This is a genomic window from Pedobacter ghigonis, assembly GCF_903166585.1.
Classification (GTDB): domain Bacteria; phylum Bacteroidota; class Bacteroidia; order Sphingobacteriales; family Sphingobacteriaceae; genus Pedobacter; species Pedobacter ghigonis.
Genome location: NZ_CAESCM010000024.1, coordinates 1 through 55,001, shown reverse-complemented (window position 1 = coordinate 55,001; position 55,001 = coordinate 1). Strand labels below are relative to the sequence as shown.

Annotated in this window: 39 protein-coding genes; 18 read left to right on the top strand and 21 right to left on the bottom strand. The window is 39.7% G+C overall.

Going from position 1 to position 55,001, the window contains the following annotated elements:
- Positions 1–279: 279 nt before the first annotated feature.
- The 3 genes from rlmF to HWV58_RS23480 all read right to left on the bottom strand — a co-directional run bounded on the left by rlmF (position 280) and on the right by HWV58_RS23480 (position 3,857).
- Positions 280–1,245: a 23S rRNA (adenine(1618)-N(6))-methyltransferase RlmF gene (gene rlmF / locus HWV58_RS23490; protein WP_175636452.1), complete on the bottom strand. Its 966-nt coding sequence runs from the start codon at positions 1,243–1,245 to the stop codon at positions 280–282.
- A gap of 307 nt (positions 1,246–1,552) precedes the next feature.
- Positions 1,553–2,821, bottom strand: a complete 1,269-nt coding sequence (dctA, locus tag HWV58_RS23485) for a C4-dicarboxylate transporter DctA (protein ID WP_175636451.1) — start codon at positions 2,819–2,821, stop codon at positions 1,553–1,555.
- Between the two features lie 13 nt (positions 2,822–2,834).
- Positions 2,835–3,857 (bottom strand): isoaspartyl peptidase/L-asparaginase family protein, encoded by a 1,023-nt coding sequence (locus tag HWV58_RS23480; protein ID WP_175636450.1) that lies wholly within the window; start codon positions 3,855–3,857, stop codon positions 2,835–2,837.
- Between the two features lie 88 nt (positions 3,858–3,945).
- Here HWV58_RS23480 and HWV58_RS23475 point away from each other — a divergent pair, with 88 nt between their 5' ends.
- Positions 3,946–4,866, top strand: coding sequence for a hypothetical protein (locus HWV58_RS23475; protein ID WP_175636449.1), 921 nt, complete (start codon positions 3,946–3,948; stop codon positions 4,864–4,866).
- Between the two features lie 26 nt (positions 4,867–4,892).
- Here HWV58_RS23475 and HWV58_RS23470 read toward each other — a convergent pair whose 3' ends face one another.
- The 3 genes from HWV58_RS23470 to HWV58_RS23460 all read right to left on the bottom strand — a co-directional run bounded on the left by HWV58_RS23470 (position 4,893) and on the right by HWV58_RS23460 (position 10,071).
- A complete protein-coding gene (locus HWV58_RS23470) occupies positions 4,893–6,662 on the bottom strand; it encodes an ABC transporter ATP-binding protein (protein ID WP_175636448.1) in 1,770 nt (589 codons plus the stop codon).
- Positions 6,663–6,763: 101 nt separating this feature from the next.
- Positions 6,764–7,513, bottom strand: coding sequence for a tRNA pseudouridine(38-40) synthase TruA (gene truA, locus HWV58_RS23465; protein ID WP_175636447.1), 750 nt, complete (start codon positions 7,511–7,513; stop codon positions 6,764–6,766).
- Positions 7,514–7,584: 71 nt separating this feature from the next.
- On the bottom strand, positions 7,585–10,071 hold the full coding sequence (locus tag HWV58_RS23460) for a prolyl oligopeptidase family serine peptidase (RefSeq protein ID WP_175636446.1): 2,487 nt from the start codon (positions 10,069–10,071) through the stop codon (positions 7,585–7,587).
- Between the two features lie 244 nt (positions 10,072–10,315).
- On the opposite strand from HWV58_RS23460, the gene HWV58_RS23455 reads away from it, so the two are divergent.
- The 7 genes from HWV58_RS23455 (at position 10,316) to HWV58_RS23425 (ending at position 19,545) form a co-directional block, all read left to right on the top strand.
- Positions 10,316–10,783, top strand: coding sequence for a DUF4293 domain-containing protein (locus HWV58_RS23455; protein ID WP_175636445.1), 468 nt, complete (start codon positions 10,316–10,318; stop codon positions 10,781–10,783).
- 6 nt (positions 10,784–10,789) lie between these two features.
- Entirely contained in the window at positions 10,790–11,260 is a 471-nt protein-coding gene (locus tag HWV58_RS23450) for a DUF4293 domain-containing protein (protein WP_262890338.1), read from the top strand.
- A gap of 215 nt (positions 11,261–11,475) precedes the next feature.
- On the top strand, positions 11,476–13,371 hold the full coding sequence (locus tag HWV58_RS23445) for a DEAD/DEAH box helicase (protein ID WP_175636443.1): 1,896 nt from the start codon (positions 11,476–11,478) through the stop codon (positions 13,369–13,371).
- A 149-nt stretch (positions 13,372–13,520) separates the two neighbouring features.
- Positions 13,521–14,711, top strand: coding sequence for an aspartyl protease family protein (locus HWV58_RS23440; protein WP_175636442.1), 1,191 nt, complete (start codon positions 13,521–13,523; stop codon positions 14,709–14,711).
- Positions 14,712–14,884: 173 nt separating this feature from the next.
- A complete protein-coding gene (locus tag HWV58_RS23435; protein ID WP_175636441.1) occupies positions 14,885–16,729 on the top strand; it encodes an alpha-L-fucosidase in 1,845 nt (614 codons plus the stop codon).
- Positions 16,730–16,798: 69 nt separating this feature from the next.
- Positions 16,799–18,385 (top strand): bacillithiol biosynthesis cysteine-adding enzyme BshC, encoded by a 1,587-nt coding sequence (bshC, locus tag HWV58_RS23430; RefSeq protein WP_175636440.1) that lies wholly within the window; start codon positions 16,799–16,801, stop codon positions 18,383–18,385.
- 74 nt (positions 18,386–18,459) lie between these two features.
- The gene (locus tag HWV58_RS23425; protein ID WP_175636439.1) at positions 18,460–19,545 is read left to right on the top strand and encodes an Ldh family oxidoreductase; all 1,086 of its coding nucleotides are present in this window, start codon (positions 18,460–18,462) and stop codon (positions 19,543–19,545) included.
- A gap of 196 nt (positions 19,546–19,741) precedes the next feature.
- On the opposite strand, the gene HWV58_RS23420 is transcribed toward HWV58_RS23425, so the two are convergent.
- The 14 genes from HWV58_RS23420 to HWV58_RS23355 form a co-directional block, all read right to left on the bottom strand.
- Positions 19,742–22,414 carry a glycoside hydrolase family 3 N-terminal domain-containing protein gene (locus HWV58_RS23420; RefSeq protein WP_175636438.1) on the bottom strand — a complete coding sequence of 891 codons (2,673 nt, stop codon included), beginning with the start codon at positions 22,412–22,414 and terminating at the stop codon, positions 19,742–19,744.
- A gap of 2 nt (positions 22,415–22,416) precedes the next feature.
- Positions 22,417–23,841, bottom strand: a complete 1,425-nt coding sequence (locus tag HWV58_RS23415; protein WP_175636437.1) for an alpha-L-fucosidase — start codon at positions 23,839–23,841, stop codon at positions 22,417–22,419.
- Between the two features lie 103 nt (positions 23,842–23,944).
- Positions 23,945–25,579, bottom strand: coding sequence for a SusD/RagB family nutrient-binding outer membrane lipoprotein (locus tag HWV58_RS23410; RefSeq protein WP_175636436.1), 1,635 nt, complete (start codon positions 25,577–25,579; stop codon positions 23,945–23,947).
- A 19-nt stretch (positions 25,580–25,598) separates the two neighbouring features.
- Positions 25,599–29,054, bottom strand: a complete 3,456-nt coding sequence (locus tag HWV58_RS23405; protein WP_175636435.1) for a SusC/RagA family TonB-linked outer membrane protein — start codon at positions 29,052–29,054, stop codon at positions 25,599–25,601.
- A 119-nt stretch (positions 29,055–29,173) separates the two neighbouring features.
- The gene (locus HWV58_RS23400; RefSeq protein WP_175636434.1) at positions 29,174–30,361 is read right to left on the bottom strand and encodes an ROK family protein; all 1,188 of its coding nucleotides are present in this window, start codon (positions 30,359–30,361) and stop codon (positions 29,174–29,176) included.
- A 202-nt stretch (positions 30,362–30,563) separates the two neighbouring features.
- Complete coding sequence (locus HWV58_RS23395) at positions 30,564–31,898, bottom strand: cytochrome c (RefSeq protein WP_175636433.1); 1,335 nt, start codon at positions 31,896–31,898, stop codon at positions 30,564–30,566.
- A gap of 1 nt (position 31,899) precedes the next feature.
- Positions 31,900–32,481 carry a redoxin domain-containing protein gene (locus tag HWV58_RS23390; RefSeq protein WP_175636432.1) on the bottom strand — a complete coding sequence of 194 codons (582 nt, stop codon included), beginning with the start codon at positions 32,479–32,481 and terminating at the stop codon, positions 31,900–31,902.
- A 58-nt stretch (positions 32,482–32,539) separates the two neighbouring features.
- Entirely contained in the window at positions 32,540–34,231 is a 1,692-nt protein-coding gene (locus HWV58_RS23385) for a SusD/RagB family nutrient-binding outer membrane lipoprotein (protein WP_175636431.1), read from the bottom strand.
- A 52-nt stretch (positions 34,232–34,283) separates the two neighbouring features.
- Positions 34,284–37,598 (bottom strand): SusC/RagA family TonB-linked outer membrane protein, encoded by a 3,315-nt coding sequence (locus HWV58_RS23380; protein ID WP_175636430.1) that lies wholly within the window; start codon positions 37,596–37,598, stop codon positions 34,284–34,286.
- 391 nt (positions 37,599–37,989) lie between these two features.
- The gene (gene lepB / locus HWV58_RS23375) at positions 37,990–39,183 is read right to left on the bottom strand and encodes a signal peptidase I (RefSeq protein ID WP_175636429.1); all 1,194 of its coding nucleotides are present in this window, start codon (positions 39,181–39,183) and stop codon (positions 37,990–37,992) included.
- A gap of 151 nt (positions 39,184–39,334) precedes the next feature.
- Positions 39,335–40,069 carry a 4-hydroxy-tetrahydrodipicolinate reductase gene (gene dapB / locus HWV58_RS23370; RefSeq protein WP_175636428.1) on the bottom strand — a complete coding sequence of 245 codons (735 nt, stop codon included), beginning with the start codon at positions 40,067–40,069 and terminating at the stop codon, positions 39,335–39,337.
- Positions 40,070–40,147: 78 nt separating this feature from the next.
- Complete coding sequence (locus HWV58_RS23365) at positions 40,148–40,885, bottom strand: DUF5683 domain-containing protein (RefSeq protein WP_175636427.1); 738 nt, start codon at positions 40,883–40,885, stop codon at positions 40,148–40,150.
- Complete coding sequence (locus HWV58_RS23360) at positions 40,885–41,793, bottom strand: ParB/RepB/Spo0J family partition protein (RefSeq protein ID WP_175636426.1); 909 nt, start codon at positions 41,791–41,793, stop codon at positions 40,885–40,887. The genes HWV58_RS23365 and HWV58_RS23360 overlap by 1 nt, the downstream gene beginning before the upstream one ends.
- A 7-nt stretch (positions 41,794–41,800) precedes the next feature.
- Positions 41,801–42,604, bottom strand: coding sequence for a ParA family protein (locus tag HWV58_RS23355; protein WP_124558775.1), 804 nt, complete (start codon positions 42,602–42,604; stop codon positions 41,801–41,803).
- A gap of 180 nt (positions 42,605–42,784) precedes the next feature.
- Here HWV58_RS23355 and HWV58_RS23350 point away from each other — a divergent pair, with 180 nt between their 5' ends.
- Entirely contained in the window at positions 42,785–43,306 is a 522-nt protein-coding gene (locus HWV58_RS23350; protein ID WP_175636425.1) for an NADPH-dependent FMN reductase, read from the top strand.
- 353 nt (positions 43,307–43,659) lie between these two features.
- A complete protein-coding gene (locus tag HWV58_RS23345) occupies positions 43,660–45,237 on the top strand; it encodes a M1 family metallopeptidase (RefSeq protein WP_175636424.1) in 1,578 nt (525 codons plus the stop codon).
- On the opposite strand, the gene HWV58_RS23340 is transcribed toward HWV58_RS23345, so the two are convergent.
- A complete protein-coding gene (locus HWV58_RS23340) occupies positions 45,230–45,409 on the bottom strand; it encodes a hypothetical protein (protein WP_175636423.1) in 180 nt (59 codons plus the stop codon). The two genes, HWV58_RS23345 and HWV58_RS23340, sit on opposite strands and share 8 nt — an antisense overlap.
- Before the next feature lie 42 nt (positions 45,410–45,451).
- Here HWV58_RS23340 and HWV58_RS24640 point away from each other — a divergent pair, with 42 nt between their 5' ends.
- From HWV58_RS24640 to HWV58_RS23300, 8 genes are all read left to right on the top strand, one after another.
- Entirely contained in the window at positions 45,452–45,580 is a 129-nt protein-coding gene (locus HWV58_RS24640; RefSeq protein ID WP_394354264.1) for a potassium-transporting ATPase subunit F, read from the top strand.
- A 36-nt stretch (positions 45,581–45,616) separates the two neighbouring features.
- Positions 45,617–47,335: a potassium-transporting ATPase subunit KdpA gene (kdpA, locus tag HWV58_RS23330; protein ID WP_175636422.1), complete on the top strand. Its 1,719-nt coding sequence runs from the start codon at positions 45,617–45,619 to the stop codon at positions 47,333–47,335.
- 124 nt (positions 47,336–47,459) lie between these two features.
- The gene (kdpB, locus tag HWV58_RS23325; RefSeq protein WP_175636421.1) at positions 47,460–49,487 is read left to right on the top strand and encodes a potassium-transporting ATPase subunit KdpB; all 2,028 of its coding nucleotides are present in this window, start codon (positions 47,460–47,462) and stop codon (positions 49,485–49,487) included.
- A 63-nt stretch (positions 49,488–49,550) separates the two neighbouring features.
- Positions 49,551–50,111 (top strand): K(+)-transporting ATPase subunit C, encoded by a 561-nt coding sequence (locus HWV58_RS23320; protein WP_175636420.1) that lies wholly within the window; start codon positions 49,551–49,553, stop codon positions 50,109–50,111.
- 124 nt (positions 50,112–50,235) lie between these two features.
- Positions 50,236–51,306, top strand: a complete 1,071-nt coding sequence (locus HWV58_RS23315) for a porin (protein WP_175636419.1) — start codon at positions 50,236–50,238, stop codon at positions 51,304–51,306.
- A gap of 179 nt (positions 51,307–51,485) precedes the next feature.
- Positions 51,486–51,743 (top strand): hypothetical protein, encoded by a 258-nt coding sequence (locus HWV58_RS23310; RefSeq protein ID WP_175636418.1) that lies wholly within the window; start codon positions 51,486–51,488, stop codon positions 51,741–51,743.
- A 47-nt stretch (positions 51,744–51,790) separates the two neighbouring features.
- Positions 51,791–52,915, top strand: a complete 1,125-nt coding sequence (locus HWV58_RS23305) for a sensor protein KdpD (protein ID WP_175636417.1) — start codon at positions 51,791–51,793, stop codon at positions 52,913–52,915.
- Positions 52,916–53,026: 111 nt separating this feature from the next.
- Entirely contained in the window at positions 53,027–54,766 is a 1,740-nt protein-coding gene (locus HWV58_RS23300; RefSeq protein ID WP_175636416.1) for an ATP-binding protein, read from the top strand.
- The last annotated feature ends 235 nt before the right edge of the window (positions 54,767–55,001 follow it).

Below are 55,001 nucleotides of genomic sequence, written 5' to 3'. Positions count from 1 at the left end.
ACAACACCAATAGGAAACAGCAGGAAAACTGGGGCTTTAATCCAAACATAAAAACAAATATTATCAACAGAAATGTGGAAAAGGATTTGTTTTTTTAAAATTCAAAATGTTTCGAACACTCCTAATTACAAATCCCGACTAACATAAAAGAGATCGTCACCCTGAATTTATTTCAGGGTCTCTCTAAAAGAGATGCTGAAACACCCGTCCGACTGGCCGGGCGAAAGTTCAGCAAGACGTTATGTTTAAGTTTTGATTTTTATTGCAGAAACTCCAAACTTATTTCCATCCCTTAGCCCAGGCTTCCTGCGCTTTTTCATCATGGAAAGTCCAGGCTACAAAGCGGCTTATTTTCTGACCCTGGCTCATTTGAACGGTTCTCACTTCAAAAGCATTTACCTTAATTAAGGCATTATAAATACTTTTTAGGTTGGCACTTTTCGATACCAAAGAGGTAAACCATAAAACCTGGTTTTTAGTCTGCTCGCTTTGAATGATCATCTGTTCTACAAAAGCACGTTCGCCCCCCGGGCACCAAAGCTCGGCCTTGTTACCACCAAAGTTTAATACGTGTTTTACTTCCTTTTCGCCACTACCCAGATTACGCCATTTTTGACGGGTACCCTGTTCGGCTTCTTTTAACGAAGCGTGGAAAGGCGGATTACAAACTACTGCATCAAAGCGCTCGTTTCTACCTACAATCCCCCTAAAAATACCCATTTTAGAACCTTGCAAACGCGGTTCAATCGCGCCTTGTAAAGATTTATTCGCATCAACAATCCTTTTGGCTGCTTCAACTGAAAGCGGATCGATATCCGAACCTACAAAACTCCAGCCGTACTCCCGGTGCCCGATAATTGGGTAAATGCAATTGGCACCAATACCAATATCCAGTACATTTACGTTGGCACCGGTTGGATTTTTCCCTTTGTTGCTCGAGCCTAAAAGATCGGCAACATAATGAATGTAATCTGCCCTGCCCGGAATAGGCGGGCAAAGGTAATCTTTTGGAATATCCCATTGTGAAACATCGTAGTAGTGTTTCAACAAGGCCCTATTTAATGCTTTAACGGCATTTTGATCGGCAAAATCGATAGAATCGTCGTTATGTTCGTTTTTAAAAACAAAGCGCTTTAATTCTTTTGAACTAGCAGTAAGTTGTTTGAAATTGTAACGCGAACGGTGTTTGTTGCGTGGGTGTAACTCGCTTTTCTCTTTGCGGTTATTTTGTTCTTCCTGAGCCAATGTGATTGGGTTTAACTAAACATGCTGTGTTGCCTGTTTCTGCTGCAAAGGTAGCTAAAAAAAGGCGAAAGGTATGAAGGCGGAAGGTAGAAGGTCTTAAAGCGTATTCGGAGTGGTTTTAGTCTCTGCCTTTATTCGCCATGCTGATCCGATAGTTATCTGACTTGTTCAGCATCTCTCTTTGTAAAATGATGCATGAAGTAATTTAGAGACCTTGAAATAAATCCGATAGCTATCGGATCAGGGTGACGCATCAGGGTTATGATTGTGATAAACCTACTCCAAACTGAGCATTTCAAACTCTCAACTACGTTTCCTCTCCTTTTTCGATCATTGCTGGTTGAATGGCTTTCAAATACTTCTCCTGATCGAACTGGTTTTCGCTTTTGGCAATTACAATGGTAGCCACGCCATTACCGATTACATTGGTGATCGCCCTTGCCTCGCTCATAAAACGGTCAACACCAATCAAGATAGAAATATGTTCAATGGGCATAATCTTTAATGCAGTTAGCGTTGATACGAGTACAATGAAACCACTCCCGGTAACACCTGCAGCGCCCTTTGAGGTCACCATAAGTACACCTAAAACTGTAATTTGCTGCCCGAGCGTTAAATCAACATGAAAAACCTGACAAAGAAATATAACTGCCATAGCCAGATAAATTGCTGTACCATCGAGGTTAAAAGAATAACCCGTTGGGATAACTAAACCGACTACCGATTTATCGCAGCCAATGCTTTCCATTTTCTGCATCATACTGGGCAAAGCCGATTCGGAAGAAGAAGTACCCAGTACAATTAAAACCTCCTGACGGATGTATTTAAGGTACTGCCAAAGGCTAAACTTATAGTACCTGCAAATTCCATTTAGAATAATAAAAATAAACAAAATGCAGGTTAAATATACCGAGCCCATTAACTTGGCCATCCCGATTATGCTTTGCAAACCGTGGGTACCAATACTAAAAGCCATACCACCAAAAGCGCCAATCGGTGCCAAACGCATAATCACCTTCATAATTTTAAACAGCACTTTCGAGATTTTATCAAAAGCATTTAAAACCACGGTCCCTTCGCCACCTAACTTATTTAAACCGTAGCCAAAAAGTATGGCAAACAATAAAATTTGTAAAATATTGCCTTCAGCAAATGAAGCGATGATGTTATGCGGAATAATATGGAGGAAAAACTCGGTCCAGTTCATGTCCTTCGCCTGTTCGGCATAACCTGCAATTTTTGTCGTATCGCCGGCTTTCGCAACCATGCCTGCACCCGGTTTTAAAACATTGGCTACCAGCAAACCGATGGCAATGGCAACTGTACTTACAATTTCGAAATACAATAAAGCTTTGCCACCTACCCGGCCCACTTTTTTCATATCGCCCATGTGTGCGATACCCAAAACAATGGTAAAGAATATGATCGGCGCAATTAGCATGCTAATCAGATTGATAAATCCCTGACTGATTAGTTTAGCTGTTGGCGCAAAGCCCGGAAAGTAAGCCCCTACGCTAATACCTATTATAATGGCTACAATAACCTGAAAGGTTAAATTGGAAAAGATTTTCTTCATGAATTGCTTTGCCTTACTTATAAATACTTACTTCAATCTTTCCATCGGCGGTAATTGCACCACGATACATACCCTCGGTATTAAAAGGCATGGTCATATTTCCTTGCTTATCCAAAGCGATTAAACCTCCGTTACCGCCCATCTTGTCTACTTTCTCTATTGCAATTTTTGAGGCTTCGGCTACCGAAAGTCCTTTATACTCCATTAAATCGGAAATGGTTTTGGCCACTACATTACGGATATAAAACTCACCCCAGCCGGTACACGAAATGCCCGCAGTTTCATTATTGCAATAGGTACCGGCACCAATAATTGGGGCATCGCCCACGCGACCATATTTTTTATTCGTCATACCACCTGTCGAAGTTCCAGCAGCTAAGTTGCCTGCTTTATCCAGCGCCACACAACCCACGGTGCCAAACTTGTAATCGAGGTTTTTTACCCCAAAAAGTTCCGACTTTTTACTACCATGATCGAGTACTGCTTTGGTCGAATCTTCTTTAATGGCTTTTTGCAAACCTTCCCAACGTTCTTTTGTCCAGAAATACTTTGGATCTACAATCTCTAAACCCACCTCTTTGGCGAAAAGATCGGCACCTGCGCCAACCAGCATTACATGTTCCGACTTCTCCATCACAGCCCTGGCCGCCGAAATCGGGTTTTTAATGATGGTAACCCCTGCAACAGCTCCGGCCATCAGGGTTTTTCCGTCCATAATAGCTGCATCGAGTTCGTTGCGGCCATCGTGGGTAAAAACAGCGCCTTTACCTGCATTAAAATGCGGATCGTTTTCCAACACATGAATGGTAGCTTCTACCGCATCTAAACTGGTTTTACCTGCTTTAATTTGCGCATAGCCTGCCTGCAAGGCCTGGGTTAGAACTGCAATATAGGCCGCCTCTTTCTCCGCACTCATGTTCTTTTTTAAAATGGTACCGGCACCGCCATGAATAACCATTACATATTTTTGTTGCGCCGAAACATTAACTGCCAGCACCAACAGCATAAACAAGCTAAGTATTTTGAAAAATTTCATCTTCTTACTGAATTTAAGAAGCTGTTAAATTAAGAAAATCCCAGGGGTTTATTCTATTTTTGGCATATTTATGCGAATCAAACCAAAAATGAAATCCTATAGTATTTTCCTAAAGCTCTTATTACTTTTCTTACCGATTTTATCAGTTGCGCAAAGCGAAAAAACGGACATAGATATTTTTCCTCATTGGGAAAAGGATGAAATCCATAAAATTTCGCTTAAGAGTACTACAACGGATATTGCTAACAAAATAACCCTTCAATATTCATCTACTTTTAGCGCAAACTTTAAGGTATTAGAAAAGAATAAGGATGAATATTTAATTGAATGGACATTTACCAATGCTAAATTAGCCAGTACTGATAAGGTTGTTGAAAATATTCTACTTGCCAATCTGATAAATAAAAAAATCAGGATAAAATTTTCTAGCTATGGAAAATTTATTTCACTCGTTAACGAAGATGAGTTAAGAACTGCTGCAGATAAAACTATTGACAAATTGATGGCTACCACCTCAAATCAAAGCTATAAAATACTATTAACCAGTGCTAAACGTATAATCTCCACTCCTCAAGGCATAGAATCAGCTATTTTAAAACCTATAAAGTTTTATCATTATTGCTTTGGTCACAGCTATAAGCTTAATGAAGAAATTGTAAATAATGTTCTGGTCCCAAATGCTATTGGTGGCGCACCTTTTAATGCAATAGAGAAAGTCAAATGCAGGAGTATTGATCAGCAGAAATCTACCTGTACAATCGAAAGTAGCAAAATCGCAGATGGCCCGGCTTTAACTAAGGCTGTAAAAGATTTTTTCATCAAGAACAACAAAAATCAAGCACAAACAATAGAAAAGCAATTCAGCAATAATAATTATGAAGTTTCGGAGTCTACAGAACACGAAATAAACTTTAAGACAGGCACTATTATTAAGGCATCCTTTAAAAGAACAGTAAACCTGGGTGTTTATAACAGGACATCTCTAAACGAAATACAATCTGCTGATTAAAAAAGTCTTAAATTCCTGAAAGCGTTTTAAACTTTAGCAATCCCTTTTGAAGAAAACTGCAGATCGTAAAGCTTTTTGTAATAGCCGTTTAATTTAAGCAATTGCTGATGTGTACCCTTTTCCTTGATCTCGCCTTTATCCAATACAATAATCTGATCGGCTTTCTGGATCGTAGATAAACGGTGTGCAATTACAATTGAGGTACGGCCTTCCATCAGGTTATCAATAGCTTTCTGGATCAGCAATTCGGTTTCGGTATCAACCGATGAAGTGGCTTCATCGAGAACCAAAATGGCTGGGTTATGCACCAATGCACGGATAAAGGAAATCAACTGTGCTTGTCCTGCTGAGAGTGTAGCCCCTCTTTCCATAACGTTGTACTGGTAACCGCCTGGCAAACGTTCAATAAAATCGTGTGCGCCTACTTTTTTAGCGGCATTAACCACCTGTTCCAGCTTAATTTCGGGATTATTGAGCGTAATGTTGTTCAAAATGGTATCAGAAAACAAGAAAACATCCTGCAGAACAGTCGCAATGTGGCTACGCAAATAATCGAGCTCAAAATCTTCTATACGAATGTCATCTACGGTAATATCGCCTTTTTGAACTTCGTAAAAACGGTTCAGGATATTAATTGTAGACGATTTACCAGCTCCGGTAGCCCCTACCAGCGCCACTGTTTCGCCAGATTTTACCTTGAAGGATAAATCTTTTAAAACATAATTTTCATCATTATAGGCAAACCAGACCTTTTCGAACTTAATATTTCCTTCCAGTTTGGCAGGTTGAATTGTTCCGGTGTTTGGCGTAGTTTCGTCGGTATCTAAAACTTTAAAAACACGTTCGGCACCAACCATCCCCATTTGCAGGGTGTTAAATTTATCAGCCAATTGGCGAATCGGCGTAAACACCATGCCCAGGTACATGATAAACTGGGTTATGGTTCCGGGGGTTACATCTAAAGGCTTAGCGAGGATACTTTTAGCGCCATACCAAACCAGTAAACCTAATGACATGGCCGAAATCAATTCTACAACCGGAAAAAATATAGAATAATACCAGTTACTGCGGATATTGGCATCGCGGTAACGCTTATTAATGGCATAAAACTTACGGTATTCCTGTTTCTCACGGGCAAAATACTGCACAATTGGAACGCCGGTAATGTGCTCCTGTAAAAAAGTATTTAGGTTGGAAACTTCGTTCCTTACTTCCTGAAAAGCCACTTTAATGGCCTGCTGGAATTTCCTGGTGGCAATAATTAATAACGGAATGGGTAAAAGCACTACCAAACTCAGTTCCCAGTCGGTATAAAGCATTACACAAACAATTACCACGACCTGCAAACTATCGCCAATCATGGAGATTAAACCTTCCGAAAAAATATCGGCAATGGTTTCCAGATCGGAAACAGTACGAGTAATTAACTGGCCAATGGGTGTTTTATCGAAAAACTTTAGCCTGAGTTTGGTAATGTGGTTAAAAACATTGATGCGCAGATCACGAATCACCGACTGCCCCAGGGTATTGGTTAAAAGGGTATGGTTATACTGGATAAGCGTTTGCAGCACCAACATAAAAACCATCAGCATGGTCATATTTACCAAACCAGAATAATTACCGGCTAAAATATAATGATCGAGTGTGTATTTAATCAAAAACGGGCGCACCGGAGAAATCGCAGCCAGCAGAATGGTTAAAATAACTGCCCAAACGAAAACAGCACGATAAGGCCTTACGTATTTAAAAATACGTTTCAGTAATCCTGTGTTGTATACATCGCCTGTAACTGCCATTTTTTTGTTTAATGATTGAGTTCTGAATAAGTGAATGAATGAATTTTATATACTATCGCTATTTCACATTCTATCATTAAATCAATCTCCAATTCTATCATTTATATATAAGGATACTCAATCTTCACCAAATACAAGCCGCAAGCAGGTACCGATTGCCCGGCCTTACTGCGGTTTTTACTTTCTATCACTGCTTTAAATGCAGCTAAATCTATTTCTTTTTTACCAATCTGCACCAGGGTACCCATAATGGCCCTCACCATGTTCCTTAAAAAACGGTCGGCCTGAATGGTAAATACCAAACCGTCTTCCTGTTCTTCAAAAACAGCTTTTACTACTTTACAATTGTTGGTAAAGGTCTGTGTATTCGATTTGCTGAAACAGGAGAAATCAGTATAGTTTAACAGCTGCGCTGCTGCTTCGTTCATAGCAGTAACATCCAGGCGATCTTTAACCAACCACGACCGGTTTAATTTAAACGGATCTTTTTCGAAATGCAGATGGTATTTGTAAGCCCTTGAAGTGGCATCGAAGCGCGCATGTGCCTCATCGTGTACCGGAATAATCCTTTTCGCCGCAATTTGATAGGGCAAAAGGGCATTGATCCCACCTACAGCACTTAAAACTTTGCTTTCATCCAGATCTTCCACATCAAAATGGGCATAAAAATCTTTAGCGTGCACGCCTGTATCGGTGCGGCCACAGCCCAGTGTTTCGATAGGCTGCCTAAAAACCGTAGCCATGGCTTTATCCAACAACTCCTGCACAGTAATTGCATTGGGTTGAACCTGCCAGCCATGGTATAAGCTGCCATCGTAAGCGATTTGGATGAAATATCTTTTTTTACTCAAAGCGATGCAAAAGTACTTTTTTCCTTTTATTTAGAAGGAAAGCACTTTACATTTATTCGTAAACCCTGTAATTATGGCTTAGCCGTGTTTTTCTCCTCCAACTCCCATTTATTATTGTAAAAACCAGCCAGCTTAATGCCTTTACTGCCTTCATTAGGTAAATCAGACGAGAACACCATAAAATCCGGGAAACCACTACCACCGGCAAAATACTGATTGGCATAAGCTGCTTTCATTCCGGCAACACCAGTACTGGCCACTACGCCAACGAGGAGATTATTATCCTGTTGCGGCCAGATGTAATAGGCCGCTAAATCGTTGCCTTTCCAGGTTTGCTTGCCTGCTGTAATTTGCGAATTGTTAACCTGTATAGGGCAATCTTTTAATAAGGTTTTCCAGGCTGCATTATTATCGGCATTTCCATATAAAATGATATTACGCCCCTGATATTTTGATGTTGAAAATTCTTTGTCTGTAATGATGTCAACTGCCCCATTTCCACGGTAATACCAGCTTTCGGCATCATATCTGGCTTTGTTTAAATTGGCTTCGCCCGCATCGCCGCCGCCTGTTCCCACAACAAAAACCATTTTATGATTAAACGCTTCTTTAAAAGTACCCGATCGTGCCGGATTCTTATCCCTTTTATTCACTGCGGAGAGGATTTGCCAACCTGCGGTATTTTTGTATAAAAACAGGGTATCATTGGCACTTTGAGTGGTAAAGTTAATAACAGGTAAGCTATCTAAAGTTATTTTAACATTAGCTTTTGCACCAAAATCTGTTAAAGCCAGTTTTAAAGTCGCCACGTTTTCAGTTTTACCAGTAATGGCCGATTGTTTCCGATTACGGTTTAAAATAATGCGGCTGTACTGTAAAGGTTGTTCCTGCTGCTCAATGGTAGCCCAGCGGTAAGTTGCCGAAATGCCCGGACTGGAAGTCATGAAATCGATATGATTTACGGCCGAATCGACTGCTATGGTATGCCATTTAAAAAAGCTGAAAATAGCAGGCCAGTCTACACTCTGATCGCCAAACCAATGTTCGCCACCCGGATATTCGTAATAGCTGAAATCGCCATGAAAACCAGCAAGAATTTTCTTCATCTGCCGGGCATAACTAACCGGAACCACTTTATCGGCGTCTCCATGCAATATGTATACACCTAAAGGAGCATAATTGCTAACCAGTTTCGGAACATCACTTTGGTTGCCGGCCCTTAATAACATCCGCTCGACACGATTTTGACTGCTATCCGGAATTTTACCATCGGCCGAACCATAATCTTTAAGTGAAGCATAACCCGCAGCCGGCGCAATAGCCGCCCATTTATCGGGATAAGTTGCGCCTAAGAACCAGGTACCATGTCCACCCATCGAGTGGCCGGTAAGGTAAATTTGTTTTTCATCTGGTTTAAACTGATTTTTAGCCAGTGCCAGTACTTCCAAAGCATCTTTACGGCCCCAGTCTTCCCAGTTAAAGCCACGCGGCCTGCGGTTGGTAGCAGCAACCAGCGTACCCCAGTCTTTAGATTTATAAGCCTTAGCCTGACCAATAGCCTCTACGCCTGCTCCATGAACCGACAAGAACAAGGCAGCATTCGGTTTCCAGCCGTTTAATTGTGGCGTAACAGCGAAATACTGCAAACTGCCGTCAATATTACTCACAAAGGTTTGCTTATGGGTTGACGAACCCACTAAAGCTTCAATTACAATCACTTTCTGGTCTACCTGGGTATTGCCCTGCAACAATTGTAATTCGATATTGTAATTGCCCGGGTTTACCACAGCGCTTGCATCTATTTCAAATACCACCTTTCGTATGCTCAGTTTCGGAATGCGCGCAATGGCTACCTCGCGCTGCTTACCGTTCAAAATGGTTTTGAAACGTAAATTATTATAATCTTTTAACGATGAATTGCTTACAGTGAGGGCGCCTTTGAGTACGCCATTTTTCTCATTAAGCACAATACTGGGCGAAGTAATATCGTCGGTATGAATTAATAGTTTTTTAGCGTTAACAATAATCATCGGCAGTACACTGGCACCCCGTACATAAAGCTCGTTTACACCCTTTTTTAGTTGAACAGGAATATTCATATAACCCGATGCATACGGATCGCCCATGTGTGGAGTACCATTAAAAAATATACTATTGCCCCCAATAACATTTAAAATTGCAGTTTGTGCTGCGCCTGAAGTGTAAGTAAGGTAAATATAATCAGACCCGCGGTCTATCCCACCCGGATTGAGGAAGGGATTACTCGTTGCTTGAAACGATCTCCTCGAAAAGGCACTAAAACGACCATTGGCATCAGCTTTAATTGCTTTCCACAGTACTTTTTCGCCATTTTTTCCGGCAGAAAATTCGCCGTTTTCTACTGGTGCCTGCAGTTGTTGGTTAGCCATTTTCCAGGCCAGCAAATCGGTGTACACGGCTTCGCGGCCATAACGGCTGCCACTGGCTACCGTTAAAGCTTTTTCGAATTTGAGGGTATCTTGCGCAAAGGTGTTTGCGGCAACAAACAGGGTAATTAAAAAAAGTAAGTTTTTTAACATAAATCGTTTTATAAAGTAGGCCAGGTTAAAATTCAATCTATTTTAAACAATTTCCTTAGGCTGCATCATAGTCAACCGCTTAAGAAAAGAAAAGGCAATAACTTTGGTTTTATTTTTTAGGGTTTGTGGTATATAGCCAAATGTATTAAAACTTGCAGGTTTTAACAAAATCTATGCGCAGCAAAAAAATGTTTTTTCAAGGTTGAAATAGAATCCCTATAATTGTTTATTATTTCAAATTAACATGATACAAAGAATACAATCGATATGGCTTTTCTTAGCCGCTTTAACCCTGATCTTAATGTTGTTTTTACCTATTGCCAGCAAAGAAATTGCCGGAACGGAATCAGCAGTATACACCAGCGGTTTATTTCAGATAATTGCCGGTAAAGCGGGTTCGCCATTCAAAATCATATCATTTCTACCTTTACTCATTACCAACATTGCCATCGCGATTATCTGTTTCGTTAATATCTTCAATTTCAGAAAGCGCAGTTTTCAAAAAAGGTTTGCCATTCTTTCGATTGTACTAATCGGAGGTTTTGCTTTGTGGTGCAGCATTTACGCCAAAAAATTACCCGGCGGAATTGAAGGCGCAAATTTTGGTATTGGTGCTTATTTGCCAGCCTTGGCTATTTTATTTATTGTATTGGCCATTTTTGGCATCAACAAAGATGAAAGACTGATCAGGTCGGCTGAGCGGTTGAGATAGCGCTTTATGATTCAAAGAATTCAAACAGTCTGGCTTTTGTTAGCTACTGTGTCCCTTACATTCATGTTTTTCTTTCCATTGGTAACCGGAAAGTTAAATGAACTTTCAGTGCCTTTGTTATATACTAAAGGTTATGCTTCAAGCTGGGATAATGGTGAGTTTATTTCTTACAGCATTACCCCTATTTATCCGTTATTCATTACCCACATTGCCATATCGATCATCTGTTTCGTTAACATCTTCAATTTCAGAAAGCGCAGTTTTCAAAAAAGGTTTGCCATTCTTTCGATTGTACTAATCGGAGGTTTTGCTTTGTGGTGCAGCATTTACGCCAAAAAATTACCTGGTGGTATTGAAGGAGCTGCTTTTGGTATTGGAGCCTATCTTCCGGCTATCGCGATCTTATTTATTGTACTGGCCATTTTCGGGATTAATAAAGATGAAAGACTGATCAGATCGGCAGAAAGGCTGCGATAGCAGCTGTTGGCGTTTCATCAAAAAAATCAAATCGCAAGGCCCATTCCCGATGTCGATTTAAAGCCCTGCCACCGCACATTTTCCATCATCCGTCATCCATCCTCCATTACTTCCTTATTTCCAAATATTTAGCTTTAAAAACTATTTACTTGATTACCTGTAAAATACGAAATATTAACCGTACCTTTGCGGCTCAATTAAAAAATAAAAGACGAATGACAAACCCATTTCAATTATTGGGGATAAGTGATGACGTCGTTAATGCCGTAAAGGACCTTGGATTCGAAAATCCAACGCCGATTCAGGAGCAAAGTATTCCTGTACTGTTAGAAGGCACTAATGATTTTGTTGGTTTGGCCCAAACAGGAACAGGAAAAACAGCCGCATTTGGTTTGCCGCTGTTAGAACTAATCGATTTTAAAGTAAATAAACCACAGGCATTGATTTTATGCCCTACCCGTGAGTTATGTTTACAGATCGCTAACGACCTTAAAAACTTTTCTAAAAACGTTGCTAATGCCCACGTTGTCGCCGTTTACGGTGGTGCGAACATTATGCAACAACTACGCGAAATACGCCAAGGCGTTCAAATCGTAGTGGCCACGCCCGGCCGTATGTTGGATATCATTGGCCGTAAAGCCATTGATTTTTCAAACGTTAAATATGTTGTGCTTGATGAAGCTGACGAGATGTTGAACATGGGTTTCCAGGACGATATCAACGACATTTTATCAACTACTCCTGATGACAAAAAAACCTGGTTATTCTCGGCTACTATGCCTTCAGAAGTTCGCCGTATAGCTAAAAACTATATGGATAACCCTGTAGAATTAACCATGGGCACAAAAAATACTGGTAACGTAAACATCGAACACGAATATTATATTGTTCGTGCCCGCGATAAATATGCTGCCTTAAAACGTATTGTAGATTTTAACCCTGATATTTTCGGTGTTGTTTTCTGTAAAACGAAATTAGATACCCAGGATATTGCTGAGCATTTAATTAAAGACGGTTACAATGCTGATGCTTTACACGGCGATTTATCGCAACAACAACGTGATAAAGTAATGCAACGTTTCCGCGAGCGTAATATGCAGTTGTTAATTGCTACTGATGTTGCTGCACGTGGTATCGACGTTAACAATGTAACACACGTAGTTAACTATTCGTTACCTGATGAGATTGAAAGTTATACCCACCGTTCGGGCCGTACTGGCCGTGCTGGTAAAACCGGTATCTCGATCTGTATCATCAACTCTAAAGAACTGGGCAAAATCCGTCAGTTAGAGCGCATTATTGGTAAACAATTTACCAAAGCTGAGCTTCCTACAGGTTTTGACGTTTGCGAAAAACAATTGTTCTCTTTGGTACACAAAGTACACAATGTAGAGGTTAACAACGAACAGATTGATCAGTACATCCCACGTATTATGGATGAGTTTGCTGATTTAACCAAAGAAGAAGTAATTAAACGTTTTGCCTCTTTAGAGTTTAACCGTTTCTTAGATTACTATTCGAAAGCACCTGATTTAAATGCAGCTGTTGGAGATGAGCGTGGTGAAAGAGGTGAGCGTGGCGAAAGACGCGGACGTGGTAGTGAAGGTTACACCCGTTTATTTATCAACTTAGGTTCGGTAGATGAATTTACCCGTGGCGATATGTTATCATTTATCTGTAACAATGGTAAAATTGGTGGCAAAAGCGTTGGTAAGATTGATTTAAAAGGTGTTTTCTCTTTCTTTGAAGTAGAAGATGCTGTTGCCGACAAAGTTTTTGAAGGCTTTAAATCAGTTGAATTTAACGGTCGTCAGGTACGTATCGAGAAAAGTGGTGATGGTGGTCGTGGCGAAGGTGCAGGCGAAAGACGCGGTGGCGGTGAAAGACGTAGCGGTGGTTTCGGCGGCGAACGCAGAAGCGGCGGTGGCGGTGGTTACCGTGGCGGCGACAGAAGATCAGGCGGCGGTAGCGGAAGACGTGAAGGTGGAAACAGTGGTGGCGGTTTCAGAGATTTCTCTGGACGTAGCCGTGATGATAAAGGTGGCAACGCTGGTGGTGGACGCAGAGAAGGCGGAAACCGTGAAGGTGGTGAGCGCCGTAAAAAATGGTAAATCACTAAACCAAATATTTTTACAAGCCGTCCCGATTTTTCGGGGCGGCTTTTTTTTGCTCGAAAAACCTGTTTAACTTACCCCTTCCCAAGCAACCTGATTTTCTACCTAAACAAAATTGATTTATATTGCTTTCCTAAACTACGTTTATGAAGAAAACCTTTTTCCTCAGCATACTCATTCCAATACTCATTTCATGTAGTCCGGTAAAAAAAGTGTTAAATGTGGGGAGATTAAAACAATCTGAATTTAACGAAAAAATCGCTTTCAACTTCGAAACTGGCGTACCTATCATTGAAGTGAGTATTGCTGGTAAAAGCTATCATTTTTTGTTAGATACCGGAGCCCCAACAGCCATATCTCCGACTTTAGCACAAACATTAAACCTCAGTCCTGCAACAAGTTCCAAAAGTTCCGATTCGCAGGGGTATAAGAAAAAAGAAACTGTTGTAGTTATTCCTGAAATTAAAATTGGCAAACTGGTTTTCGAAAATACAGGAGCTTTGGTTATCGATATGCGCAGCGTTTTTCAAATGAAATGTTTAAATGTTGATGGCATTATTGGGGCAAACCAAATGGCCAATGCGATATGGCAGCTCGATTATGCCAATAAATTGATTTCAATAAGCGATAATATGGCTAACTTCAATACGGATGCCAGCACAAAGATTATAGATTTTTTACCTATAAAAATTCAAAAGACACCCCTAATCCCCGTTCAAATCGGCAACAAAACGAGCTACATAACATTCGATACCGGCTCGAACGGAAATTTAGATTTATCTCGGTTTAAATACTCGGACGTGATTAATAGTTTTAAGCAGGTAAATGCTACAGGAATTAGCGGAGTGGGTATTTATGGAGCCGCTAAACAGTCGACTACTACCTATGCAAAGGTTCCGGAAATAAATATCGGCACTTTGAGCTTAAAAGATCAGGTTATTTTATTCGCAGATGGCAAATCGAGCAACATTGGCAACGATTTTTTGCAGCACTACAAAGTCATCATCAATTGGCAAACCCATAAAATATACCTAACCGGCGAAAACCATTACAACCTTTCCAAATTAAACCGCTTTGGCATTGCGATTAGCTATTCGGGAAATAAAGCTTTTGTAAATGCAATTTTCGAAAATACCGACGCAGCTGTTTCAGGCATACAGGTTAATGATGAAATAGTACAAATTGATAATCATATCATTGCTGCTTTTACCGAAACAGATGCGTGTAATTTCACATTTAACAATATTCTAAAAGGAAAAGATGAGGCAAAAGTGACCATATTAAGGGCTGACAAAAGAATCGATTATAATTTAAAACGCTCCGTTTTGCTCGAATGAAATGGGTAATCTTTTAGAAATTTTACCTTCCACTGTACAGTGTCTCTTTATTTTAGATCAATCCTATTAATTGGAGTTGAATATCTTCCTTTTGAATGAAATTAACCATGTTTTTACATTCAATTCAGCCTGCAAAATATTATATTTAACGTTTATCAGTACAACCAAATATTATGCGCTATTTAAAGCTTTTTATTACTTTCTTCCTGTTAACAACAGGCTTCAATCTTTCTGCACAACAAACAATTTCAAACCAAAAAATGCAATGGTTTGCCGATGCCAAACTGGGTATTTTTATTCACTGGGGTATCTATTCAGTTAATGGAATTTCAGAATCGTGGTCTTTTTTTAACAACTACATCAACCACGATGCCTACATGAAACAGTTGAACGGTTTTAATGCTGCAAAATATCAGCCAACAGAATGGGTAAACCTGATTAAAGAAAGTGGAGCTAAATATGCCGTAATTACCACGAAACATCATGATGGTGTGGCGCTCTGGGACAGTAAAATGCCGAATGCCACCACCACGGTAAAACATAGTGCAGCCAAAAAAGATCTAATTACGCCATTTGTTGCCGATCTGAAAAAATCAGGATTAAAAACCGGTTTATATTTTTCATTACCAGATTGGAGTTATACGGATTATGATGGCTTTACCCGCGATAGAAAACGTTTCGATTATAAACAAGACCCTTCGCGCTTTAAAAAATTTCAAAACTATTTCCAGGGACAGTTAAATGAGCTTTCTAACCAATACAACCCGGATTTGGTGTGGTTCGATGGCGATTGGGAACATAGCGGTGAAGAATGGCAGGCCAAAAACATATTGGAAAACTTACGTAAAGTGAATCCAAATGTCATTATTAATTCGCGCTTAAACGGACATGGTGACTACGATACCCCCGAACAAGGCGTACCAGTAGTAAGACCCGCTTCGCCAGAATGGGAGCTTTGTTACACCATGAACGATTCGTGGGGATACCAGCCTTATGATAACCACTACAAATCGCCGAATATGATTATCCGTACCCTGGTTGATTGTATCAGTATGGGTGGGAATTTATTGCTCGATATCGGTCCAAAAGCCGACGGAACGATTGCTCCCGAACAAGTTAAAATTTTAAAAGGCCTGGGCCGCTGGACCCAAAAACATGCAGAGGCTATTTATGGCACACAGGCAGGCATCCCGGCTGGACATATTGTTGGTAAAACAACCTTATCTAAAAATAAAGATGTATTGTACCTATATCTCGATTACAAAACCAAAAACGGGATTTTACTTTCGGGTATAAAATCAAAAATAAACAAGATTGAAGTGGTTGGGAACAAAGCACAGCCATATACAATTAAATTAAATGAAACAGATTATCTTCTTAATTTTAAGGAAGCAGATTTTGACAGTGATGTAACCGTAGTAAAAGTATCGTTAAATGGCCCAATCCAGTTAGCTGAAGATAAACAGGAAACGCTTGCATTAGCAGACTTATATGCTGCTCCAAAACAGCGTGGCTTAACCAATTTAAACCTGAGCAAACTGGCTGCTAATTTAAATGCAGGTATAAATGTATTTCAAAATACCAGTTTACCTGTTGATGGTTTAGATTTTAATCCGGGAATTAATAATGCAGACCAAAAGATCAGCAACTGGGTAATTAAAAATGCCGAGGCGCTTTACAAAACCGGGAAAGGAATACCTGCAGGTCATTATCAAGGCAACACTGCCCTTTCTGCCGATAAACAGACGCTCTACCTTTTTGTAGAAGGAAAACCGACCGGCCCTGTTGCGATAAAAGGTTTAAAAAACACAATTAGCAGAATCAGGGTAGTTGGTGAAGGTACCATGCTGAATCATGAAATTTATAACAAACTGTACTGGAGCAAAATACCGGGTATTGTTTACATCCCGATACCCGAAGATAAATTAGATAACGAACTAACAGTGATTGCTGTACTTTTAGATGGGCCGATTGATTTATACCGCGAAAAAGTTGGGGCAATAGAAAGCAATCTGTAATTATTTAACAAATGTAAAATAGTTAGCGCACTTTACGTTTATCCTTAAATTGCATTACTTTCGCACATCATGCAGGCAAAATATATCTCATATCATGAAACCGGATCGTTTTCAAAACTGGTTTTAGATTATATTAACAACGAAGAACAGCTTAAAGCTTTTTACAGTTACCGCCCCGATATGGCGGGTTTAGCCAGTGCAATTGAGAATAGAATTTTTTTGGGTAACCGGACTACTTTAGTGCAGGTTTTACAAGATCAGTACCAACATTTACAGCCCAATAAATCGGTTACCAAAAATATAGAGCTTTTAGGTCTCGATAATACTTTTACCGTAACTACCGGTCACCAGTTAAACCTGTTTACCGGCCCGCTTTATTTCATTTACAAAATTGTAACCACTATAAATTTAGCCATCGAGCTGAAAATTGCACATCCTGACAAAAACTTTGTACCGGTTTACTGGATGGCGACAGAAGATCACGACTTTGATGAGATTAACCATGTGAGTGTTGATGAGAAAAACATCAGCTGGATACAACAAACCAATGGTGCAACAGGCAGGTTAAGCACTAAAACTGTGGCCGCAGCAGTAACTGCCTATAAAGGTTACCTGGGCATTTCGAGAAATGGAAAACGGATTGCCAAACTGGTTGAACAAGCCTACTTGCAACATGATAACCTGGCCGATGCCACCCGCTTTTTGGTGAATAACCTCTTCGAAAAATACGGATTGGTAATTGTAAATGCCGATGATGCACGCCTGAAGAAACAATTTGCGAATATCATTGCCGAAGACATAATACATCACAACAGTGCCCGGAATATTGATAACAGCTCCGAAAACCTCGAAAATTTAGGTTATAAAACCCAGGTGAACGGCCGCGATATTAATTTCTTTTATCTGAACGATAACCTGCGTGAACGTTTGATTTTTGAACAGGGCAAATATCAGGTAAACCATACCGATATCAGTTTTACTGAAGCTGAATTATTGGCCGAGATCGAATCGCACCCCGAAAGGTTTAGTCCGAATGTAGTGATGAGACCGATGTACCAGGAGGTAATTTTACCCAACATTGCCTACATTGGTGGTGGTGCGGAGGTAGCATACTGGATGCAGTTGAAAGCTAATTTCGATTATTATAAAGTTGATTTTCCGGTTCTATTGCTGCGCAATTCGGCCTTGCTGATTGATAAACGCAGTGCAGAAAATTTATATAAACTGGGTTTTTCTTTAGAAGATATTTTCCTTCCCGTTGAAGAGCTGAAAAACATTTGGGTAAAGCGGAATACAACTGCCGAGTTAAGTTTAGCCGACGAAACCAGGGCTATTAACAGCATTTTTGATCAGATTAAGCTAAACGCATACAAAATAGATAAAACTTTATCAGTTTCGACTGATACAGCAAAACAACGCACTAACCATTTGCTGGCCAACCTGGAAAAAAAACTATTCAGGGCCGAAAAACGCAAACACGAAATGGCCTTGCTGCAGATTGATAACGTTAAAAAAAGGCTTTTCCCGAATGGTACATTACAAGAACGCATTCTGAATATTGCCCCTATGTACGTTAACTACGGAGAAGATTTTCTATCCTCTTGTATTGAAAACTTTGAACCGCTGGGCGGCGATTTTACTGTGTTGTTACCTTAAGCTGAAAGCTAAAAGACTAAAGCTTAAAGCAAATTTTCTTGATTCTTGCTACCTGATACCAGATAATTTAAACAATGAACTTCATCACCTTTTCTGAAACCAAACTAAGAGCATTTACCCACAGCGTTTTTAAAAAAATGGGTTGTTCAGACGCACATGCCGAATTAGCTACCGATGTTTTGATCCGTTCAGATTTGCGTGGCATCGATTCGCATGGTGTTGCGCGCTTAAGCGGTTATGTTAGGCTTTGGGAAAAGAAACGGATTAATGCTACTCCTGATATTAAAATTGTGCACGAAACCCCAACAACGGCAACCATAGATGGTGATGCCGGTTTAGGTTTGGTAGTTGCACCTTTTGCCATGCAGGTAGCGATAGAAAAGGCCGAAAAATATGGCAGTGGCTGGGTATCAGTTAAAAATTCGAACCACTATGGCATTGCAGGCTACCATGCATTAATGGCAGTAGAAAAAGATATGATTGGCATTAGCATGACTAACGCCAGCCCGCTGGTTGCCCCCACCTATGCCAACGAACGTTTATTGGGTACCAACCCCATGTGTTATGCTTTCCCGGCAGGCAAATACCCGCCAGTTATTGTTGATATGGCCACCGCTGCTGCTGCTAATGGTAAACTTGAAATTGCACAAAGGGCTAACAAAAGTATTCCGGATGGCTGGGTGCAGGACAAAGCCGGCGAAAACTCAACCAACCCTAACGAACTAAAAAACGGTGGATCGCTTTTACCTTTGGGTAGTGATAAAGATCATGGCAGCCACAAAGGATATGGTTTGAGCGCAACAGTTGATATTTTATCAGCAGTGCTTTCAGGCGCAAATTACGGTCCCTGGGTGCCTCCCTTTGTTGCCTTTTTAGAACCCTCGGCCAACCCGGTTGGTGAAGGATTGGGTCACTTTTTAGGCGCGATGCGCGTAGATGGTTTCAGGCCAGCCGAAGACTTTAAAAACCATCTTGATAACTGGGTAGAACGCTTCAAAAGTGCAAAAACCATCGATCCTGATAAAAAAGTAATTATCCCTGGTGAGCCTGAACACGAATTTGAGCAGGAAAGGAAAATTAGCGGCATCCCATTGATTGATGTGGTGGTTAATGATCTGAATGAGCTGGCTGAAAAATTAGGAATTGAAGGACTGAAATAATTCATTCTTTGTTATTGAGTTACAAATTCAATCTTATAAACCAAATCCGTAGAGACGCTACGCTTAACTCTACGGACAGAAGGCCACAACCAACAAAGCTTTACAGCTTAAAAATAAAAAAGCCGCAAAACTAACCAGGTCTTGCGGCAACACGTATGATTATAACCCACCATACCAGGGCTGAGAATTATCTTTATTACTTCACCGTTAGTGTCTCTTTTAACTGAAGCTCGCGGCTCGATGATCCGATCATAACCCTGAAATCTCCAGGTTCTATAACCGTTTTCAAATTGGCATTTAGCATCTGCAACGTTTCTGGTGTAATTTTAAAGCCGATGGTTTTGCTTTCGCCTGCCTTAAGCTTAACACGTTCAAAGCCTTTGAGCTCTAATACAGGTCGCACTACACTCGCCAACATATCACGCAAATACAATTGTGCTACTTCTTCGCCATCTCTATCGCCAGTGTTTTTAAGCGTGAAGCTTACCGTAGTACTTTCATTTGCCTTAATTTCTTTCTTAGCCAAAGCAATATTACTGTATTCGAATGTGGTATAGCTTAAGCCATAGCCAAATGGAAACAGCGGTTCGCCACTTAAATTATTGTAATCGTCGCCCCTGCCTGTGGGCTTATGGTTGTAAACAAGCGGCAATTGTGCTTCATGAACGGGATACGTAATCGGAAGCCTGCCAGCAGGGTTGTAATCTCCGAATAAAGTCTCGGCTACAGCAGTTCCGCCTTCTTCGCCCGGGTACCATACATTTAAAATAGCCGAAGCATCGTTAATCCAGTTGCCCATAGTTATGGCACTGCCACCAACCAATAAAACCAATACTGGTTTGCCTGTTTTAGCCATTTCCTGAATTAATTGTTCCTGGTTGCCCGGTAAGCCAAGCATAGCCCGATCCAAAAACTCTCCTTCTTTTATACCCGCAGCCACTACAATAACATCGGCATTTTTAGCCATTGTTTTGGCTTCTTCCAATACCTTTTTTTCCTGATCCTCTACACCATAATTCCAGATTAACTTAATGTAGGCGTTACCTTTTGGCTCTTTAAACTCTACTTTAATGGGATAAGCTTTACCTGCTTCAAAATTAAAAGCTTCGGTAAGGGTATGGTAAGAAGCTTTGTTCCACTGGTCTATAATCAGCTTTCCATCCAGATACAAGCGATAACCATCGTTACCTGCTAAACCGATTTGGAAAGTGCCTGTTTTTAATGCCTTAATTTCTCCCTGCCACCGTACCGAGTAATTATCTGTTGCCAGTTTCTCGTTAGGCGAATAGAGTGTCCACATGAAATCGATTTGCTTATCGGTTCTCGTTAACATAGGGTTGCCGGAAAGGTCGGTTGTGTTAAAATATTCTCCAGTTAATCCTTTTCCGTTTTTCGAACTGAGGAATGTAGAATCGATTATGGTATATTTTCTATTTTCCCTGAAGCTCCCCTGGGCGTAATTTACCTTGGTTAAATTTCCTGCCCTGAATTTTATTCCATCTAAAATGCTGATTTTGCCCTGACCGGTTCCACTGTAGCCGCCTAAACGGGCTTCTACAGCATCCTGCCCCAATACCAGGATGTTTTTTGGTTGCTTTAGTGGCAATACATTTGGATTATTTTTGAGCAATACGAATGATTCTAAAGCTGATTTTTTAGCCAGTTCTTTAGCTGACAGATCTGTTAGCGATGCTTCTGCCTCCTTTTCTGAAACATAAGGATCCTCGAACAAACCCAGTTCGAACTTGCCCCTTAAAACCCTCGAAACGGCATCGTCAATACGTGCCTGTGCAATACTTCCATCTAAAAATGGTGGTTTAAAGAGTTTGTAGTGCTCATACTCTACCTGAAAAATAACATCCAATCCTCCGTTTAAAGCTTGCACTGTAGATTGCGCATAGTTTTTTGAAGTGTTATGCAATACATTGGCTCCTCCTACCGCACCAGCGTCAGAGATAACAAAGCCTTTAAAACCCCAATCGTGTTTCAAGGTCTTGGTCAAAAGCCAGTAATTCGAAGTTGCAGGTGTTCCGTCAACGCTGTTATAAGAAGTCATTACCGAACGGATACCTGCTTTTTTAACCCCTTCCTCAAAGGCCGGGAAGTGTATTTCTCTCAGAAACCTTTCAGTTTTTTGAATGGGGTAACTGTCTCTGCCACCATCGCCAACATTAGCGATAAGGTGCTTGGGCGTAACCACAACATTTTCCCTTTCGATGGCATTCATAAACGCCACGCCCATAACTTTGGTTAGGTATGGATCTTCACCATAAGTTTCCTCTACACGACCCCAGCGCACATCATCGGCCATGTTTATTACTGGTGCCAATACATCCCTTATACCCCTAACCTTGGCCTCGTGCGCAATTCTTTTGCCAATATTGGCCATGGTTAATGTATCAAACGTAGCGGCTAAGCCGATCGATTGTGGAAAGGCGGTGGCGTTTTTTCGAACCAAACCATGCAAAGCTTCATCAAATACTAACATTGGGATACCGAGCCGGGTATTGTTAACCAAGTAACGTTGTAACTGGTTAACCTTTTTAGCAAGGGTAAAAGCGTTCTCGGTGGTATTGTAGCTTAGCAATTGCTGAGCCTCGCCTGCCCCGCCCGATTGCGCACTAATCTGCAAGCCAAAAATTCCGTTTTTATAGTGGCCTTTTGCTATTCCATCAACATCACCCGGCACCATAAATAACTGCCAGAATTTTTCTTCCGGTGTCATTCTCGATACGAGATCTTTCACCCTTAAATCGATGCTGAGTTTTGGGTTTTTATAGGGCAAAACGGTTGTTTTGTCTTGCGCACAAACACCTGCCGAGAGTAATAATGCCGAAAGTAAAAAGGTATTTCTTTTAAGGTTAAACATCACTATTCGGTTTCGGGTGTAAATGAAAAAGCCAAGGCAATTTTTTCGTCTGTTTTCGGAAAGTCGAAATGTACTTTGCCGTCAACCAGTTTCCATTTTATTTTTTGGTTATTGCTAACAAGTGTAATGGCTGTTCCTTTTTTAGGAATACTGCCTTTCCACGAAATTTCTTTAACGGGATTATTACCCAATAAACTGATGCCATAAACAGTTTTACCATCTTTACTCTGGGTAAACCAGTTTTGCCCATCATGATAGTTTTTGGTTATCCTTGTACCATATATTGCGGCACCATTTTTTGCGGTCCACTGCCCTACTTCCCCTAATCTGGCGATTACGTTATCAGGCAAAGTTCCATCGGCTTTGGGACCAATACCCAAAAGCAAACTGCCACCTTTGGCCACAATTTCTACCAGTTTATGTACTACTTCGCGCGCAGGCTTATACCTGTCGTTCGCCACAAAACCCCATGCACCACCTAATGTCATGCAGCTCTCCCATGGATAATCTAATCGTGTTTCGGGAATTTTCTGTTCTGGTGTCTGGTAATTTTCGAACTGACCATGTACGGTACGATCTACTACAATTAATCCCGGCTGTGCTTTTCTGGCATCGGCCGCAATTTTAGGCATATCTATGTCCTGGCTCCAATCTGGAATGGGTGCTCCCCACGAAAGGACTTCTTTGTTTACACTTGCGCGTGGACGTACCCAACCACCATCGAGCCACAAAATATCGATACTTCCATAATTATTCATTAATTCGCCAATCTGGTTCTGGGTAAAGCTTTTAAACTTATTCCAGCGCCATGGGTTCTTTCTAATGTCGTAATTGTTGTTTCTGTTGGCTGTGGCATATTTATCCCACCAATAATATTGAGAGTGCCAGTCGGGCTTAGAAAAATAAGCGCCAATCATAAAATTTTCCTTGCGGAACGCATCAAATACATATTTGGCCACATCCTTTTTAGGATTATTGGCAAAAGGGCCTTTGGCAATGCTAAAATCCGATTCTTTGGTATCGAACATGGCAAAACCATCGTGGTGCTTGGTGGTAAATACCAGATATTTCATGCCCGCACTTTTACCAGCTTTGGCCCATTGTTCGGGGTTAAATTTTGTTGGATTAAACTTTTCGCTAAAACCCCAATACCATTTTTTATAATCTTCGTATTTAATGGTACTATCTCTATCTATCCAATCCTCAGAGCAGATCGACCACGATTCGATAATGCCGGGTACAGCATAAAGTCCCCAGTGAATGATCATGCCAAATTTTTTATCCTGCCAGGATTCTAGTTTTTGTTTAACTGCAGCATCTTTAGGCCATTCGTAAATTTCCGATTGTGGCATAATATCGTTCTGCTGGGCAGAGACGTTAAGTGCAATAAGAGCAAAACAGAAGAGGAAGTAATTTTTTATTTTCATTTGTGTATTATTTGTTTTTCGACGGCGATGAAACCATCATTAAGTATAAAAATCCCGGCCAAATTATTGGCCGGGACATTTTATTAATCAAATTGTTGATTGATTAAGGCATCCAGTAAACTTTCTTTTGGATCTGAACCTCAGGTCCCACGTTACCACCAATTGCCGATAAATTCGCTGCATTATTTGTTTTTTCATCGTCAGGGTATGGCAATCTATTGTAATTTGTAGGCGTATAACTTGCATCTTTAGGAGTTAATCCGGTACGTCTAACGGTACACCAGGTTTCTACAGCATTAAACATACTTGCCAGCCATGATTGGGTAATTATCTTTTTATAATTTCCAGCCACATCACCAGGGGTAAACTTCACTGCCGCATTATTGGTAAATACATCAATTTGAGCTTGTGTTATTGGACCAGGTTTAGCTGCAGTTGGCCAGATAGATGTGGTATTGCTATTTACAGTAGTATACCAAAAATTAACCGAAGCCCGCATGCCTAAATTGTACTCTGTTTCTGCCAAAGCCTGATTTGCTGCAACACCAATACCTTGATTATAAGCTTCGGCCTTTAAAAAATGTACATCGGCCTCCGAAATGATTACATAAGGAAAGCTCTGATAATCGCGAACCAGGTAATAGTTAAATGAAGCAAATTTATTGTCAGGATCGGTACCTTGAGCCATTGGAGCATTGGTTGATGTATTTGGATATGGCGTGCCACCATCAGCAACAGTTCCATTTTGTGGCTGAGGAACCCATTTACCTGCATTATTAGGCATAAACCACACTTTATAACGCGGATCGTAGAAACCTGAACCATCATCAGCATTCGTTGACGACATTTTAGCAAATACGTTAGAACTCATCCTGATATTGGAAACTGAAAGTTCACGGAATGCATACCAAAAGCGATCGCCATAATCCGGACTATTTGGTACTACAACCAATGGGTAGCTACCAAAATTACTTTTATATAAAGCAGTAAGGTCCTGATCATTAGGCAATGGATAGGTTGATGGGTTACCCAGAATTTCAACAATGATTTCTTTAGCTTTGGTTTGCAAATTTGTTTTACTTAAACGAACTGCATAGCGCAACCGAAGTGCATTGCCGAATTTTTTCCAGGCCACAAAATCATTCGCAAGAAAAGACTCATAAGTACCAATCGAACTCTGATTTGAACCGCCTATTCCTGAAGTTGCAGCCTTTAAATCGTCTAAAACACTGCTGTAAACAGACTCCTCCTTATCGTATTGTGGCTTATAATTCGCTGCACCTTCAGTAGCAATACCAGCCTGGCTATATGGTATATCGCCGTAACGATCTAACATCGACAAAGTTTTTTGGGCCATTAAAATGTTGGCCATATACTTTACATCGTTATATACACCCGGATTTGGAGATGAACTGATTAGCTTTAACAGTTGCTTATAATCTGCCAAATCAGCATAATATGTACTCCAAAAAGAAGTAATATAGTTGGTATATGGCAAGTTTCGGTTTTGAACCCCTTGCTGGTTTGTAATTGGCATAAACAAACCAGTATATAGCGTATAATCTTCTTGTGTTGCACGTTTGGCCAGGTTATTAAAAAAGCCTGCAGGAGTTGCCGTAGAAACAGTTGCATCTTTATATGGCTTATTTAATTCTTCGAAACCCTTTTTACACGATACCATACCAGCCATTAGCGATATGCCAAGTACCGTGTGGATTATTTTATGTTGAATTTTCATGTCTTAATGTTTTAAATTATTAAAATGAAGAACGTATCGTGAAACCAAACGATCTTGTTTTTGGTAGTGAATCGTATTCAATTCCCTGCATATTACCTATACTATTTACTCCTTCCGGATTTAATCCTTTAGGTATAGTGGTAAAAATATAGAAGAGATCTCTTCCAACTAATGAAAGCGACAGGTTTTGAATGAATTTGGTTTTTTGAATGAATTTTGCCGGAATCTGGTAAGTTAAGGCCACCTCCCGTAATTTCATCCATGAGTTCTTAAATACTGATGCAGAACGCGGTGTACCAATGTGGTTCCAGGCAGAAAAAGTACCTTGATAGTACCACTGATAGTTTACAACATCATTATTTGGAGTGGCATTTGTAACATTCCCCTGCGCATCGCGGGTTACGAAAACACCGCCAAAATTAACTCCGGTATTTGCCGTAGTTCCATCGGGATAAACCAAAGGCAAACCACCACCATTACGTTCCTTTAAGGTTTCTACTAAGTTACCACTACCCATACCAGCAGCGTAAGAGCCAAAAAAGGTATCGCCTCCAATTTTTGCATCAGCCAAAACATATAATGAAAATGCTTTATACTTAAAGGTGTTGGTAATACCTCCTGTTAAAAATGGCTGAGAATTTCCAATCGGCACTTCACCAGCTGTTTTTACCCATTGAGTACCAGCGTAATATGTTTTTCCGTTAACCGTATATTGCATTGGCTGTCCATCTGTTCCTTCAGCGCGCATTACTACTTTTTCGCCGTTGTAATAGGTAAAATCCCTGCCATAAAGCGTTCCATAATAATCGCCAACTGTAACGCGCTGAGAAATACCATTACCACCGAAAAAGTTACCCAATGTTAAAGTATTTACACCATCTTGTAAAGCTAAGACTTTGGTTCTTGCGTGTGCACCGCTAACCGATACATCCCAGCTAAAATCCTTAGTTTTAATTGGAGATCCACTAACGATGAACTCAAAACCGGTATTACCCAATGAGCCTGTATTAATTTTAACATTGCTAAAACCAGACGATAAAGCTAATGGGTTATCTAAAATCTGGTTAAAGGTTTTCATCGAATATGCAGTCAAATCTATGTTCAACCTGTTTTTAAAGAATCCTAATGAAACACCACCTTCGTAAGATCTGCTTCGTTGAGGCTGTACACCTTCAAATTTTAATGTTCCAGGTAAACTCTGTGCCTGCTGACCATTATTTGTAGAAACATCCAAAACATTAAAAATGGTATAAGGATCGGTATCGGAACCTGTTTCTGCATAAGAAAATTTCAGTTTACCAAAGCTTAACCAAGGCAAACTGTTTTGTACAGCTTTAATTCCATCGGTAAAAACGTAGCTTAGGTTAGCAGCAGGGTAAAAATAAGAATTTGAACCATTTGCCAGTGTACTCGACCAGTCGTTACGCGCTGTAGCTTCCAAGAACAAATAGTTTTTATAAGAAAGGTTTAAGAAACTATAGGCTGAATTGATCTTTTTAGCGTATTTAGTTTCTTGTGGTTGAGGAACCGGGTTTGCACCATTATTTAAAGCAAATACATACGGTTTAACAAAATTACCAGCTGTCGAATTACTTGAGGTATAATCATTTCTGTAGTATCTTTCTACACCCGCAGTTAAGCTGGCATTAATTTCCTTATTAAAAAGATTGTCTTTATGCAAACGTGCAAAAGCTTGTAAATTGGTTGATAAATTTTTTGCCTGTGCCAATTTGTAAGCACCATTAGCTTGCCCCAATATATCAGTAGGTTGGTTCTTTACAGTAGTAACATCATTCGAGTTATCTACACCACCCTGGGCAGTAACGTTCAAGAAATCGGTTAAATCTGCCATTAATTTCATTCCGCCGGTTAAGCCATTTCTATTAAAGACTGTATTGTTATTAAAAGCATTCCAATATTGATTACCCAAATAACCACCGCTAAAAGGATAAGCTGGCGATCCTGCAGGAAAGTTACTTTGGGTAAGTACATCTTTACGTGTGTTGTTTGGACCATATGTATTATCAAAATCTACATAAGGATTATAGTCTCGCGGCATAGAATAAATTACACCTCCCAAATAGCCCGCACCTACTGAAGGAGCATTTAAACGTGTGAAATTTACATAGCTTGCAGTAACCTCTGCACTTAATTTTTTAGAAACTTTTAATGTAGAACCCAGATTAAAAGTGTTAGACTGCATATTACTATTCAGGATATTGGCTTTAGTGTCATTTCTGGTATAGGAAAGTCTACCTGTAGCATTTTCACTTCCTCCCGAAATAGCCACATTGTGAGTCACCACAGAACCATCAGGAAAAAATGCTTTCCAGTTATCTGGCTGTGCAGAATAAGGTCTTAACACACCATCGTAATTTAAGATGGGCTGATTATCAAATCTTGGTCCCCACGATTGACTACCAGGGTAACTGAAATAAGCATCTGTTAATTTACCATTAGGATAAGGAACGGTACCAAAAGAATTACTTAAATAGGTTCCTGTAGGATTATAGCTGTTTCCAATCTGATAACGTTGGCCAGCAGCATTGGTAGGAAACATTTTATTATTATCGGCAGTTAGCATCGAGGCCACACCACCTTGACCATACTCATTCTGGAAATTTTGTATTTCGTATGGATTGGTATGGCGGTAGGAGTAATTGTAATCAATCCCCAAACCTGGTCTGTTGCTTCCTTTTTTACGCGTAATTAAAATAACACCGTTACCACCCCTTGCACCATATAATGCAGCTGCAGCCGGTCCTTTCAATACCGTAATATTTTCAATGTCATCCTGATTGATAAAGTTCATTCCGGTACCCCAGTCATTATTTGAGGAAACGTCGGCACCGGTACTTCCAGCAACTGATGACCCACTATTACCGTTAACATTGGCTGGATCGTTGTTAACTGCAACTCCGTCTACAATAATCAAAGCACGGTTATCTCCGGTTAATGAAGTATTACCACGAACAACAATTCTTGATGATCCACCTTCAACACCACCACCCGATTGCGAGATTTGCAAACCGGCTACTTTACCCATTAAACCCTGGGCTATAGTGGGTGCCTGGCCAATAGTTAAGTCTTTACCTGCTACCTCTTGAGTAGAATAACCTATGGCTCTCTTTTCTTTTTTAATACCGAAAGCGGTTGTCACCTGAACTTCATCCAGACTGTTTGACGAAGATTCGAGTCGGACGTTGATTGTTGAAGATGCCCCTACGGTAACTTCTTTTGAAATATAGCCAACAGACCTGAAAACCAGGATATTTCCTTCTGTTGCTGCAATAGAATATTTACCACCAGCATCGGTCTGCGTGGCTTTTGTGGTGCCCTTAATTGTTACACTTACACCTGGCATTGGACCAGATGCTTCCACTACCGTCCCGGTAATGGTTTTTTGTGCAAAAGCAGTTATTGCTAAAAAATTCAACAATAAGATACTTAGGCACGCTAAGTACATTTTTTTCATAATGGTTTGGTTTAGATTTAGTTAATGTGGTTCGTAACTTGGTTTGGTAATCTTTTTATTTCCTCATATATCTCTGTTTTTAGTTAAAAATATTTTCCCTTTATTTTGCAAGGTTTTAATTACTCGAATAGGCTATTTTCAACCATTAAGCTGGCAGCGGCTAATAATTCAGCTTCATTGGTTAATGTAGAAAACTTAATATCAGTTTGTTCTGCAATACGGGGGATACAAAACTCGTTCAATGCCTGTTGTATTGGTGGAAGCAACATTTTTCCAGCCTTGGCACCCTGCCCACTTAAAACAATCCGCTCAGGATTCAAAATATGAATCAGCGTAGCCAACCCTTTACCGATCTGAAATGCAGCATCGGCCAAAATAGAAATAGCAACAGGATCTTGCTTTATAACCGCATGTAAAAAATGATCAACATGGCTCTTACTTTCATCCTTAAACAAGGCCTTTAAGCTTGTTTCTTCACCATTTTTAACCGCCTCTTCTGCTTTTTGCACCATTACTAAAAGAGATGTTTCTACTTCGAGGCAGCCCCGTTTACCGCAAGAGCACAAAGCATTTGAATCAGATAAAGGAATATGACTAAACTCCCCGGCATAGCCACTGCTACCCCTGTATAATTTGCCATTGATAATTAAACCCAAACCTGTACCTAAGCCAATATTAACTACCAGTACATCTTTTAGGTTTCTTGCTTCACCAAAATTTAACTCTGCCAAAGCGATCAAACTCGAATCGTTGTCGATATAAACGGGTAAGTCTATTTTTTTTGACAGGTAATCTTGCAAACTGATACCGTCTTCGATCTGCATAAAGGAATAGTTTACCCCGCGTTCTGTATTAACAAAACCCGGCATCCCTATGCCAACACCTAACAAATACTCTTTCTTAATACCCGATTTTGCTATACAATCTTCAATAAAAGCAATTAACCCTTCAACACTTTTACCTTCAGCCATATCTAAATCGATAGTCTGAGTAGGCAAAACCTGATGGTTTGACAAATCATATATGGTTAACTGGGTGGTTAACTGATCCATGGCTACAGCGATGATGTACCTTTTATAATTGGGGTTCAATAAAAAATTCAATGCGCGACGACCTCCTGTTGAAGGGGCTAATCCTTGCTCGATAATTAAACCATCTTCTATTAAAGCATTAACGGTTGATGTTATTAAGGGCAAGCTTTTCTTTGTGCGTTTACTTAAATCAGTTAGGGACGATTTTTTTTTATAGTAAAGCAGCTTAATGATGTCGGCTCGTAACTTCTGGGCTTTCTTAATTGTTGCTGACATTTTTCGTTTGGTTTATATAAATATATAAAAAAAACAAAAGAAATCAAATCTTTTTAAAAAAATTAAAAAGATTTGATTTAACAGTATATTCGACGATATACTTTATAAATAAATTAGTCCGAAGTGAATTTGTAGTTTTTAAATTCGATGTAGAAATGAAGTTAGGGGTGGTAAGTAGTAATTTTGTTTTTACTCAACCCTATCATTGTGTTTTTTTATTTTCTAAGACGTCAAGATTTTTATACTCATCTCCTTCCTCATATTTTAGAAACACAAGCAGCATGGTCAACATTTCATCTGTAGATTTCATATCGTTCGCAGAAAACACCATTTTTGGAGGATTATTTGGATTATTTGGATTTTCCTTTGTGTTATCATAAGTTCCCTCTATGGTGAGTACCGATCCTTTGGGAACTTTAATTAACTTATTAAAACGATAAATTTCTTGCCACCTAAAATCCCAGGACGGGATAGATACCAGCTTAATAGTATCACCTGCGGCTGTAACAGCATAAGATTTAAAGCTCTTGCCTAACAAATGCATGTGAGGCCAGATATACAAGAGAGATTGATCTTGAGGAGTTAAAATTTTAAGATTAAACTTTTTCACCGAATCAGCCTGTATCATAAAATAAGGGTCAATAGAACTTTCTCCAACCCCTCCCGAACCTAAACTCACCACATTTACTATTCGTTTAATTGGCGTTTCTTTAAAAAACAGATTTATGCCCGATATATCTTCTTCATCTTTAGCAAGTGGCGCATAATGAATCGTTAGTAATACAACCCCTCTTTTGGGCATCACCCACCCTAAATCGGCAGGATAAGACTCAAAGGAAGTTCCAGGGATCCAACCGCCATAATAGGTCATTTCTTTCTTAAATGGCAGATACTGATCATAATTAACCCTGGAATCGTCTGTTAAATTCACAAAATCTGCAGCCTTATCAATATTTATATCATTTGCTACCGGATGAATGGCAAAGTTAGCATGATGAATAACTTTCTTATTTGTAGAAACAAATTCCATTGCTGCGACATTTTTTGAAGTAGCCATTTCGAATGGGATTTTAAATACGATAAACCTTTCTTCGTTATCTCCTTTAACAACAAATGCTTTTTTAACTTTCAGTGTGATATCAGGTTTCCTGGTATATTGAGTTCCCAAAATAAAGTTATCGGCTTCTGGTTCTTTATGTTTGTTTACTCCCTCTGGTGCGCTGTTATCAATCCAGCTAATAATCGTTTTCTTTTCCAGCGGCGTTAAAGACCTGTCGTTTGCAAACAGCCGGTAATGGTTATCAGGTTTCCATGGCGGCATAAATCCTGTTTGCACTACATCTTTGATGAAAGAAACCCTTTTGGCCACATCGGCATAAGTGAGAAGCGAAAAAGGGCCTGCTTCGCCTGGTCGGTGACATGGCGCACATTTATTCCGGATGATAGGGGCGATATGATCGTAATAAGTAATTTTCTGACCAAAAGTAGCCTTGAAGAAACAGCAAAATACGATTAGAACAACGAATTTATTAAGCATATTAAAGGTCATTAATAAGACAGCCAACTGGTACAGTTTGCATAAATGTGGAATTTGAGATATTGATAGCTTTTATGGCATCGTCCAGATAATGCTCCGTAATAATCTTTCGCTTTATACCCAATTTTGCCTGCCAGTTATCAATTAGCCCTCTATACTTGACATCCCCCTTCTGACCTATCAAAATTGCTTCAGGGGTAACTGTTGCATTAAGGGTACTGGTCAGCAATTTATTTTTATCTAAATAAATATCAAACAAGGCATCATAATTTTTAGCAAACAAATTAATCTCATCAATGGTATAACTTTTACCAGGTATAATTCCAACGATATTAATTGTGGGGTATCGCTTAGCCATTGTATTTAATACCGGCATATAGTTTTTACAAAGCGGGCATTCTGGTGATAAAAAAACAAAAGCTGTACTTTTCTTTATTTCTAATACTTTTTTTTTATTCTTAACATTAATAAGCCCACTCCTATTTATTTGCTCCCAAAGCAGTTTATTAGGTAGCCTACCCTGGCTAAATACCTGGCCAAATGAAAAAAGAATTAGCCATACAATGCTTGTTATCAATCTCATAATACAAAAAGAACTCCTAATCTGGATTAGGAGTTCTGCTAATTTAAATAAAGTTTTATTATTTCTTATCCCACCATACTCTGCCTAAGATATCACTTGGCCCCTGACCAAAATCAGGATCAGCCTGCATTACTTTATACGCAGCAACGATGTTTTGATAGTTTAAATTTGTTACAGAAGGAAAAGCTAAGCTTGCTCTTCTTGGAATTACCTGTTCTGTTCCACTCGCAATAATTTTTTCGAGTTTTAAAACTGTTGTAGAATTTGGCATTCCAGTTCTTTTGTATAGTGCCCAGGCTTCGTTAGGTTGCTTAAAAAAGTTTAAGTATGCCTGACCTATAATTTGATCTAGCGCTCTGGTTGCATCAAATTTAACATCTGCTTTAGCTGTATAAGCTGCAATTTCGGCAGGAGTCGAAGCAACATAACTTAAAACTCCGCTTCTATCTACAATCTGAGCTTTATTAGCCAGGTCATCATAAAAAGCAATTGAAGCATTTACTCCTTTATTGTACCAATCTTCTGCCGATTCTGTTGTTACAGATCTGGCGGCTAATTCAGCTCTCATGAAACAAACATCAGCATAGGTAATTAAAGGAAAAGCATTTATGCCCTTTCCGCCATTCTCGCCAGCAGCAAATAAGCGTGGCTGAATAAGCGATAATGAATCCATGGTCTGATTAACAGTTTGTCCTGTAGAGTTTACCACAGAAATGGTAATATTATTAAAGAAATTTGCAAACGCAGGAGCGGCTGAAACATCAGGACTGGTTGGTACACCATAAAATCTCCTGGTATCAAAAGTAGCCGAGGCAGCAATTTTATTTTGAGCTTTTGCCGCATCAAAATTAGCCTGTGTAAACGTATTTTGCTGATAAAAAAATCTGATCCTCGGATCGCCGTTGGAGTACATAAAATCTACAACTGGTTTTGGGGCCCGTAAACCTGCAGCCGACCAATCTCCGCCATCAGCATAAGTAGCATTGGCTTTGAAAACCCAGCTATCTGTTGCACTGTTAATCAAGCCACCAGGTGCTGCTAAAATTTCAAGAACCTTAGTTTTCATTTTTGCAGCATCTCTTTTCATTAAACGCATAGCGATACGTAAACGGGTTGAGTTGGCAACTTTTATCCAGTTAGCAACATTACCCTGAAAAAATAAATCGTTTGCACCTAAAGAAGCCTGTGCAGTTGCCTGCGTAGTACCCAAAGTTGTTGCCGATTTTTTTAGTTGTGCATCCAATAGCTCAAACAAAGCTTCTTGCGTATCGTACTTTGGTGTTTCTGTACCTCCATATCTTACCATAAACGCATCGGTATAAGGCAAACTTCCACTTACATCCGATACATAAAATGCATAGTAGGCTTTAACGATATGTGCTATTTCAATTTCGTAAATTCTTTGCGCCTGCTCTTCTGCTGACATTTTCTTTACTAATTCTTCCATATCGGTTAAATTTCCACCAACTTTAGGATAGAAATTATTGTATCTCACATTTCTGAAACTGGCAGCATCAGAAATGAAGGTTACGCTATTACCATTTAAAGCTGTCAACATTTGCATCCATGGCATGATTGCCCTGAAATTATCGTAGTAAGCTTCAAAACGATCTCCATGCATATTGATAACCGAATTCATAAACTGCTGCTCCGGCGTTATTTTATCAACAATAGAAGGATCGGTATTTAATTGAACAAACTGATCTTTCTTACATGATGATATGGTAATTCCTATTAATGCTGCAAGCATTAGAATTATATTACTTGTCTTTTTCATTTTCAATTTCTTTAACTGTTAATTATTATAATGCTGCCCTTACCGAGAATGCGAAAGTGCGTACATATGGCATGCCACCATATTCTGCAAAAGCACCGGCACTGTTATTAAATAAACCTTCAGGATTTAAGTGATCAGGTAAGCTATTATATATATACATCAGGTTTCTTGCTGTAACACCAACATTAACCTGTTTGAAATTAATTTTATCCGTAAATTTCTTTGGTAAAGTATAACCTAATGAAACCTCTCTAAGCGCTACCCAGCTATTTTCGAATGTAGAATATTCTCTGATACCGGTAGACCATTGTGTCAATCTTGCATAGTAAATCCGCGCACTCACAGGTTGTACATAACCTTTATCTGCTGCTTCCTGGAAAGTTAATCCACCAACGTTAACATTGTTGATAATAGTTCCTTTTGCAAATACTCCATCCGGAATGATACCATCATTGGCAATTACAGCACCTGAAGCATCTTTTCTTGGTAAACCACCAAAATCTGCAGAACGACCAAATAATGTGCTTTCGAAAGCACCAAAATTAGTACCATATTGATGCGTACCCGAAGCCATTAATCCCCCAACTTTAGCATCAATCTGGAAACCTAAATTGAAGTTTTTAAATCTGATGTTGTTGATCGAACTTGCATTGAATTTCTCCATCATTGATCCAAGGATTTTGTTTCCCTGGCCGGCATCACCGCTTCTAAAGAAACTTCCGTTTGCTTTTAACAATTTTTTACCGTTGTTCGGGCTATCAATATTATTACCTGCAGCATCAGTTGCCTGGTATGAAGCGTAACCATAACTGGTATAAATACTTCCATATTCCTGACCAGCAATAGCAACAGAAGTCATATCAGCACCAAATGCATAACCCAAAGTATAAGAATCTACTCCTGGGGCCAATTCAATAATTTTATTCTTGTTTCTTGCAAAATTAATTGAACTTGTCCATTCCAGGTTTTTAGTTTTGATTGGTGTACCTGTTAACAAGATCTCAATACCCTGGTTCTGAATGTTACCTGCATTAAACAGTTTTCTAGTAACACCTGATTCAGACGGTAGTGCTAGAGATAAAATCTGGTTTTTTGTGTTCTTTTTATAGTAAGAGAAATCAATACCTAAACGATCTTTAAAGAAACGCAATTCGGTACCTAGCTCCAGCTCTTTTGTTAATTCGTTTTTAAGGGCATTATTTCCAAGCGTATACTCTGGATAACCATATCTAGGCAACTGTTTTCCATTTTCATCTGTATAAGTACCTAAAAATTGATATTTACCTGCGCTTGTAACATACGGACTAGTTCCTAAACCTGTATATCCAAAATTTGCTCTTAATTTACCATAAGAAAGGAAATCAAAAGCTGGTTTGTTTTTTAATGATTCTGAGAAAACATACGATAAACCAACAGCTGGATAAGTATATGAATAATCGCCATGTCCGTCAGGATAAGTTAAAGTTGAAGACCAGTCATTTCTTACACTAAAGTTTAAAGTAAGCATGTTTTTATAGGTCAAATCTCCAAAACCGTATACTGCATCTGTTCTTTGGCTACCATCTAAGCGTGTATCCGTTAGAGCAACATTTACCGAATTCCCCATGAAGAATTTTCCTGGGTCTTTTAATCCTCCATCCGTTCTGGTACGGGAATAATTGTTACCAAAATCTTTGGTTGTTTCAGCTCCCAAACTCATATTGAAATCAAAATCATCGCTTAATTTCTTACTACCGTTTAGCAAAAACTGCAACCTGCTACTTTTTTGATTCGATTGACTTAAAGCATATTCTCCTCCTGCAAATCCTACACCGCTACCAATGTTTTTCGTCTCTCCTGTAATATTGATCTGATTTAATGTTCCTCTAACAAGCGCATTTAACCAAGGAGTTATGTTTGCTTTAACATCGATGTTACCTCTAAAATTATTCTCACGTTGTCTTACATTTGATTTATAAATAGAAAACCAAAGAGGTGATAGACCATAAGGGTCGTTGTTACCAGTTAACACACCACCGTTTGCCTGATCGATGTATTTATCTTTCCAATAATTTGTATCATAGCTTCTTGGATTTCCGTAAACAAGAGCAAATAATGGATTATTGTTGTTTGATTGATTGATTGGATTAAAACTGTTGCTGATGGTATAGTTTACACCTGCATTGATTTCGAATATTTTACCGAATTTTTGAGAACCTCTAAAATCTAAAGCGTCACGGTCAAATTTGTTGTTAGGTAAAATACCGGTACTATATAATTTTGAATATGAAAGTCGGAAAGTTCCAGTTTCACTACCACCTTGAAATGCCAAATTTGAATTGCTGTAGTTGCCTAACTTATATGCATCCAGCAAGTTGTTTGGTTGCGCATTCCAGCTAATCATCCTGCCGTCAATATCTTTGACCTGACTGCCATCGAAACGAGGACCAAAGCTCCAGAAATAATTTGCAGCATCTACTACCGGTGTACCTGAAGCATCTTTTGTGAAAGTCGGATTAATACCAGCACCAAATTCGTTCTGTAAATCCATTGTTTTATATGCTTCTTCAATAGTTTGGGTGTGTGAAAATGAAACACCTAAACCCTGACCACCTTTACCTTTTTTAGAGGTAATTAAAAGCACACCGTTTTGAGCTCTTGAACCATAAAGTGAACTCGCAGCAGCACCTTTCAAAACAGTAATACTCTCATAATCATCTGCATTTAAGTTCTTCATGATATTTCCAAAATCCTGTGGGCTATTACCGTAAGAATCAGCCCCACTTACGCCTGGCTGAATAAGTACACCATCAATAACAACCAGAGGCTGTGTATTTGGACTCAAAGATGAGTTACCTCTGATCCTGATTCTTGATGATGATTGCGGACCTCCAGAACCTTGGTTGATCATCACACCGGCTACTTTACCTTGCAATGCATTTACAATATTCTGCTCGTTAGCACGAACTAAATCTTCGCCCTTTACTTCCTGAATAGAGTAACTTAACTTTCTGGTCTGTTGTTTTACACCAAATCCGGTAGTTACTGTAACTTCTTCCAGAGATTTAGAATCCTCTTTTAAAGTAATATTAAAATTTTTATTGCCTCCAACAGCTACTTCCTGGCGTAAGAAACCAACGGCAGAAAAAACAAGGATATCAGCGCTTGAAGCACTGATGCTAAATTTACCGTTTGCATCGGTTTGGGTTGATTTTTGTGTGCCTTTTACAGAAACATTCGCTCCTGGAAATGGTCCGGACGCATCTTTCACCGTCCCGGTGATTATAGTTTGTGCCTGAGCTGCTACTGCAAAAAATGCTAGCAAAAGCAGGCTCAAAAATTTAAAGTACATTTTCTTCATGTCCTATTTTGTTAGTTTTTAAATAATGTGATTAGTTGCTTAATTTTTAGTCTGGTTGTTTTATCTCATAAGTTTTGATTTAAGTTATTATTATTGATGGTGCCAGTAGACATAATTTTCCTGGCTTATTATTTAATTTTTGTATTCGCTTTGCATAAGGGGATATTCTCTATAGTGGCTAACTGTAGCAATGCAAAGTTCGAACTTAAATCGTCAGCGCTCTGTTCGAATAATTTGAAATCGTAATTAGCTAGTTTAATTTGGTTTATAACAAACTTATGAAAAAAAAATAAAAACAACGCAAACTTTTTAATTTTTTTAAAAAGGTGATTTTAGCATAAAAAAAGGCCTGCATAAAATGCAAGCCTTAAATAAGTTATTTAAAAACTGTTTAATGAATTCCCAGAAACAGCCTGCTCCACCTTATTTTATGTAAGAAAGAAGCTGTACTATCCCAGCTCATCCAAACAAATAAGGCTTTACCAACAATATGATCTTCTGGCACAAAACCCCAGTAGCGCGAATCGGCAGAGTTATGGCGGTTATCTCCCCTCATCCAGTAATAATCCATTTTAAAGGTATAACTTGTAGCTGGCTTATCGTTAATAAACCATTTGCCATCTTTTTGCTCTACTTTGTTACCTTCGTAAGTTCTAATGGCACGGTAATAAAGTGGCATGGTATTACTGTCTATTTGTACTGTCCATCCTTTTGCAGGGATTTTAATCGGTCCAAAATTATCCCGGTTCCAAACGCGATTTGGATCGTTAGGGAAAACGCCACCAGGAACAGCACCAATAGAATCGGGGCTTAAACTTACCGATTTAACAAAATCTAATGCCTTTAGTTTATCCGCAATTTCTGATGTTGCATCTACAATATAGGTGTTAGCTGCCACTGCAGGTGTACTACCCAGGTTCAGTTTAAATTCATCCAGTACCGAATAGTTAAAATCCATGGTTTTAAATTCGATACGATATGGCATCATACCAGTGTTTTTTAAAGGCTCGCTTTTGCCGTTTACACTCGTAATCCCATTGCTCATCGAAATTACATCACCCGGAATACCAATACAACGTTTAATAAAGTTCTCACGTTTATCAACAGGTCTGTCTACAATAGTATAAGTGCTACGCACCTGCTCGCGGCCCATGCTCCGAACCAATTCGTAATAACTGGCCACCTGATTTTCTACAGCAACGGTATCACCTTCCGGAAAGTTGAAAACTACAACATCGTTTCTTTTAATTTTTGATAAACCCGGTAAACGGTGATATTTCCATTGAACGCCATCCCAATATGCTTTAGTTGAAGTTGTTAAAGGCATGGTATGGTGTGCGAAAGGAAAGGCAACCGGTGTCATCGGGATACGCGCGCCATAATTTACCTTACTTACGAAAAGGAAATCGCCGATCAGTAACGAACGCTCCATCGATCCTGATGGAATGGTATAAGCTTCGATAAAGAATACACGGATGATGGTTGCAGCCACTACGGCAAAAACAATAGCATCTACCCACTCGCGGGTTTTAGTTTTCTTCTTCTTAGTGGCATCTTTTTTTCTCTGCCAGAATTTATAATTCATATATCTTAATTTTGGTCTGCGATTTTATTTAATCGGCTACCTGTTATCTGCATTTCCTTTGGTGTGATTTCACAGATTACGTGATATTACACCTGTTTTATATCTTCGCCTTTCGTCCTAAATCTTTGGTCTTTCAGCTTTAGTATCAGCCTTATTCAAAAATATCTGTAATACTGAAAAATCCTTTTTTATCTTTCACCCACTCTGCTGCCACCACTGCACCTAAAGCAAAACCAGCACGGTTATGGGCAGTGTGCTTAATTTCTATTTCATCAACCTCACTGCTGTAAATTACCGTGTGCGTACCTGGTATATTTTCAATCCGATGCGACTCAATCAGCAATTGCTCTGCTTTTGGAAACATCTCTACATCCGTTCCAACCACCTCGTTTAACCATTCCTGTTTGCGTTCCAGATTTTCTACAATACCTTCTGCAAGTGTAATGGCTGTTCCGCTTGGCGAATCCAGTTTCTGGGTATGGTGAATCTCTTCTACCTGCACCTCGTAAGCCGGATAGTTGTTCATCAGTTTAGCCAGTGTTTGGTTAAGCTTAAAGAACAGGTTTACGCCAATACTAAAGTTAGACCCATAAAGCAAGGTATTGTTACTTTTATCGCAATCATCTTTTACTTCCTGCAGTTTACCATACCAACCAGTAGTACCTACAACTACCGGCACATTGGCATCAAAACAGGTATCAATATTTTTTAAAACCGAATCGGGTGTACTAAAATCGATAGCTACATCTGCAGCCTTTAAATTTTCGCGGGTTAAATCTTCCTGATTATCGATAGTTATTTTTAAAACGATTTCGTGACCGCGTTCGAGTGCAAATTTTTCTATAATCTGCCCCATTTTGCCGTAACCTAAAAGCGCAATTTTCATCTGTTTATATATTAAAGGTGATTAAAAGATCATGAATTAAATGTGGTATATTATGGGTTCATGATCATTTTGTTGAGATTAAAAAGTAAGTGATAATTTTAGTGCGGGTGTGGCATTAAAACCATACACACTGTTGGTATTGATCATAGATGGCATTATCTTAACGGTTCCCAGGTTGTCGTCGATATTAAAGAAATGCAGTCGGGCGGCAACATAGGCATCTACAATGTTGGCAAAATAAACCAAACCATAAGAAAACAGCACAATCTGCCTGTTTCTTCTGTAAGTATCTTTACGTAAAGTGATCCCTGAGGTTGAATATCTGGAACCGAAAGGTCCATCAGGATCAGGTGTTCCATTGTTCAAATCGCGATATTGAAGCTCTTTTAGCGATAAATTATACTGTTTGGTACTTTCGATATACGACATGGTAAGCACCGTAATACCACCATAAATGGCTGCTATTTTACTTCCGGTATAAAATTTTTGCCAAAACTGGCTTTTGCCTGCTCTGGGTCCATAGCCATCGCTAAGTAATTGCATGTTGTACAGCTGTCCCCAGCCCGGTATAATCATCGATCTGAAAACCGCCTTTCTACCGGCAACTTTACCCGGGTTTACGTATTTGGCTTTCATCGAATCCTGGCGGGTTACTGGCTGCTTTGCTCCTCCTTTTCCAATTGGCGTTGGGGTTACCACTTTCGTTTTAGTAGTATCAACAGGTTTTAATACAGTATCCTTTACCTGCGCACTGGCCAGGTTTACAATAAAAAATGTAAATAAAGAAAGTAGTACTAAAAGCTTCGTTTTTTGCATTACCAATCTAATAATTCTAAAATCCGGTTCAGGTCATCATCGCTCATAAATGGGATTTCTATTGCCCCTTTACCATTCTGGGTTACCTTTAATTTTACCCGTGTGGCAAATTTAGAGGCCAGATCGTCCTGTAGTTTTTGATATTGGAAAGAAACTGCCTTTACTTTTGGTTTGTCGGCTGCTTTTAAGGGCACATGCTGCAAGTTACGCACCAGCTCTTCAACCTTCCGAACTGAAAGGCCTTTTTCAAGGATTTCCTGATGGATGTACAACTGACGATCTACCCCATCAACATTGATTAATGCTCTGGCATGCCCCATCGAAATGCGCTGATCGCGGATAGAAGCCTGAATGGCAGGCGGAAGTTTTAACAGACGTAAATAATTGGTTACTGTAGTCCGGTTTTTACCTACCCGTTCGCCCAATTGCTCTTGCTTTAAGCCCACCTCATCAATCATCCTTTGGAAACTCAAAGCCACCTCAATGGCGTTTAAATTTTCGCGCTGGATATTTTCAATCAATGCCATTTCCAGCATTTGCTGATCGTTGGCGCTGCGGATATAAGCAGGAACCTGTGTTAATCCAGCCAGTTTCGAGGCTCTGAACCTACGTTCGCCCGAAATTAACTGGTATTTGTTTGCACCAAGTTTCCTAACGGTAATCGGCTGAATCAGCCCCTGTACTTTGATCGAATCAGCAAGCTCGTTTAAAGCAACCTGATCAAACTCTGTACGTGGCTGGTAAGGATTGGTTTCAACTTCGGTTAAATTTACATGACTGATATTGCCTACCTGCTCGGTTTCGCTCACAGCATTTACCTGCTGTTTAGGCGGATGAGCAGCTTCGCTATCATCTAAAAGCGCACTTAGCCCTCTTCCTAAACCTGTTTTTCGCTGAAAAGATGTCATCTATAATTTATAAAGTTGCTGTTCCAATATTTTCTTCTTCTTTTAACAAGCCGTTCTTTTTTACAATTTCGCGGGCAAGGTTAAGGTAGTTAATGGCACCTTTACAGTTTGCATCGTGCATAATTACCGAAACGCCATAACTTGGGGCCTCACTTAAACGGGTGTTACGCTGAATAATGGTTTCGAAAACCAATTCGTTGAAGTGTGTTTTAACTTCTTCTACCACCTGGTTCGACAAACGTAAACGTACATCGTACATGGTTAATAGAATACCTTCAATTTCCAGATCTGTATTTAAACGGTTCTGTACAATTTTAATGGTATTTAATAATTTACCCAAACCTTCAAGGGCGAAGTACTCGCATTGAACCGGGATAATTACCGAATCTGCTGCTGTTAAGGCATTAATGGTAATTAAACCCAATGATGGAGAACAATCGATGATGATAAAATCATACTGATCTTTAATTTTCTCCAAAACCGCTTTCATTTTATATTCGCGGTTGTTCAGGTTAATCATTTCAATCTCCGCACCCACTAAATCGATGTGTGCAGGCAATAAATCTAAATTTGGTGTATCGGTTTTTTGTATCGCCTGTAAAGGATCGATATCATTAATAATACACTCATAAATACTATCTTTTATATTCCGGGGGTCGAAACCGATACCGGACGTTGAATTTGCCTGTGGATCGGCATCAACTAACAAAGTTTTATATTCTAGTACGGCTAAACTCGCAGCCAGGTTTATTGATGAAGTTGTTTTACCAACACCACCTTTTTGATTTGCTAATGCAATAATTTTGCTCATCTATGTATCAGAAATTTACTTAACGTTTACTGGGGCTGTGTTATTTATACTTTTTAATTGGCAAAAAGTTCTATTTTTGCGTTGTTTACGGCCTTTTTCACAATCAGCTAAGATACAAACTATATGGCAATTTTAGCAACAAGCGCATTCGGGTTTTGAACATCTTATTAACAATTATCCATGATTACAATTATAGCCGCTACCAACAGGTACAATAGCAATACGTTAAAAGTTGCCAAATATTACCAAAAGCAACTAAAAGAAAAAGGCACCGTTACTACAGTATTCAGTTTGGAGCACTTGCCTATCGACGTGCTTAATACCGATATGTACGGCAAAAGATCGGATGCTTTCCAAAAAATACAGGATATGATTAATGAGACCCAAAAATTCATTTTCGTGATGCCCGAATACAATGGCAGCTACCCTGGCGTGTTGAAAGTATTAATAGATGCCTGCAATTTCCCTGATAGTTTTTACGATAAAAAGGCGGCGCTGGTGGGTATTTCATCTGGGAAATATGGTAATATAAGAGGCGTTGACCATTTTACAGGGGTTTGCCACTATATCCATTTAAACATTTTACCCTTGCGCCTGCACATACCTAACATAAAAACCGAACTTGATGCTGAGGGTAATTTAATAAATGAAGATACAATTAAGTTTACCAACGAGCAGATCGATAAGTTTATCAGTTTTTAATTTGATAACGCAAAGCTTTTTTACCACAGAGTGCATTGAGCTTTACACGGAGTCCGCCGAGGCGCTTGCAGTCGTTTCTGATGAGTGCATAGATAGCGTGGCGATATATCGTATTAATAATTAAACCACAAAGGGCGTTAAGCTTTTTTACCACAGAGTGCATTGAGCTTTGTGTTGAGCGCCACCGAGACGCTTGCGCTCGTTCTAACAAGTGCATAAAAAGCGTAGCGATTATATCGCATTTAATAACCGAGCCATGTAATTTCATATTTGTAAATTCTATTGCTATAAACTTTGCACCATATTTTAGTATCAGCCTTTTTTTTGCTTACTTGGCAATTAAAAAAACAGATATGAAAAAAAATATTTTAACGCTGATACTCTCGTTAATTTCGCTTTCTATTTTTGCGCAGGAAGGTTATTGGCAACAACATCTTACCTATAACATTGATGTAACCCTAAACGATACAGAAAAATCGTTAATAGGCACCGAAACGATTGTTTACAAAAACAATTCGCCTTCAACACTAGAATTTATCTGGTTTCATATATGGCCCAATGCCTATAAAAATGAAACCACAGCACTGTTTCAACAACTGAAAAACGATCCCTCCCGAAAAAAGAAATTAAGTAAATACACTTATGGTAGCCTGGAAGATCTTAGCTTTAAAATAAATGGAGCTGTGGCAAAAACAGAAGCACACCCGAATGCACAATACATCGACATTATTAAGGTATTACTCCCATCACCATTAAAATCAGGTGATTCGGTAACTATCAATTCTGATTTTAAGGTTAAACTACCCAGTTATTTTTCCCGTTCAGGATATGCCGAAACCCAATTTATGGTTACACAATGGTATCCTAAACCTGCAGTTTTTGACAAAGATGGCTGGCACGAATTTCCATATCTGGATATGGGCGAATTTTACAGCGAGTATGGCGATTACAGGGTGAACATTACCTTACCGGCATCGTATGTTTTAGCCGCAACAGGCACTATGCAAAATGCCGATGAACTCCAAATCTATAAATCGATAGGGGCAAAAAATGTAGCAAACCGGGAGGGTAAGCCATTTCTTTATGAACCAAAAACAGGGACAAAAAAGATTAGTTATGCCATTAACAATGTACCTGACTTTGCCTGGTTTGCCGATAAAGACCTCGTAATCCAATATGATACGGTAAAACTGACCTCTGGAAAAATTATAGATGCTTTTAGTTATTACCATAATAAAAAGAAATCGCTTTGGGTAAATAGTATCGATTATATCAAAGATGCCACCAGAAAATACAGCGAGTGGGTGGGCGAATATGAATATCCGGTGGTACAGGCAATAGAAGGACCTAAAAATAACTCGAGTGGTGGAATGGAGTACCCTACAATTACTTTAATTACCAGCCCTGATGCAAAGGCAACAAGTTTAGATGCGATAATTACGCATGAAGTTGGCCATAATTGGTTTATGAGTATGCTGGGCAGTAACGAAAGAATGCATACCTGGCAGGATGAGGGGTTAAATACCTATTTCCAATTTAGGTATGAAGCAGAGAAGTATAAAGCAAACACGATTTTTGGAGACGCGATACCGGCACAGGTAAAAGAACTGCCAACCGATAAATTTCAGGCAAGCATTTATAATGCTTTGTCAAGTATCCCTATGAAATCGGCTATCGAAACACCTGCAGCCAATTTTTCTACTTCTGATGAATATGGAGTGATTTCTTATATGAAAACAGCACTTTGGTTGTACTTATTGGAATCTGCGGTTGGCAGGGATAAAATTGATCTGGCGTTTAAAACATATTTTGATCAATGGAAAAACAAACACCCAACACCAGAAGACATGAAAGCGTCTTTTGAAAAATCGCTGGGGTCAAACCTCAACCAATTTTTTAAGATGTTACACACTGAAGGACAGTTTAAATAATCCTTTTACGAACATACTTTTTTGAAAAAAACCCTTCCAAAACGGAAGGGTTTTTTTGTGTCAAAAATTTTGTAAGCGGCGCAAAAACAACACAAACAACTGCATACAAGCAACTTAACAAAATCACATCTTCTACGGCACAGGCTTTGGCATTAGCGATTTCATCAATCATTTAATTTATGACAATTATCCTATTTCTAATCCTGATCCTGCTATGCTGGGCAACTTACCTCTCTATCGATTGGTTCGAAAAAATCTGAAGAACATGTTAGCACTATTTATCATCTCCATCGCCGTATTTATCTATATGATTTACGTGTTGATTAAACCAGAAAAATTTTAACCCCTTACCCTTAAAGGGAAATTAAAAAACAAAAAAATGAACACTGAATTAATTGGCATCATTGCCACCTTCCTGCTCACCTTAATTATTGCCATTCCTTTAGGTAAATACCTGGCTAAGGTTTTTGCAGGAGAAAAAGTTTGGACAGACTTTTTAAAACCGCTCGAAAACGGAATTTATAAACTTTCAGGCATCAACGTTAAAGAACAGATGAACTGGAAACAACAGTTAAAAGCCCTGCTAACCATCAATATCCTTTGGCTGGTTTATGGCTTTTTCGTATTGATATTTCAGGATAAACTGCCTTTCAATCCGGATGGCAACCCCGGCATGACTCCTGATTTAGCTTTTAACACCATCATCAGCTTTGTAGCCAACTGTAACCTGCAACATTATTCGGGTGAAACTGGGGTAAGTTACTTAACCCAGCAGTTTGTGCTGATGTTCCTGCAGTTTGTGAGCGCCGCAACAGGTATTGCCGCAGCTGTAGTGTTATTTAAAGCTTTCAGAGATAAAACTACAACGCAACTTGGCAACTTCTGGGAGTTTTTTGTGAAAGCCATTACACGTTTATTATTGCCCTTATCAGTTATAGTTGCTTTAATTTTAACTTTTAATGGTACACCAGCAAGTTACGAAGGCAAAGACCAATTCATTTCGATGCAAGGCGATACCGTAAATGTTTCGCGCGGACCCGCAGCACAAATGATCGCCATAAAACACCTGGGTACGAATGGTGGAGGGTATTTTGGTGCAAATTCTGCCCACCCATTCGAAAACCCGAGCTATGTAACCAATATGGTTGAGGTGATTGCGCAAACGATTATTCCAATTGCCATGATTATAGCTTTCGGTTATTTTATCCGCAGGAAAAAACTAGCTTGGACCATATTTGGCGTAATGACCATCGGATTGTTTATGCTGATGATCCCAACCTTAACTTCCGAACTGGGCGGTAATCCGGCCATTGCCAAAATGGGTATTTCGCAGGCTACGGGTGCTATGGAAGGTAAAGAAGTAAGACTTGGTCCCGCCGCAACCGCCTACTGGAGCACTTTAACCACGGTAATTTCTACCGGTTCGGTTAATGGTATGCACGACAGTACCATGCCGCTTACCGGTTTATGGCAGTTATTAGCCATGATGATTAACGCCATTTACGGTGGCTGTGGCGTTGGTTTATTAAACTATTTCATTTATTTAATTATTGCAGTATTTATTTCAGGCTTAATGGTAGGCCGAACACCCGAATTTTTGGGTCACAAAGTTGAGGCACGAGAAATTAAGATTGCGGCACTCATTACCTTGTTAAGTCCGTTTTTAATTCTGGCCGGAACCGCAATTGCCAGTTATGTATTTACCAACCATGGTAGTGCTGCCTGGGCGGTGCAACCTAAAGCCTGGTTAAATAATCCCGGGTTCCACGGTTTTTCCGAAATGCTTTACGAAGTAACCTCATCTAACGCCAACAATGGTTCGGGTTTTGAAGGCCTTGGCGACAATAACATTTTCTGGAACGTTTTAACCGGAGTAATTATTTTCCTTGGTCGCTTCTTGCCAATTATTGGCCCGGTAGCCATTGCAGGTTTACTGGCAGGTAAAAAGTTTATCCCCGAATCGGCCGGTACCTTAAAAACAGATACCAAAACATTTGCACTGATGACCTTTGCCGTAATCCTGGTGTTAAATGCACTATCCTATTTCCCGGCCCTGGCTTTAGGTCCGCTGGCAGAATACTTTACGATGCTTAAATAAACTATGGTAAATGTGAGATGGAAGATGAAACATACGCCCGTCATCCATCTTCCATTAAACGTCTTACATCATAAACAAATCTGTGAAATCACTTTATCTGTGCAATCACTTAATATAAATAAAAATGAAATCCAATAATAAATTGTTCGAACCTGCTTTAGTGCAAACTGCATTAAAACAATCTTTCATCAAACTCGACCCTCGGGTAATGGTGCGCAACCCCGTTATGTTTACGGTAGAAATCGGCACCCTGGTAATGGCTTATGTCACGGTATATTCTTTTAACCATAACGAACAGGGATCTGCACTATATAATTTCTTCATCTTTTTGGTGTTGTTGCTCACCGTGCTCTTTGCCAACTTTGCCGAAGCCATTGCCGAAGCCAGAGGTAAAGCGCAAGCCGACAGCTTACGTAAAACGAGAGAAGAAACCCCGGCAAAGCTACTTTTAAGTAACGGAACAACAGAAATCCGCTCTTCCAGTCATTTGCAGAAAGGCGATATTTTCATCTGCGAAACTGGTGATATTATTCCAACCGATGGCGAAATTATTGAAGGTATCGCTACTATCGATGAATCGGCCATTACCGGTGAGTCTGCACCCGTGATCCGCGAATCAGGAGGTGATAAATCATCGGTAACCGGAGGTACAAAAGTACTGTCAGACGAAATTAAAGTTAAGGTAAGTACTGCGCCGGGCGAAAGCTTCTTAGATAAAATGATTGCCCTGGTTGAAGGTGCTTCACGCCAGAAAACGCCCAACGAAATTGCATTAACCATTCTATTGGCCAGTTTTACACTCGTGTTCATCATCGTATGTGTTACCTTAAAACCCTTTGCCGATTATGCCAATACCCCAATCACCATTGCAGCCTTAATTTCGCTGTTTGTGTGTTTAATCCCCACCACCATTGGCGGTTTACTTTCGGCCATTGGTATTGCCGGGATGGACAGGGCTTTAAGGGCTAATGTAATTACCAAATCGGGCAAAGCCGTAGAAACCGCAGGTGATATTGATGTGCTGCTTTTAGATAAAACCGGAACCATCACCATCGGTAACCGTAAAGCCACCAACTTCTATCCTACAGCTGGTGTGGTGATTAAAGATTTTACCAATGCCTGCATATTAAGTTCTTTAGCCGACGAAACTCCCGAAGGCAAATCGATTATCGAACTGGCCGCCGAACAAGGCCACAAAAGTTTAACCACACCCGAAGGTTCAACATTTATCAGGTTCACCGCAGAAACCCGCTCTAGCGGACTGGACACGAAAGATGGTCACAGGATTAGAAAAGGAGCTTTCGATGCCATCCGCAATATGGTAGAAAAAGCCGGCAATGTATTCCCTTCAGACATTGAAGACCACGTAAAAAGTATTGCTACCAATGGCGGAACACCTTTAGTAGTTGCTGAAAATGAAAAGGCTCTGGGCGTAATCGAACTACAAGACATTATTAAACCCGGTATCAGCGAGCGTTTCGAGCGTTTGCGTAAAATGGGGGTTAAAACAGTAATGGTTACAGGTGATAATCCGCTAACCGCCAAATACATCGCCGAAAAAGCAGGTGTAGATGATTTTATAGCCGAAGCAAAGCCCGAAGATAAAATGAACTACATTAAGGATGAACAAGCTCTGGGTAAACTGGTAGCCATGATGGGCGATGGTACAAACGATGCTCCTGCCCTTGCCCAAGCCGATGTTGGTGTAGCCATGAACAGCGGTACCCAGGCAGCAAAAGAAGCCGGCAATATGGTCGATCTGGATAACGACCCAACCAAGCTCATTGAGATTGTGGAAATCGGCAAACAACTGTTAATTACGCGTGGTACGCTCACTACTTTCTCTATCGCTAACGATGTGGCTAAATATTTTGCCATTGTACCGGCGCTGTTTATCGCTTCGATACCTGCCCTGCAAAGTTTAAACATTATGGGATTGCACACACCAGAAAGCGCAATCATGTCGGCGGTAATTTTTAATGCCATTATCATCCCGATTTTAATTCCACTTGCCTTAAAAGGTGTAGCCTATAAACCAATCGGGGCTACGGCACTCCTTCGCAGAAACCTCTTTATTTATGGTATCGGAGGAGTTGTAGCGCCCTTTATCGGCATTAAGTTAATCGATTTGTTAGTGGGCGTATTTATCTAAAAAAATCAGTGTAATCCCTTAAATCATTTAAATCAGAATAAAATCTGTGTAATCACATACATCATGAAAAAGTACATCATACAATCTTTACGTTTAACCTTAGTATTAATCGTATTGTTATGCATCATTTATCCCATTGGGATTGCACTTGCAGGTAAACTTGCCAAAGGAAACGGCGGCGGCGAAAAAATCACCAAAAACGGAAAAACGGTTGGTTATGCCCTGCTTGGCCAATCATTTACCAAACCCGAATATTTTTGGGGCAGACCATCGGCTGTAGCTTACAACGCAGCAGGCTCTGCAGGTTCGAACAAAGGCCCGTCAAATCCCGATTATTTAAAAGAGGTTCAATCTCGAATTGATACCCTTTTAAAATACAATCCCGGATTGGAAAAATCAGCTATCCCGGCCGATCTGGTTACTGCATCGGGTAGTGGCTTAGATCCGAATATTTCTGAACAGGGAGCTGCAATACAAATCGCGAGAGTAGCCAAAGCCAGAAAAATAGACGAGAAAAAAGTAAAAGAGCTGGTAGCCATGAATACTTTAAAACCATTGATGGGCTTATTTGGCCCCTCATCGGTAAATGTATTGAAGTTGAATCTGGCTTTAGATAATCTCTAAACGCTTATCAAAGTAATCACCCATAATACATAGTTCGCCATTCCCATCCGATAGCTATCGGATGGGAATGGCGAACAACTTAAAATCAGTGTAATCTATCAATCGGTGTAATCACCTTAATTCAATGAAAAAATTTATCATCCTTATAACATCATTAACCGCAGCGTTAAACACTTTTGCACAAAACGAACCGAAAGTTAAATTCTCAGGGTACCTCGAAACCTATTACGGTTACGATTTCAATAAACCCGCCGATCACAACCGTCCGGGATTTATATACTCGCACAACCGGGCAAACGAGGTAAACCTGAATTTAGGTTTTATTAAAGCCGCTTACGATAGCGGAAATATCCGCGCCAACCTGGCTGTAATGGCTGGTACTTATGCCAACGCCAACCTATCGGCCGAACCTGGTGTGTTAAAAAACATCTTCGAAGCCAATGCAGGGGTTAAACTATCAAAAACAGAAAATCTGTGGATTGATGCCGGGGTGTTCGCTTCACATATTGGCTTTGAAAGTGCTGTTTCGAAAGATTGCTGGGTACTGACCAGAAATATAGCCTCAGAAAATACGCCCTATTACGAATCTGGCGCAAAAGTTACCTATGGCACCCAGGATGGAAAATTTACTGCGACCCTACTCTACCTAAATGGATGGCAAAGAATTACCCGTACTGCTGGCAACAACAAACCTGCAGGCGGCTTACAATTAACCTGGAAACCTACCGGCAAAATAACGGTAAACTACAGTAATTATCTCGGTACTGAAGGTGCAGATTCGGTTCGGGTGAACCGTTTCTACCACAATGTGTATGGTATTTTTCAGCTAACTGATAAATTTGGCTTAACCCTTGGCTTCGATTATGGCACACAACAAAAGGCAAAAGGCAGCAACGATAAAAACGAAGTAATTTCGCCAGTGGCTATTGCACAATACAAATTTGCCGATAAATGGGCTATTGCCGGAAGGTTTGAGTATTACGACGATAAAAACGGGATCTTTATTGGTACCGCAACGCCAAATGGTTTTAAAACCAAAGGCTATTCACTCAATCTCGATTACGCACCAATACCCAATGCGGTAATCAGGTTAGAAGGTAAAACTTTCGATAGTAAGGATAAAATTTTTAACCGCGAAGGCAACGCAGTAAATGCGAATACAACTTTAACGGCAAGTATAGCCGTAGCGTTTTAAAATATTTGTTATTATGGCTCCTCAATAGAGAATCGTCATTTCGAGCGAAGTGCAATGCAGTCGAGAAATCTATTTAAAGATCTCTCCGTTTCGCTTCGCTTCATCCGATAGCTATCGGATCGAGATGACGATCTTCTTTAAGGAAGCTGTAAGATAGATTTAATTAAATTTCAAAGGAGATGAAACTATATATCGAAATCTTATTCAGCATACTGCTTTTGGGCAGTGGCATTTTCCTTTTGGTTTTAAAGCACCGCAAAAAAACCGAAAAACTCAAGCGGCTTTATGCCCGGTTAAGCAACAACAAAAAGGAAATGCTGCTGGCTATGCAAAGGGCAAACCTGTACAAACTGGTGATGGTGCTCTCGGGTGTATTTCTTTTCACCGTGTGCGTGTGTGTACTGGTAAACGAGCACATTATCGCCATAACGTGGTAAGACCAAGATAAATTCCATGACCCATTTTAAAACTTACATCATTCAACATGTCAGAAAAAGAAGATTCGGTTAAACACTTCCTCGAACTGATTAAAAAATCGAGAAGAGGGAAACTCAAAATCTATATTGGGATGAGTGCCGGTGTGGGCAAAACCTACCGGATGCTGCAGGAAGCACACGCCCTCTTACGTGGTGGTATTGATGTTTGCATAGGCTATGTAGAAACACACAAAAGGGCCGAAACCGAAGCCCTGGTTGCCGGCTTACCCTTAATTGCGCGAAAAAATATCTTTTACCGGGGTAAGGAAATAAATGAAATGGACCTGCAAGGCATTTTAAACCGTCATCCAGAAATTGTGGTGGTTGATGAACTGGCACATACTAATGTAGAAGGCAGTAAAAATACCAAGCGCTGGCAGGATGTTTTCGATCTGCTCGAAGCGGGCATCAGTGTTATTTCGGCGGTAAATATCCAGCATTTGGAAAGTATAAACGAAGAGGTAGAACAAATTACTGGTGTTCAGATTACAGAACGCATCCCCGATAAAATACTGCAGATTGCGGATGAAATTGTGAATATTGATTTAACGGCCGACGAATTGGTTACCCGTTTAAAGGAAGGTAAGATTTACGATAAAACAAAGATCGAAAGTGCACTGGGCAACTTTTTTCAGGCCGATAAAATTTTACAGCTACGCGAACTTGCACTTAAAGAAGTGGTGCATCAGGTGGAAAGAAAAATACAAACCGAAATTCCCAAATCCATTAAAATTCGTCCCGAACGTTTTTTGGCCTGTATTTCATCAAATGCCGAAACTGCCGGCGTAGTAATTAGAAAAACAGCCCGGCTGGCTTCTTACTACCGTTCGCCATGGATTGTTTTGTACGTGCAGAGCGATGCAGAAAGTTTAGACCGCATAAAACTAGATAAACAACGACACCTGATTAACCATTTTAAGTTAGCTACGGAGCTGGGAGCCGAAGTAATTAAGATAAAAAGTAACCAGATTACCCAGACCATTATTAATACGGCAACAGAAAAAGAAATTACAACCATTTGCATCGGTAAACCCCATTTAAATATTTTTCAGGTGATACTCCGAACGGCAATTTTTAATCAATTGTTACGTAATTTAGCCAGTCAGGAAATAGATCTGGTGATACTGTCTTAAACTTATTTAACCACAGAAAACGCAAAGAAAATACACAGAGTTAGGACTGATTGCTTTAAGTTCTCTGTGAAAAACTCAATGCCCTCTGTGGTAAAACAAAAAAATAATGCCATGAAAATAAAAACCAAGCTTCGCCTCGGATTCGGCTTTCTCTTCATCATCGTCTTGTCCTTCGGCTTAATTGCCTTATTCTTCCTGAACGAACTTTCAGATAAATCGAAAATGATTTTGAAAGACAATTACAAATCGCTGCAATATGTAGCAGCTATGCGTAAGATTATTGATGAAAATCACTTTCCCTTAAGTGAAGCACAACGTTTAACTTTTGTAGAAAATTTAAACAATGAAAGCCAAAACATTACCGAACAAGGCGAGAAAACCGCTTTCCTAAAGCTCGAAAGCGCTTATAAAACTTTAAGTACCACTGTTAATGAAAACAGCCTGAAAAATTTACGAACTGCCCTGCACGATATAGAACGCGTAAACCTCGCTGCCATTTACGAGAAAAATGAGCGTGCCAACGAAACTTCGTCAAGAGCCAACCTCTACATCATGATAGCGGCAACTCTAAGCTTTATTATCCTGTTTACATTTATTGTCAACTTTCCTGGATTTGTGGCTAATCCGTTGGCCGAATTTGGTGCCGCAATTAAACAGATTGGTCGCAAAAACTATAAACAACGCCTGCATTTCGAAAACGATGATGAATTTACCGAACTGGCCGATTCGTTTAACGGCATGGTAATCAAGTTAAATGAATGGGAAAACAGTAATCTCTCGACCATTAAATCAGAAAAATTACGCATTGAAGCAATCATCGCACAAATGCAGGATGCCATTATCGGTTTAAACGAAAAAGGTGAGGTACTTTTCTTAAATCATCTGGCAGCAAAGCTGATGGGATTGGATGAAGATAAAATCATCGGGCAGAATGTGGCCGAGCTCATTCAAAAGAACGAATTACTTAAACGCATCATTAAACCTGATACCGACGAGCCTACTTTAAAAATTTATGCTGATGATAAAGAATCGTATTTCCAGCTCGAAAACCGCGAAATTATTATTCCCAATTATGAGGAACAGGAAGAAAACACTTTAATTTCAGCTACAAAGTCTGCAGGTAGCGTATACATCCTGAAAAACATTACACAGTTTAAAGAGCTTGATGAGGCTAAAACGAATTTTATTGCCACTGTTTCTCACGAATTAAAAACACCGCTATCCTCTATAAAAATGAGTTTAAAATTGTTGAACGATGAACGCGTGGGCAGCATGAACGAAGAACAGCACGAGTTGCTTACGCACATTAAAGAAGATAGCGACAGACTTTTAAAAATCACCAGCGAATTATTAGATCTTTCGCAGGTAGAAACCGGTAATCTGAAACTTAGCTTTGCCATTACAAGTCCGGCAGCTATAGTGCAATATGCTGTTGATGCTGTTAAATTTCAGGCCGAACAAAAGTCCATCCAGTTAACTCTAAACTGCGATCAAAACCTGCCAAATGTATATGCTGATATCCAGAAAACGGCCTGGGTAATGGTTAACTTCTTATCCAATGCTTTGCGTTATAGCGCAGAAAAATCGAAGGTGATTATTGATGTTTTCCAAAAAGATCAATTCATCCAGTTTTCGGTTCAGGATTTTGGAAAAGGCATAGAAGAAAAATACCAGAAACGTTTGTTTGACCGCTATTTCCAGGTACCAACCGATGGACAGAACAAATCGGGATCTGGACTGGGCCTGGCCATTTCAAAAGATTTTATAGAAGCAGAACAAGGTAAAATATGGGTGGTGAGTGCCATTGGCGAGGGCAGTAAGTTTTGTTTTGCGTTGCCGGTTGTGGTTTAGTTTCTAACGAGTGCATAAATAGCAAAGCGATTTTATCGCGTTTTATAATTAACCGCAAAGGGCGCTAAGTTTTACGCGAAGAAACGCTAAGCGACAATGTTTTTTCACCACGGAGATTCTGTGTTGATATCCAAATTAATTTTTAATTTTGTAGTCCAAGGCAGCTCTAAGCTAGCTTCATTAGGGCAGTTCATTTTTAATGGCTGCTCTAACAATTTACTTCGTTTTCCACCTC

What these genes read in the sequence shown, in the direction of transcription:
- dctA (WP_175636451.1), bottom strand. Translation starts at nt 2,821, where the DNA reads ATGAAGAAAATCTTTTCCAATTTAACCTTTCAGGTTATTGTAGCCATT.
- HWV58_RS23480 (WP_175636450.1), bottom strand. Translation starts at nt 3,857, where the DNA reads ATGAAATTTTTCAAAATACTTAGCTTGTTTATGCTGTTGGTGCTGGCA.
- HWV58_RS23475 (WP_175636449.1), top strand. Translation starts at nt 3,946, where the DNA reads ATGAAATCCTATAGTATTTTCCTAAAGCTCTTATTACTTTTCTTACCG.
- HWV58_RS23470 (WP_175636448.1), bottom strand. Translation starts at nt 6,662, where the DNA reads ATGGCAGTTACAGGCGATGTATACAACACAGGATTACTGAAACGTATT.
- HWV58_RS23460 (WP_175636446.1), bottom strand. Translation starts at nt 10,071, where the DNA reads ATGTTAAAAAACTTACTTTTTTTAATTACCCTGTTTGTTGCCGCAAAC.
- HWV58_RS23455 (WP_175636445.1), top strand. Translation starts at nt 10,316, where the DNA reads ATGATACAAAGAATACAATCGATATGGCTTTTCTTAGCCGCTTTAACC.
- HWV58_RS23450 (WP_262890338.1), top strand. Translation starts at nt 10,790, where the DNA reads ATGATTCAAAGAATTCAAACAGTCTGGCTTTTGTTAGCTACTGTGTCC.
- HWV58_RS23445 (WP_175636443.1), top strand. Translation starts at nt 11,476, where the DNA reads ATGACAAACCCATTTCAATTATTGGGGATAAGTGATGACGTCGTTAAT.
- HWV58_RS23440 (WP_175636442.1), top strand. Translation starts at nt 13,521, where the DNA reads ATGAAGAAAACCTTTTTCCTCAGCATACTCATTCCAATACTCATTTCA.
- HWV58_RS23435 (WP_175636441.1), top strand. Translation starts at nt 14,885, where the DNA reads ATGCGCTATTTAAAGCTTTTTATTACTTTCTTCCTGTTAACAACAGGC.
- bshC (WP_175636440.1), top strand. Translation starts at nt 16,799, where the DNA reads ATGCAGGCAAAATATATCTCATATCATGAAACCGGATCGTTTTCAAAA.
- HWV58_RS23425 (WP_175636439.1), top strand. Translation starts at nt 18,460, where the DNA reads ATGAACTTCATCACCTTTTCTGAAACCAAACTAAGAGCATTTACCCAC.
- HWV58_RS23420 (WP_175636438.1), bottom strand. Translation starts at nt 22,414, where the DNA reads ATGTTTAACCTTAAAAGAAATACCTTTTTACTTTCGGCATTATTACTC.
- HWV58_RS23415 (WP_175636437.1), bottom strand. Translation starts at nt 23,841, where the DNA reads ATGAAAATAAAAAATTACTTCCTCTTCTGTTTTGCTCTTATTGCACTT.
- HWV58_RS23410 (WP_175636436.1), bottom strand. Translation starts at nt 25,579, where the DNA reads ATGAAAATTCAACATAAAATAATCCACACGGTACTTGGCATATCGCTA.
- HWV58_RS23405 (WP_175636435.1), bottom strand. Translation starts at nt 29,054, where the DNA reads ATGAAAAAAATGTACTTAGCGTGCCTAAGTATCTTATTGTTGAATTTT.
- HWV58_RS23400 (WP_175636434.1), bottom strand. Translation starts at nt 30,361, where the DNA reads ATGTCAGCAACAATTAAGAAAGCCCAGAAGTTACGAGCCGACATCATT.
- HWV58_RS23395 (WP_175636433.1), bottom strand. Translation starts at nt 31,898, where the DNA reads ATGCTTAATAAATTCGTTGTTCTAATCGTATTTTGCTGTTTCTTCAAG.
- HWV58_RS23390 (WP_175636432.1), bottom strand. Translation starts at nt 32,481, where the DNA reads ATGAGATTGATAACAAGCATTGTATGGCTAATTCTTTTTTCATTTGGC.
- HWV58_RS23385 (WP_175636431.1), bottom strand. Translation starts at nt 34,231, where the DNA reads ATGCTTGCAGCATTAATAGGAATTACCATATCATCATGTAAGAAAGAT.
- HWV58_RS23380 (WP_175636430.1), bottom strand. Translation starts at nt 37,598, where the DNA reads ATGAAGAAAATGTACTTTAAATTTTTGAGCCTGCTTTTGCTAGCATTT.
- lepB (WP_175636429.1), bottom strand. Translation starts at nt 39,183, where the DNA reads ATGAATTATAAATTCTGGCAGAGAAAAAAAGATGCCACTAAGAAGAAG.
- dapB (WP_175636428.1), bottom strand. Translation starts at nt 40,069, where the DNA reads ATGAAAATTGCGCTTTTAGGTTACGGCAAAATGGGGCAGATTATAGAA.
- HWV58_RS23365 (WP_175636427.1), bottom strand. Translation starts at nt 40,885, where the DNA reads ATGCAAAAAACGAAGCTTTTAGTACTACTTTCTTTATTTACATTTTTT.
- HWV58_RS23360 (WP_175636426.1), bottom strand. Translation starts at nt 41,793, where the DNA reads ATGACATCTTTTCAGCGAAAAACAGGTTTAGGAAGAGGGCTAAGTGCG.
- HWV58_RS23355 (WP_124558775.1), bottom strand. Translation starts at nt 42,604, where the DNA reads ATGAGCAAAATTATTGCATTAGCAAATCAAAAAGGTGGTGTTGGTAAA.
- HWV58_RS23350 (WP_175636425.1), top strand. Translation starts at nt 42,785, where the DNA reads ATGATTACAATTATAGCCGCTACCAACAGGTACAATAGCAATACGTTA.
- HWV58_RS23345 (WP_175636424.1), top strand. Translation starts at nt 43,660, where the DNA reads ATGAAAAAAAATATTTTAACGCTGATACTCTCGTTAATTTCGCTTTCT.
- HWV58_RS23340 (WP_175636423.1), bottom strand. Translation starts at nt 45,409, where the DNA reads ATGATTGATGAAATCGCTAATGCCAAAGCCTGTGCCGTAGAAGATGTG.
- HWV58_RS24640 (WP_394354264.1), top strand. Translation starts at nt 45,452, where the DNA reads ATGCTGGGCAACTTACCTCTCTATCGATTGGTTCGAAAAAATCTGAAG.
- kdpA (WP_175636422.1), top strand. Translation starts at nt 45,617, where the DNA reads ATGAACACTGAATTAATTGGCATCATTGCCACCTTCCTGCTCACCTTA.
- kdpB (WP_175636421.1), top strand. Translation starts at nt 47,460, where the DNA reads ATGAAATCCAATAATAAATTGTTCGAACCTGCTTTAGTGCAAACTGCA.
- HWV58_RS23320 (WP_175636420.1), top strand. Translation starts at nt 49,551, where the DNA reads ATGAAAAAGTACATCATACAATCTTTACGTTTAACCTTAGTATTAATC.
- HWV58_RS23315 (WP_175636419.1), top strand. Translation starts at nt 50,236, where the DNA reads ATGAAAAAATTTATCATCCTTATAACATCATTAACCGCAGCGTTAAAC.
- HWV58_RS23310 (WP_175636418.1), top strand. Translation starts at nt 51,486, where the DNA reads ATGAAACTATATATCGAAATCTTATTCAGCATACTGCTTTTGGGCAGT.
- HWV58_RS23305 (WP_175636417.1), top strand. Translation starts at nt 51,791, where the DNA reads ATGTCAGAAAAAGAAGATTCGGTTAAACACTTCCTCGAACTGATTAAA.
- HWV58_RS23300 (WP_175636416.1), top strand. Translation starts at nt 53,027, where the DNA reads ATGAAAATAAAAACCAAGCTTCGCCTCGGATTCGGCTTTCTCTTCATC.